The 57,671-nt window shown below is 62.5% G+C and carries 52 protein-coding genes (1 of these 52 running past the window's edge); 26 read left to right on the plus strand and 26 right to left on the minus strand.

Annotation, left to right across the window (positions count from 1 at the left end; all coding sequences use genetic code 11):
• The first annotated feature begins 76 nt into the window (after positions 1-76).
• Entirely contained in the window at positions 77-778 is a 702-nt protein-coding gene (locus H2510_RS11820; protein WP_186628524.1) for a M50 family metallopeptidase, read from the plus strand.
• Positions 779-794: 16 nt separating this feature from the next.
• Here the strand turns inward: H2510_RS11820 and H2510_RS11825 are convergent, their stop codons facing one another.
• Positions 795-1,106: a hypothetical protein gene (locus tag H2510_RS11825; RefSeq protein WP_186628525.1), complete on the minus strand. Its 312-nt coding sequence runs from the start codon at positions 1,104-1,106 to the stop codon at positions 795-797.
• A 154-nt stretch (positions 1,107-1,260) separates the two neighbouring features.
• Here H2510_RS11825 and H2510_RS11830 point away from each other — a divergent pair, with 154 nt between their 5' ends.
• Together H2510_RS11830 and fabG are read left to right on the plus strand one after the other, a co-directional pair.
• A complete protein-coding gene (locus tag H2510_RS11830) occupies positions 1,261-1,998 on the plus strand; it encodes a 1-acyl-sn-glycerol-3-phosphate acyltransferase (protein ID WP_186628526.1) in 738 nt (245 codons plus the stop codon).
• Positions 1,999-2,042: 44 nt separating this feature from the next.
• Complete coding sequence (gene fabG / locus H2510_RS11835; protein ID WP_222438686.1) at positions 2,043-2,807, plus strand: 3-oxoacyl-ACP reductase FabG; 765 nt, start codon at positions 2,043-2,045, stop codon at positions 2,805-2,807.
• 78 nt (positions 2,808-2,885) lie between these two features.
• Here fabG and H2510_RS11840 read toward each other — a convergent pair whose 3' ends face one another.
• The 3 genes from H2510_RS11840 to H2510_RS11850 all read right to left on the minus strand — a co-directional run bounded on the left by H2510_RS11840 (position 2,886) and on the right by H2510_RS11850 (position 5,730).
• On the minus strand, positions 2,886-3,731 hold the full coding sequence (locus tag H2510_RS11840; protein WP_315901372.1) for a 3-hydroxybutyryl-CoA dehydrogenase: 846 nt from the start codon (positions 3,729-3,731) through the stop codon (positions 2,886-2,888).
• Positions 3,732-3,736: 5 nt separating this feature from the next.
• Entirely contained in the window at positions 3,737-4,894 is a 1,158-nt protein-coding gene (locus tag H2510_RS11845; protein WP_186628529.1) for an acyl-CoA dehydrogenase, read from the minus strand.
• A 185-nt stretch (positions 4,895-5,079) separates the two neighbouring features.
• A complete protein-coding gene (locus H2510_RS11850) occupies positions 5,080-5,730 on the minus strand; it encodes a TetR family transcriptional regulator (RefSeq protein ID WP_186628530.1) in 651 nt (216 codons plus the stop codon).
• A 121-nt stretch (positions 5,731-5,851) separates the two neighbouring features.
• Between H2510_RS11850 and xylB the strand changes: the two genes are divergently transcribed.
• Positions 5,852-7,228, plus strand: coding sequence for a xylulokinase (gene xylB, locus H2510_RS11855; protein WP_186628531.1), 1,377 nt, complete (start codon positions 5,852-5,854; stop codon positions 7,226-7,228).
• A 24-nt stretch (positions 7,229-7,252) separates the two neighbouring features.
• Here the strand turns inward: xylB and H2510_RS11860 are convergent, their stop codons facing one another.
• Both H2510_RS11860 and H2510_RS11865 read right to left on the minus strand, forming a co-directional pair.
• Positions 7,253-8,722, minus strand: coding sequence for a mannitol dehydrogenase family protein (locus H2510_RS11860; protein WP_186628532.1), 1,470 nt, complete (start codon positions 8,720-8,722; stop codon positions 7,253-7,255).
• Complete coding sequence (locus H2510_RS11865; protein ID WP_186628871.1) at positions 8,719-9,741, minus strand: NAD(P)-dependent alcohol dehydrogenase; 1,023 nt, start codon at positions 9,739-9,741, stop codon at positions 8,719-8,721. The genes H2510_RS11860 and H2510_RS11865 overlap by 4 nt, the downstream gene beginning before the upstream one ends.
• Positions 9,742-9,891: 150 nt before the next feature.
• On the opposite strand from H2510_RS11865, the gene H2510_RS11870 reads away from it, so the two are divergent.
• From H2510_RS11870 to H2510_RS11900, 7 genes are all read left to right on the plus strand, one after another.
• Positions 9,892-10,941, plus strand: coding sequence for a sugar-binding transcriptional regulator (locus H2510_RS11870; protein ID WP_186628533.1), 1,050 nt, complete (start codon positions 9,892-9,894; stop codon positions 10,939-10,941).
• Positions 10,942-10,979: 38 nt separating this feature from the next.
• On the plus strand, positions 10,980-12,290 hold the full coding sequence (locus H2510_RS11875; RefSeq protein WP_222438701.1) for a sugar ABC transporter substrate-binding protein: 1,311 nt from the start codon (positions 10,980-10,982) through the stop codon (positions 12,288-12,290).
• Positions 12,287-13,237, plus strand: coding sequence for a carbohydrate ABC transporter permease (locus H2510_RS11880; RefSeq protein ID WP_186628534.1), 951 nt, complete (start codon positions 12,287-12,289; stop codon positions 13,235-13,237). Before H2510_RS11875 ends, H2510_RS11880 begins: the two co-directional genes overlap by 4 nt.
• The gene (locus tag H2510_RS11885; RefSeq protein ID WP_186628535.1) at positions 13,237-14,127 is read left to right on the plus strand and encodes a carbohydrate ABC transporter permease; all 891 of its coding nucleotides are present in this window, start codon (positions 13,237-13,239) and stop codon (positions 14,125-14,127) included. The genes H2510_RS11880 and H2510_RS11885 overlap by 1 nt, the downstream gene beginning before the upstream one ends.
• 32 nt (positions 14,128-14,159) lie before the next feature.
• Positions 14,160-15,266: an ABC transporter ATP-binding protein gene (locus tag H2510_RS11890; RefSeq protein ID WP_186628536.1), complete on the plus strand. Its 1,107-nt coding sequence runs from the start codon at positions 14,160-14,162 to the stop codon at positions 15,264-15,266.
• Positions 15,267-15,395: 129 nt separating this feature from the next.
• A complete protein-coding gene (locus H2510_RS11895) occupies positions 15,396-15,827 on the plus strand; it encodes an STAS domain-containing protein (RefSeq protein ID WP_186628537.1) in 432 nt (143 codons plus the stop codon).
• Between the two features lie 98 nt (positions 15,828-15,925).
• Positions 15,926-17,614, plus strand: a complete 1,689-nt coding sequence (locus H2510_RS11900; protein ID WP_186628538.1) for an AMP-binding protein — start codon at positions 15,926-15,928, stop codon at positions 17,612-17,614.
• A gap of 24 nt (positions 17,615-17,638) precedes the next feature.
• Here the strand turns inward: H2510_RS11900 and H2510_RS11905 are convergent, their stop codons facing one another.
• Positions 17,639-18,532, minus strand: coding sequence for a TetR family transcriptional regulator (locus H2510_RS11905; RefSeq protein ID WP_315901347.1), 894 nt, complete (start codon positions 18,530-18,532; stop codon positions 17,639-17,641).
• A 185-nt stretch (positions 18,533-18,717) separates the two neighbouring features.
• Here H2510_RS11905 and H2510_RS11910 point away from each other — a divergent pair, with 185 nt between their 5' ends.
• Both H2510_RS11910 and H2510_RS11915 read left to right on the plus strand, forming a co-directional pair.
• On the plus strand, positions 18,718-19,689 hold the full coding sequence (locus tag H2510_RS11910) for a cyclase family protein (protein WP_186628540.1): 972 nt from the start codon (positions 18,718-18,720) through the stop codon (positions 19,687-19,689).
• Between the two features lie 11 nt (positions 19,690-19,700).
• Positions 19,701-21,356, plus strand: coding sequence for a class I adenylate-forming enzyme family protein (locus H2510_RS11915; protein ID WP_186628541.1), 1,656 nt, complete (start codon positions 19,701-19,703; stop codon positions 21,354-21,356).
• 10 nt (positions 21,357-21,366) lie between these two features.
• Here the strand turns inward: H2510_RS11915 and H2510_RS11920 are convergent, their stop codons facing one another.
• The 7 genes from H2510_RS11920 to H2510_RS11950 all read right to left on the minus strand — a co-directional run bounded on the left by H2510_RS11920 (position 21,367) and on the right by H2510_RS11950 (position 28,005).
• On the minus strand, positions 21,367-22,116 hold the full coding sequence (locus tag H2510_RS11920) for an energy-coupling factor ABC transporter ATP-binding protein (protein ID WP_186628542.1): 750 nt from the start codon (positions 22,114-22,116) through the stop codon (positions 21,367-21,369).
• Positions 22,101-22,868: a cobalt ECF transporter T component CbiQ gene (gene cbiQ / locus H2510_RS11925; RefSeq protein WP_186628543.1), complete on the minus strand. Its 768-nt coding sequence runs from the start codon at positions 22,866-22,868 to the stop codon at positions 22,101-22,103. Before cbiQ ends, H2510_RS11920 begins: the two co-directional genes overlap by 16 nt.
• Positions 22,868-23,206, minus strand: coding sequence for a PDGLE domain-containing protein (locus tag H2510_RS11930; protein ID WP_186628544.1), 339 nt, complete (start codon positions 23,204-23,206; stop codon positions 22,868-22,870). Before H2510_RS11930 ends, cbiQ begins: the two co-directional genes overlap by 1 nt.
• Entirely contained in the window at positions 23,203-23,871 is a 669-nt protein-coding gene (locus H2510_RS11935; protein ID WP_186628873.1) for an energy-coupling factor ABC transporter permease, read from the minus strand. Before H2510_RS11935 ends, H2510_RS11930 begins: the two co-directional genes overlap by 4 nt.
• A 146-nt stretch (positions 23,872-24,017) precedes the next feature.
• The gene (locus H2510_RS11940; protein WP_186628874.1) at positions 24,018-25,715 is read right to left on the minus strand and encodes a SulP family inorganic anion transporter; all 1,698 of its coding nucleotides are present in this window, start codon (positions 25,713-25,715) and stop codon (positions 24,018-24,020) included.
• 65 nt (positions 25,716-25,780) lie between these two features.
• On the minus strand, positions 25,781-27,331 hold the full coding sequence (locus H2510_RS11945) for an ATP-binding cassette domain-containing protein (RefSeq protein ID WP_186628545.1): 1,551 nt from the start codon (positions 27,329-27,331) through the stop codon (positions 25,781-25,783).
• A gap of 131 nt (positions 27,332-27,462) precedes the next feature.
• Positions 27,463-28,005, minus strand: a complete 543-nt coding sequence (locus H2510_RS11950) for a hypothetical protein (protein WP_186628546.1) — start codon at positions 28,003-28,005, stop codon at positions 27,463-27,465.
• A gap of 86 nt (positions 28,006-28,091) precedes the next feature.
• Here H2510_RS11950 and H2510_RS11955 point away from each other — a divergent pair, with 86 nt between their 5' ends.
• The 3 genes from H2510_RS11955 to H2510_RS11965 all read left to right on the plus strand — a co-directional run bounded on the left by H2510_RS11955 (position 28,092) and on the right by H2510_RS11965 (position 32,385).
• The gene (locus H2510_RS11955) at positions 28,092-29,903 is read left to right on the plus strand and encodes a penicillin-binding transpeptidase domain-containing protein (RefSeq protein WP_186628547.1); all 1,812 of its coding nucleotides are present in this window, start codon (positions 28,092-28,094) and stop codon (positions 29,901-29,903) included.
• Between the two features lie 97 nt (positions 29,904-30,000).
• Positions 30,001-31,647 carry an NTF2-like N-terminal transpeptidase domain-containing protein gene (locus tag H2510_RS11960; protein ID WP_186628548.1) on the plus strand — a complete coding sequence of 549 codons (1,647 nt, stop codon included), beginning with the start codon at positions 30,001-30,003 and terminating at the stop codon, positions 31,645-31,647.
• 6 nt (positions 31,648-31,653) lie between these two features.
• Complete coding sequence (locus H2510_RS11965) at positions 31,654-32,385, plus strand: sulfite exporter TauE/SafE family protein (RefSeq protein WP_186628549.1); 732 nt, start codon at positions 31,654-31,656, stop codon at positions 32,383-32,385.
• 12 nt (positions 32,386-32,397) lie between these two features.
• On the opposite strand, the gene H2510_RS11970 is transcribed toward H2510_RS11965, so the two are convergent.
• From H2510_RS11970 to H2510_RS11990, 5 genes are all read right to left on the minus strand, one after another.
• Entirely contained in the window at positions 32,398-33,846 is a 1,449-nt protein-coding gene (locus H2510_RS11970) for a peptide MFS transporter (protein WP_186628550.1), read from the minus strand.
• Between the two features lie 45 nt (positions 33,847-33,891).
• The gene (locus tag H2510_RS11975; protein WP_397517356.1) at positions 33,892-34,305 is read right to left on the minus strand and encodes a DUF3054 domain-containing protein; all 414 of its coding nucleotides are present in this window, start codon (positions 34,303-34,305) and stop codon (positions 33,892-33,894) included.
• Positions 34,306-34,373: 68 nt separating this feature from the next.
• Entirely contained in the window at positions 34,374-34,925 is a 552-nt protein-coding gene (locus H2510_RS11980) for a YceI family protein (RefSeq protein ID WP_084347284.1), read from the minus strand.
• Between the two features lie 128 nt (positions 34,926-35,053).
• Positions 35,054-36,220: a YbhN family protein gene (locus H2510_RS11985; protein ID WP_186628551.1), complete on the minus strand. Its 1,167-nt coding sequence runs from the start codon at positions 36,218-36,220 to the stop codon at positions 35,054-35,056.
• 30 nt (positions 36,221-36,250) lie between these two features.
• Positions 36,251-37,705: an adenylate/guanylate cyclase domain-containing protein gene (locus tag H2510_RS11990; RefSeq protein ID WP_186628875.1), complete on the minus strand. Its 1,455-nt coding sequence runs from the start codon at positions 37,703-37,705 to the stop codon at positions 36,251-36,253.
• A gap of 88 nt (positions 37,706-37,793) precedes the next feature.
• Here H2510_RS11990 and H2510_RS11995 point away from each other — a divergent pair, with 88 nt between their 5' ends.
• From H2510_RS11995 to H2510_RS12010, 4 genes are read left to right on the plus strand one after another with little or no spacing between them, the layout of a single operon-like run.
• On the plus strand, positions 37,794-39,002 hold the full coding sequence (locus H2510_RS11995) for an AI-2E family transporter (protein ID WP_186628876.1): 1,209 nt from the start codon (positions 37,794-37,796) through the stop codon (positions 39,000-39,002).
• Positions 38,995-40,125: a MacS family sensor histidine kinase gene (gene macS / locus H2510_RS12000; RefSeq protein ID WP_186628552.1), complete on the plus strand. Its 1,131-nt coding sequence runs from the start codon at positions 38,995-38,997 to the stop codon at positions 40,123-40,125. Before H2510_RS11995 ends, macS begins: the two co-directional genes overlap by 8 nt.
• The gene (locus tag H2510_RS12005) at positions 40,125-40,781 is read left to right on the plus strand and encodes a response regulator transcription factor (RefSeq protein ID WP_186628553.1); all 657 of its coding nucleotides are present in this window, start codon (positions 40,125-40,127) and stop codon (positions 40,779-40,781) included. Before macS ends, H2510_RS12005 begins: the two co-directional genes overlap by 1 nt.
• A 27-nt stretch (positions 40,782-40,808) precedes the next feature.
• Positions 40,809-41,033, plus strand: a complete 225-nt coding sequence (locus H2510_RS12010) for an autophagy-related protein 2 (RefSeq protein ID WP_186628554.1) — start codon at positions 40,809-40,811, stop codon at positions 41,031-41,033.
• A gap of 1 nt (position 41,034) precedes the next feature.
• Here H2510_RS12010 and H2510_RS12015 read toward each other — a convergent pair whose 3' ends face one another.
• Positions 41,035-41,424, minus strand: coding sequence for a MarR family transcriptional regulator (locus H2510_RS12015; RefSeq protein WP_186628555.1), 390 nt, complete (start codon positions 41,422-41,424; stop codon positions 41,035-41,037).
• Positions 41,425-41,505: 81 nt separating this feature from the next.
• On the opposite strand from H2510_RS12015, the gene H2510_RS12020 reads away from it, so the two are divergent.
• Both H2510_RS12020 and H2510_RS12025 read left to right on the plus strand, forming a co-directional pair.
• Complete coding sequence (locus H2510_RS12020) at positions 41,506-42,159, plus strand: DUF1707 domain-containing protein (protein ID WP_186628556.1); 654 nt, start codon at positions 41,506-41,508, stop codon at positions 42,157-42,159.
• A 92-nt stretch (positions 42,160-42,251) separates the two neighbouring features.
• Positions 42,252-44,123, plus strand: coding sequence for a DUF2339 domain-containing protein (locus H2510_RS12025; RefSeq protein WP_186628557.1), 1,872 nt, complete (start codon positions 42,252-42,254; stop codon positions 44,121-44,123).
• Between the two features lie 555 nt (positions 44,124-44,678).
• Here H2510_RS12025 and H2510_RS12030 read toward each other — a convergent pair.
• From H2510_RS12030 to trmB, 6 genes are all read right to left on the minus strand, one after another.
• On the minus strand, positions 44,679-45,164 hold the full coding sequence (locus H2510_RS12030; protein ID WP_186628558.1) for a DUF6301 family protein: 486 nt from the start codon (positions 45,162-45,164) through the stop codon (positions 44,679-44,681).
• Positions 45,165-45,511: 347 nt separating this feature from the next.
• The gene (locus tag H2510_RS12035; protein ID WP_186628559.1) at positions 45,512-46,441 is read right to left on the minus strand and encodes a DUF222 domain-containing protein; all 930 of its coding nucleotides are present in this window, start codon (positions 46,439-46,441) and stop codon (positions 45,512-45,514) included.
• A gap of 48 nt (positions 46,442-46,489) precedes the next feature.
• The gene (locus H2510_RS12040; protein WP_186628560.1) at positions 46,490-48,685 is read right to left on the minus strand and encodes an MMPL family transporter; all 2,196 of its coding nucleotides are present in this window, start codon (positions 48,683-48,685) and stop codon (positions 46,490-46,492) included.
• A gap of 228 nt (positions 48,686-48,913) precedes the next feature.
• Positions 48,914-52,183, minus strand: a complete 3,270-nt coding sequence (locus tag H2510_RS12045; RefSeq protein ID WP_186628561.1) for an MMPL family transporter — start codon at positions 52,181-52,183, stop codon at positions 48,914-48,916.
• The gene (locus tag H2510_RS12050; protein WP_186628562.1) at positions 52,184-52,888 is read right to left on the minus strand and encodes an NYN domain-containing protein; all 705 of its coding nucleotides are present in this window, start codon (positions 52,886-52,888) and stop codon (positions 52,184-52,186) included. It lies immediately after the preceding gene.
• A complete protein-coding gene (gene trmB / locus H2510_RS12055) occupies positions 52,885-53,643 on the minus strand; it encodes a tRNA (guanosine(46)-N7)-methyltransferase TrmB (protein ID WP_186628563.1) in 759 nt (252 codons plus the stop codon). The genes H2510_RS12050 and trmB overlap by 4 nt, the downstream gene beginning before the upstream one ends.
• A gap of 186 nt (positions 53,644-53,829) precedes the next feature.
• Between trmB and H2510_RS12060 the strand changes: the two genes are divergently transcribed.
• The 4 genes from H2510_RS12060 to H2510_RS12075 form a co-directional block, all read left to right on the plus strand.
• A complete protein-coding gene (locus H2510_RS12060) occupies positions 53,830-54,891 on the plus strand; it encodes a hypothetical protein (RefSeq protein ID WP_186628564.1) in 1,062 nt (353 codons plus the stop codon).
• Positions 54,888-56,420, plus strand: coding sequence for a hypothetical protein (locus H2510_RS12065; protein WP_186628565.1), 1,533 nt, complete (start codon positions 54,888-54,890; stop codon positions 56,418-56,420). The genes H2510_RS12060 and H2510_RS12065 overlap by 4 nt, the downstream gene beginning before the upstream one ends.
• Positions 56,421-56,464: 44 nt before the next feature.
• Positions 56,465-56,758 carry a DUF6802 family protein gene (locus H2510_RS12070; RefSeq protein ID WP_186628566.1) on the plus strand — a complete coding sequence of 98 codons (294 nt, stop codon included), beginning with the start codon at positions 56,465-56,467 and terminating at the stop codon, positions 56,756-56,758.
• 310 nt (positions 56,759-57,068) lie between these two features.
• Positions 57,069-57,671: the 5' portion of a phosphoenolpyruvate carboxykinase (GTP) gene (locus H2510_RS12075; RefSeq protein WP_186628567.1), read on the plus strand. The gene runs 1,230 nt beyond the window's last position; the window shows 603 of its 1,833 coding nt (coding positions 1-603); it begins with the start codon at positions 57,069-57,071; the stop codon falls past the right edge of the window.

Here is a 57,671-nt window from a genome sequence, read left to right on the forward strand (position 1 = left end):
CGGAAGGCGTCGTAGGTCAACCCATCGAGGACTGGGGGCGGGACAGGGGGCGGCAGCGCAGCCGCCATAATGAACGGTGACCGAATTCTGGGACCGCATCAGCGCGGTCAGCCCAACTCCGCCGGCCTGGATCGTGCAGATCGCCGCGCTCGTAGCCGTGCTCATCGTCCTTGTTCCGCAGACATGGCGCATTGCCCGCAACGTGGTGACGATTTTCCACGAATTCGCTCATCTACTCGTAGCCTTCTTGACGGGCCGCAGGTTGATGGGTGTGCGACTGCATTCCGATACCTCGGGCGTAGCTATATCTTCAGGCAAACCGACCGGCCTCGGGGTGATAGCGATGACGTTCGCTGGCTATGTCGGGCCTTCGCTGATCGGGCTCGGTGCAGCCTGGGTTCTCGGTACACAGCATGCGATCGCCGTGTTGTGGATCGGTGTCATCGCAATTGCACTGATGCTCATCATGATTCGCAACGTGTTCGGGTTCATCTCGCTCGTGGTGTTCGGGGCACTGCTGTTCACGGTGTCCTGGTGGGGGACCGGCGAACAACAAGTGGCCGCGGCGTACTTCATCACGCTGTTCCTGCTCGTCGCAGGCCCTCGGCCGGTACTCGAACTACAACGCTCACGTAGCCGAGGACGAGCGCGGGACTCCGACGCCGATCAACTGGCCCGATTGACGTTTCTGCCCGGAATAGTCTGGGTCGGACTGTTTCTCGTCGTGACGGTCGGATGCCTCGTACTCGGCGGGTGGTGGATTCTGCGCCCCGTTTAGATCGCAGACTTCGGATTCAGTCGTGATGAGGTGAGCGATTCCCTGTTTCGCGGTCGACGTCCAGGACGACATCCGGTGAGTCGGGATGATACAGAATGGGACCAGTTTCTCCCTTCCGCAGAGCGCCCGCTCGCAGGGAAAGTAAGCCTCCGCCGATCAGCACGATCGTCGCAACTCCGGCGATCCATGCCCACCCGCTGAAACCGCCGCCCAACGCGGTGATGAGCAAACCTGCAGCAACGACCCCGGCCATCATCATGATGATTCCGACTCGGTTCTCAGCAGTCTTGATCCAGCGCGGTCCGTGATCCTTCTTGTCTTCTGCCATGACTTCCGTCCTTTCAGCAGTCCGTGACGGCTCCGAAAAGCGTCGGACTTGTGCTGGGCATACCCGCCCGTGCAAGGTTCACACCCTCGCACACAACCGGAGTTTCGCGATGAGATTTCAGAGCTTCCGCTATTTCGCTAGGTAAGCTGAATCAATGGATCGACCCGCAGTAATTCTCGCCAACGCCGACGCTGTCTACGACTTCTACCTCGATCATCAGCAGAACCGGCAGGTGGCCAGGATCGCGTACGCCACGCTGGCCCGACGGTTCAAGCCGCGGGTCAGTTACCCCGCCGGTGCGCGTGAAGAAATTCGTAGGCTCGTCTACGACAACACACGGTTCATCATTGCCGTCAATCATCTGACCGAGAGTGACCCGTACACTCTCGCCGCCTCCGCGTGGGCCAGTCCGCTGCGACCCGGGATCGGGCGCACTCGGGTTCTCGCGAAGGACGAGCTCTTTCAAGAACCGAAGCAGCGCAAGCGAATCGACATGATGGGCGGAATTCCGGTGTTCCGTGGAAAGAACCACGGACTTCGCGCGGTCAGCGCAGCAGGCAGCAGGATGATGGACGTCAGCGCCGAGCGAATGCGACGCGGCGACGACCTTGCAGTATTCCCCGAAGGCACCTGCAACCTCGAAGACGCCACCAAGGTTCAACACGTCGGCAGCGGAATCGGCCACATCACGGCACGGGCCCGCAAGCTCGGCGTCGAACCGGTTCTGATCTGCATCGGCCTCAGTTACGGACCCGGCTCGTCGAAGCTCAAATCTGCGAGCGTCTACATCGACGAGCCGATCACCGACCTGCCGGCCAAGCCGATCGAGATCGCGCGCGTCGTCGCTGCCGGATTGCAGAAAGCCGTCGACGGAGCGGTCGCAGCGTACTGAGCAGTAGCTCGATAGAACAGTCCTGAGATTCTCGAACATAGGAGATGCACGTGAGCGATCAGATCAAGACAGCCGTCGTAACCGGAAGTGCCCGCGGAATCGGCGCCGCAGTAGCCAAGCGTCTGGCCAAGGACGGCTTCGGAGTCGCAGTCGTCGACCTCGACGAGGCTGCCTGTGCCGACACGGTCGGTGCCATCCAAGCCGCCGGTGGTCAGGCCGTCGCAATCGGTGCCAACGTGGCAGAGGAAGAGTCGGTGAAGACGGCCGTCGACCGGATTGCCAACGAATTCGGCGCCCCGACAGTGCTGATCAACAATGCCGGGATCACCCGGGACAACCTTCTGTTCAAGATGACCGTCGAAGATTGGGACTCCGTACTCGGGGTGCATCTCCGTGGATCCTTCCTGATGACCCGCGCGATCCAGAAGCACATGATCGACGCCAAGTGGGGTCGCATCGTCAACCTGTCGAGCACCTCGGCGCTCGGCAACCGTGGCCAGGCCAACTACTCGGCGGCCAAGGCAGGCATGCAGGGCTTCACCAAGACACTCGCCATCGAGCTCGGAAAATTTGGCGTCACCGCCAACGCCATCGCCCCCGGGTTCATCGAAACCGAAATGACCGCCGCGACGGCAGCGCGCGTCGGTGTCCCATTCGAAGACTTCAAAGCCGCTGCAGCAGCACAGATTCCGGTCAATCGCGTCGGAAATCCGGACGATATCGCCCATCTCGCTTCCTTCTTCGTCAGTGAAGGTGCAGGCTTCATCTCCGGCCAGATCGTCTATGCCGCAGGTGGTCCGAAAGACTGAGGTCAACCGGGATCTACTCCCGACGCAGGAATGGGCCACCGCAGCACGCTGCGATGGCCCATTCCTGTCGGTACTGGATCAGTAAGTGTAGAAACCCTTACCGCTCTTACGTCCGAGCATTCCGGCGTCCACCATGCGCTGCAACAATGGCGGCGGCGCATAGTGCGGCTCACGGAACTCCGCGTACAGCGACTCCGCGACGGCTAGCGTGACGTCGAGGCCGACGGTGTCTGCCAGACGCAACGGACCCATGGGGTGCGCGCATCCGTTGACCATGCCTTCGTCGATGTCCTCGGCGCTCGCGAAACCGGATTCGAGCATCCGAATCGCGGACACCAGATACGGGATCAACAGCGCGTTGACGATGAACCCGGCACGGTCACCGGAGCGAATCGTTTTCTTGCCGAGCGTGTTCGAGGCGAAGTCGGTGACGGTTGCGACCGTTTCCTCGCTGGTGACGAGGCTGACGACGATCTCTACCAGTGGTAGTACCGGCACCGGGTTGAAGAAGTGAACTCCGACGACCTTGTCCGGTCGCTGTGTCGCATTGGCCATCTTGATAACCGGTATCGACGAAGTGTTCGTCGCCAATATCCCGCTCGGCTTCACGATCGAATCCAGTTTTCCGAACAAATCCAGCTTCAGCGACTCGATCTCCGGCGCTGCCTCGACCACGAGATCGCGATCGGCGAAGTCGTTGATGTCGAGCGTCAATGTGATTGCAGCGCGTGCCTTCTCCGCTGCGTCGGCTTCGATACGGCCGGACTTCACGGCGCGGGCGAACGACTTGTCGAGGCGGGCTTCCGCTGCATCTGCCGCGGCCTGGCTCGTTTCCAGCACTACGACGGAGCTGCCTGCGCGAGCACACACTTCGGCGATGCCTGCGCCCATCGTGCCGCCGCCGATGACGCCTACCAATTCGATGTTGCTCATTTGAGCAGCGCCCGGGACATCACGACGCGCTGGATCTGATTGGTGCCCTCGTAGATCTGCGTGATCTTGGCGTCACGCATCATCCGCTCGACCGGGAAGTCGGTGGTGTATCCGGCACCGCCGAAGAGCTGCACAGCGTCGGTGGTCACCTCCATTGCGACATCGGAGGCGAAGCACTTCGCCGCAGCGGAGATGAAGCCGAGGTTCTTTTCACCGCGCTCGGCGCGAGCCGCGGACGAGTAGACCATCAGGCGAGCCGCTTCGACCTTCATCGCCATGTCGGCGAGCATGAACTGCACCGCCTGGAAGCTGCTGATCGACTGACCGAACTGCTTACGATCCTTGGTGTAGGCGATAGCGGCGTCGAGTGCACCCTGCGCCAGACCGACAGCCTGCGCACCGATGGTGGGCCGGGTGTGGTCGAGGGTTTCCAGCGCTGTCTTGAAGCCGGTACCCGGATCACCGATGATGCGATCGCCGGGGATCTTGCAGTTCTCGAAGTACAGCTCAGCCGTCGGCGATCCCTTGATGCCGAGCTTCTTTTCCTTCGGTCCCACGACGAATCCCTCGTCGTCCTTGTGCACGATGAACGAGGAGATACCGTTCGCGCCCTTGTCCGGGTCCGTGACGGCCATGACGGTGTACCAATCGGACTTGCCACCGTTGGTGATCCAACACTTGGAGCCGTTGAGGATCCAGCCGTCACCGTCGGCCTTTGCGCGGGTCTTCATGCTGGCTGCATCCGAACCGGCCTCGCGCTCGGAGAGTGCATACGACGCCATTGCGCCACCTGCGAGCGAGGGGAGGACCTGCTTCTTGAGCTCCTCGGAACCCTTGAGGATCAGACCCATGGTGCCGAGCTTGTTGACCGCGGGGATCAGCGAGGAAGAACCGCAGACGCGAGCAACTTCCTCGATGACGATGCAGGTCGCGATGGAGTCGGCACCCTGGCCGTCGTACGCCTCGGGTACGTGGATTGCATTGAAGCCGGAGTTGTTGAGCGCGGTCAGCGCCTCGTCCGGGAAGCGTGCGTCCTCGTCCACCGCTTTGGCGTACGGAGCGATCTCCTTCTCCGAGAGGGCGCGAATTGCCGCGCGCAGTTCGTCGTGCTCTGCTGGAAGTTGAAACAGATCGAAATCAGGATTACCGGCCATGGTGCCACTCTCCTAGGGCTTGACTTACGGCACTCAGTGCCACGGATTTGTCCAGTCTACGCCATGACGATTAAGCCATCAACCCCTCGATGGCACTCGGTGCCAAACCCGCGCGCCCGTGACCGCTTCAATGGTCCATTCATACGATCAGATGTCTTGAACGGCACATTCAAGCGCCAGGGGAGTCACTTCATATGCTCCGCCAGCGCCTCGGCGACAGCCGCACGAGAGGTGCCTCGGGGAAAGACTGCGACGACGATCTGCTCCGCGCTCGTGTCGAATCCGGCCCTGACCTTGTGGAGTGCTTCCTGCAGGTCACGGCTGGTGGTCGGAATGCCGTCGCGGATCATCCGTCGCAAGATGTAGTTGTGAGTGGCCGTGATCGACGCCGAGAACTGGAGAATCTCCAGGTGTGAATGCTCGGGTAACGCCGCGCGCAGATAGTCGACGAACAGCCTGTCGTAGCGAAAGACCGTCACGATCTCTCGATCACGCAGCGCCGGGTTCTCGTGGACCACCTGGTAGCGCAGTCGTGACTGCTCTTTCCACCCGGAAAACCGTTCGAATACCAGCTGGGCTGCATCGCACACGGCAGTCCAGGGGTCCGGGTGTGGCAGGCCGAGAAACGCTGCGGTCTGCTCGAGCAGAATTTCGTGGTCGGCGAAGATGACGTCGTCCTTACCGCGGAACTGACGAAAGAACGTCCGACGAGAAATGCCCGATGCCTCGGCGATGTCGTCGACGGAGGTGGCCTCGTATCCCTCCACCGCGAACAGATCGAGTGCCGCCTTCGCCACGGAAAGGCGGAAGGCATCGGAATCCTCGGAGTCGCGCATAGTCCAAGAACGTAGTCGAGATTCTTCCGCTGCTGCTACCGATCGCGTTGCACCCGGGGTGACTATCGGTGCCGCGGTAGTGTCGTTCGTACGCTCTCGGTGTACCGGAAAGGCGGCCATCTTGGCTCTCGTCGCAGGAATAGACTCCTCGACCCAGTCGTGCAAAGTGTTTGTCCGCGATGCAGATTCGGGTGACCTCATCCGCAGCGGGCGAGCAAGTCACCCCGACGGCACCGAGATCGACCCGGCGCTGTGGAAATCGGCACTCGACACGGCCATCGCCGACGCCGGAGGTCTCGACGACGTGGATGCGGTCGCCGTCGGCGCGCAGCAACACGGCATGATCTGCCTCGACGACTCCGGGAGTGTCGTCCGCCCGGCGTTGTTGTGGAACGACACCCGCTCGGCATCTTCCGGCCAGGACCTGGTGAACGAACTCGGCGGCGGCAAGGCATGGGCCGACGCGGTCGGCGTCGTACCGCTTGCGGCGATCACCGTCGCCAAGTTGCGCTGGCTGGCAGACAACGAACCCGGCAATGCCGATCGCACCGCAGCGGTGTGTCTTCCGCACGATTGGTTGAGTTGGCATCTCGGTGGTGCGGCCGGATTCGATTCACTGGCGACCGATCGCGGCGATGCTAGCGGCACCGGCTACTACTCCGCCGCCACCGACACCTATCGCGAGGATCTACTGGAACAGGCCATGCGCGGACGAAAGCCTCGGCTTCCTCGTGTTGCGGGACCCTCGGAGCGAATCGGTGTCACGTCGTCGGGAGCGGTGATCGCGCCTGGAACCGGAGACAATGCCGCTGCCGCACTGGGTCTCGGCGTCGGCGTCGGTGATGTCGTCGTCTCGGTCGGTACCTCGGGTGTCGTGTCGGCCGTCACGGACGTTGCCGCTGCAGACGCCTCGGGAATCATCGCCGGGTTTGCGGACGCGACAGGGCGGCAATTGCCGCTCGTGTGCACCCTCAACGCAGCCCGCGTGCTCGACGCTACAGCGTCGCTGTTGGGCGTCGACCACGCCGAATTGTCCAGGTTGGCACGCTCGACCCGGAGCGAGGGTTTAGTGTTGATTCCTTATTTCGAAGGCGAGCGGACACCGAATCGGCCGGATGCCTCGGGCGCCATTCATGGTTTGCGACTGAGTAATTCGACGCCAGGGCACCTTGCCCGCGCAGCAGTGGAGGGACTGCTGTGTGGGCTGGCGGACGGGATCGACGCGCTGCGTGCAGCAGGAATCGAGACTCGTCGCGTTCTACTGATCGGCGGCGGGGCCAAATCTGCGGCGTTGCGCGAGTTGGCCCCGGCGATCTTCGGTGTACCCGTCGTAGTCCCCGAGCCCGGCGAATACGTTGCCGACGGTGCGGCCCGCCAAGCAGCGTGGGCGTTGGCGGGCACGTCCGAGCCGCCGCGCTGGGCGTCGGCACCCGTACGTACCTACGAGGCCGACCCGGATCCGGCAGTCCGCGAGCGGTACGCCGAAATGCGAGGCTAGCGGCGATCTCTCAGTTGCATTCTCTCACTTGCGAAGTCCCTCCAAGGTTGCTCGGGCGCCGTGCTCGTGGAGCGAGGCGAGTGTCTTGGTGTACTCCGCTACGAATAGCTCGTTGTCGATGAGATCACCGAACACTGCTCGGTTGGAGATGAATGCGGTCGGATCGGCCTTCTGTTTGCGCGCGAGCGGTACGAGCGAATCCTTCAGCTGGTCGACGATCTCGATCGGCTGACCCTGTTCGTCGACGCCCTCGGCGTACCGAGCCCAGCTCGCGACCACTGCGGTAGCCAACGTGATCGGTCGGCCGTTGTCGAGGTTGGTGCGGATGACGGGCAACAGCCACTTGGGGATTCGGTCCGAGGATTCGGCGCACAGGCGTGCGACGGTGTCGCGGATCTCCGGGTTTGAGAAGCGTTCGATCAAGGTCTTCTTGTACTCGTCGAGGTCGATGCCGGGAACTGCCTGGAGTGTGGGAGTGGCCTCGTCGTCCATGTACGCCAATAGGAACTTGGCGAACAACGAGTCCTGTGCAACCTCGTGCACCAGTCGATATCCGCTGAGGTACCCGAAATAGCACAGCGCCTGATGGCTCGCGTTGAGTAGGCGGAGCTTCATCAACTCGTACGGAGTGACATCGTCCACGACCTGAACTCCGACATGTTCGAACGCCGGCCGCCCGAGCGTGAACTTGTCCTCGAGTACCCACTGTGTGAACGGCTCACCTGCGACGGGCCACTGGTCGTCGAGTGCGTAACGATCCGAAAGCTCCTGCACCACTTCGGGAGTGGTGACCGGGGTGATTCGATCGACCATCGAGTTGGGGAAGGCCCCCTCGGCGGTGATCCACTCCGCGAGGGCGGGGTCCGTCAGGCGAGCAAACGTGGTGAACGCCGATTCCGCGATGTGGCCGTTGCCCTCGATGTTGTCGCAGGACATGATGGTGAACGGCTTCGATCCCCGATCTTTTCGACGCGCAAGGGCTTCCACGACGAGACCGAATGTGGTCGACGGCGTCGCACCCGGCTCGAGATCCGCCGCGATCGCTGGACTGGCGGTGTCGAACTCACCTGTCGTGGCCGAGAAGTTGTATCCCCCTTCGGTGATGGTGAGTGAGACGATTCTCGTGCTCTCGGCTGCCATCTTCTCGATGACGGCATCTGCGTCTTCGGGTGCGAAGAGGTATTCGATTATCGAACCGATCACCCGGGTGTCCCACGTTCCGTCGGAATGTTTGAGCGCGAGCGTGTAGAGGCAATTCTGAGCCTTCATGACGTCCCGCATCTTTCGGTCACCGGGCAGCACTCCGACGCCGCAGATTCCCCATTCGGATGCCTCCCCCTGTTGGAGGAGCCGGTCCACATACATTGCTTGATGTGCACGGTGAAAACCGCCGACACCGAAGTGCACTATCCCGGCTGTGACTTCGGATCTGTCGTAAGTGGGTACCTCGACGTCTTCGATGAAGTCGGCGAGGGTGTGCGAATTGAGCTTCATACGTCGGTCTCCCTGTGCGAGGACGGTATTACCACTGCCTTGATGCTTCCCGGCAGTGCGTCGGCGTTGAGCGCATCCTCGACGTGCGCGAGGTCGAAGCGGCCGGTGACCATGGCGTCGAGGTCGACGCGGCCGGAGATTACGAGCTCGCGAGCGATCGGCCAGGTGTTCGCGTAGCGGAAGACGCCGGTGAGGACGAGTTCACGATTCTGAATCAGCGAGATCGGCAACGCGTAGTCCGACGCGCCCATCCCGACCAGGACGACCGTACCGGCAGGACGGACGGCGTGGATGCCGTCGACGACTGCCCGGGGGGCACCCGACGCATCGATGAACGCGTCGACGTCGAGGGCCCGGACATCCTCGGTCATCGGGTCGATTACCTGCGTCGCACCGAATTTCTTGGCATTCTCTCGGCGGTCGGGTGCGATGTCGCTGACGATGATCGTGGTGGCGCCGAATGCGCGAGCCACCTGAGCGGTGACGAGGCCGACTGGACCGGCGCCTGCGATCAGCACACTCGACCCGGCTGTGATGCCTGCCTTCTGCGCCGACGCAATCCCTACGGACAACGGCTCGAACAATGCCGCGGCCTCGTCGGAAATCTCGTCGGGAACCGAGTGTGCGAACGCCGATTGGATGAGAACGTACTCAGCCAGCGCGCCGTCGATGGGTGGCGTGGCGAAGAACTCCATCGACGGGCACAAGTTGTACCGGCCCGCCCTCGACTGTGTGCTCGTCGGGTCCGGGCGCTGCGGTTCGATCGAGACCCGCTGCCCGATGCGTGTATCGGCGACGGCGCATCCGACGGCGACGATGACCCCGGCAGCTTCGTGACCTAACACCAAAGGTCCGTTGACGACGTGATCGCCGATGCGGCCTTCGCGGTAGTAGTGAGCATCGGATCCGCAGACGCCGACCGCCGTGACCTGCACGAGAACCTCGTCCGCAGCGGGAGAGGGTACTGGACGGGTCTCCAGGCGGATCTCCTGCGGACCGCTGAGGACGCTGACTTGCATGGACTGTGTCACAAAGATCTCCCTGCTTCCGCTTCTCCGGTCACGCCGTCTCCGCCCTTGGTAGGTGTTGTGTAGATCACACCTTAATGTTAGCTTAATGAGCAGAAGAGCACATTGTGAGCATCTGCTCACCGGGTCTAGGGAGTGTTCGTGACCGCATCGGTCCCCGAGGTATCGGCAGTGCAGCGTTCGTCCAAGTCGAGCGACGACCTCCGACTCGCCCTCCGCGCCGCGTCGATGTACCACCTGGAAGGTGCGACTCAGGCCGAGATCGCGAAGAAACTCGGAATCTCGCGTCCCACCGCTGGCCGACTCGTTGCCAAGGCGCGAGCGCTGGGGTTGGTTACCATCGAGATCAATGTGCCCGACGAACTCCAGGGCACCGTGCACGCCGACATCGAAGCTGATTTGGAGCGCGAATTCGGCCTCACCGAAGCACTTGTCGTTCCCGATGTCATCGACGGCACCGACACCGGGTACGGGTCGTTGGGACGGGCCGCCGCGGCGATGCTTTCGCGGCGACTGGAGGGCGCCGACGTCCTCGGGTTCACCTGGGGGCCGGAAACTGTCGCTGTCGCCCAGTCACTCAAGACGCGTGGAGCGCGATGCGACCGCGTGGTTCAACTCGACGGTTCGATGAGTTCGGCCGACTATCAAACCGGCGTCGAATACACCCTGGGGCGGTGCGCGCAGTACCTGCAGGCGAGGCCGGTGCGCCTCAACGCGCCGCTGTACGCCGACCCGGCCACGGTGACTGCGCTGCAGCAGGATTCGGTGATATCGCGCGCCCTCCAAGCTGGGACGGAGGCTGATGTGATGATGTACGGCCTCGGTCCCGTTTCCACGTCCACGACCCTGTTCGAGGGCAGCTTCATCGACCTGGACATTCTCGACGAACTGCGCCACCTCGGCGCCGTCGGCGAGATAGGCGGCAGGTTCTTCGACCTCGACGGCACACCCACCGGGGGATCCTTGCCGGGGCGAACCGTATCGGTCGGACTCGACGCCATTCGTGACTGTGATCGGGCGATCCTGATCTCCGGTGGCAGCAAGAAGCATCAGGCGATTCTCGGTGCGCTTCGCGGAGGCTTCGCAACCGTGCTGGTGACCGATATCGAAAGTGCGCGTTGGTTGATGGCGCACACGAAGGCTGACAGTGGAGCCTGCAGGAACGACCCAGAGGGAAAGGTATCCAAGTGAAAGTTCTACCGAAGGTGGCCGTCGCAGCATCGCTCGCGATGACCTTGGTGCTGTCCGGCTGCGCCGGCGCGGGATCGTTCGGCGGTGATGGTGACGGTACGACTATCACCGTGGCCATCGTCTCGAACTCGCAGATGTCCGACGCTATTTCGCTGGCACCGGAGTTCGAGGCAGAGAACCCAGGCATCAACCTGAAGTTCGTCTCACTGTCGGAGAACGAGGCACGCGCGAAGATCACTGCCTCCGTCGCGACCGGCGGTGGAGAGTTCGACGTCGTGATGATCAGTAATTTCGAGACCCCGCAGTGGGCCGAGAACGGTTGGCTCACAAATCTTTCGGAGTACGCTAACGAAACTCCCGGTTACGACGAGGCCGACTTCATTCCGACACTGAAGGAGTCGCTCTCCTACGAGGGCAGCATGTACTCGGTGCCGTTCTACGGTGAGTCCTCGTTCTTGATGTACCGCAAGGACCTCATGCAGGAGGCGGGTATCACGATGCCCGAGGAGCCCACCTGGCAAGAAGTCGCCGATGCCGCCGCGAAGCTCGACAATGACGATGTCTCCGGTATCTGTCTGCGTGGAAAGCCGGGCTGGGGCGAAGTTCTCGCACCTTTGGATACCGTCATCAACGCGTTCGGTGGACGTTGGTACGACGAGAACTGGAACGCGCAGCTCGACAGTCCGCAGGTGGAAGAGGCCGTCCAGTTCTACGTCGACCTCGTTCGCACGCACGGCCAAGCAGGCGCAGCGACCAGTGGATTCAGTGAGTGCGGTACTCAGCTCTCGCAGGGAAACACCGCTATGTGGTACGACGCTACCTCGGCGGTGTCGGTGCTCGAGGATCCCACGTCGAGCAATGTCGTCGGCAAGATCGGCTATGCGAAGGCGCCGAGCGCGGTCAAGGGCGACAACGGCTGGCTGTACTCGTGGGCTCTCGGCATCCCGAAGACATCGGAGAATCCGGACGAAGCGTGGAAGTTCGTGTCGTGGATGACCAGCAAGGAATACCTGAACAAGGTCGGTAACGAATTGGGTTGGGAGCGTGTACCTCCGGGTAGCCGCCTGTCGACCTACGAGATTCCCGAGTACAAGAAAGCATCGGCTGCGTACGGCCAGGTGACCCTCGACTCCATCAATGGTGCGGACCCGAACAAGCCGACCGTGGATCCGGTTCCCTACACCGGAGTGCAGTTCCTGACCATCCCGGAATTCCAGGATCTCGGAACCCGCGTCAGTCAACAGATCAGCGCTGCAGTGGCTGGACAGATCAGCGTCAAGGACGCGCTCGCTCAAGCGCAGCAATACGCCGAAGTGGTCGGTAAGACGTATCAGGAGGGCCAGGGATGACCACAACCGAAGTGCACTCGCCACCGGCCGATTCGGAAAAGTTCGTACCGAGACCGAGGGTGATCTCGAAAGCGGAGGGGTGGCGCCGTCGCGGACCGTTGCTGCCTGCAATGGTCTTCGCGATCATCGTCACCCAGGTGCCGTTCTTGTTCACGCTGTACTACTCGACGCAATCATGGAACCTCGTTCGGCCAGGGTCGCAGGAGTTCAACGGGCTCAACAACTACGTCGATGTGTTCCGTGACAGTCAGTTCCGTCAGGTCGCCCTCAACACCGTGATCATGATCGTCGGAACCGTCCTCATCTCGGTAATTCTGGGGCTCTTTCTCGCGTTGCTGCTCGATCGGAAGTTCATCGGACGCAGCTTGATTCGCACACTGCTGATCACGCCTTTCCTGATCACCCCGGTTGCGGGCGCGCTGATCTGGAAGACCACGATGTTCGACCCGGTCTTCGGTTTGATCAACTTCGCCCTCAGCCCGTTCGGTGTCGGCCAGATCGACTGGGTCTCGCGCTTTCCGTTGGCCGCGGTGATGACGAACCTGGTGTGGCAGTGGACGCCCTTCATGATGCTGTTGATCCTCGCCGGACTGCAGTCGATGCCGAAGGACATCGCCGAGGCTGCCCGCGTCGACGGTGCAGGGCCGTTCAAGCTCTTCCGCGAACTCACGTTCCCGCATCTACGACGCTTCATCGAACTCGGTGCCGTTCTCGGGGCGATCTACCTGGTCAACACCTTCGACGCCGTTTACATGATGACCTCCGGCGGACCTGGTGTCGCCAGCGCCAACCTGCCCTTCTACATCTACCAGCGTGCGTTCCTCGGATTCGACATCGGCCAGGCCGCGGCCATGGGCGTGGTCACTGTGGTCGCCACCATCATCGTCAGCACCCTGGCGCTGAGACTGATCTTCAAGAGCTTCAGTGGAAACGAGGAGGCTGCGTGATGAGTACCGCAACCACGAACAAGAAGCGCAAGAAAACTGTGCCGCAGACTTCGGACGGCGTGGCGATCAAGCGTAAAAGCAACTGGGGGCCGGGCACCATCTGGTCTGTCGTTGCGTGGGTCGCCGGAATTGTCTTCTTCTTCCCGGTGCTCTGGATGGTCCTCACCGGTTTCAAACAAGAGGCCGACGCGTACTCCGACCCACCCAAACTGTTCTTCACCCCGACGCTCGATCAGTACCGCGGGGTACTCGACAGTGGTATCGGCACTGCGCTGCTCAACTCTGCTTTCGCGACGATCGTATCTACGCTTCTCGTTCTGCTGCTTGGTGTTCCGGCTGCGTTTGCGTTGTCGCTTCGGCCGGTGAAGAAGACGAAGGACGTGTTGTTCTTCTTCATCTCCACCAAGATGCTCCCGGTCGTCGCGGCCATCGTGCCGCTGTACGTCATCGTGGGTGACATCGGCATGTTGGACAACATTTGGACGCTGGTGATCCTCTACACCGCGATGAACCTTCCGATTGCGGTATGGATGATGCGTTCGTTCTTCCTCGAGGTGCCGAGCGAACTGCTCGAGGCCGCGAGCATGGACGGTGCGTCGCTGTGGACCTCGGTCCGTGAGGTGATTCTGCCTCTCGTCTCTCCTGGAATCGCTGCGACGTCGCTGATCTGTGTGATCTTCTCGTGGAACGAGTTCTTCTTCGCAGTCAACCTCACAGCTGTTCAGGCACAGACTATTCCGGTCTATCTCGTCGGATTCATCACCGGACAGGGGTTGTACTGGGCCCAGCTGTCCGCCGCTGCGACGTTCGCGGCACTCCCCGTCGTTCTTGCTGGGTGGTTTGCGCAGAACAAGCTCGTGCGCGGTCTGTCCTTCGGCGCCATCAAGTAACTCGGCCCTTTCACGAACCAGGAGAACAAGTCATGGCTGCAATCAAGTACAAAAAGGCATCCTGCGTCTACGAAGGTGCCGACTCGCTCGCTGTCGATTCACTCGATCTGGACATCCAGGACGGCGAATTCGTCGTCCTCGTCGGGCCTTCCGGTTCCGGTAAGTCCACCGCCCTCCGGATGCTCGCCGGCCTCGAGGAGATCGACGGTGGCGCCATCGAAATCGGTGGGCAGAACATGGTCGGGGTTCCGTCCAAGGATCGCGACATCGCGATGGTGTTCCAGAACTACGCCCTCTACCCCAACAAGACCGTCGGGGAGAACATGGGGTTCGCGCTCAAGATGCGTGGCGTTCCGCTCGAGGAACGTAAGAAGAAGGTGGCCGACGCGGCCAAGATTCTCGATTTGACGGACTTCCTGGACCGCAAGCCGGGCAAGCTCTCCGGTGGTCAGCGTCAGCGAGTTGCCATGGGCCGTGCCATCGTTCGTGAACCGCAGGTGTTCTGCATGGACGAGCCGTTGAGTAATCTCGACGCGAAACTGCGCGTGCAGACTCGTACACAGATAGCCGCGTTGCAGCGCAGACTCGGCACGACGACTGTCTACGTCACCCACGACCAGGTGGAGGCGATGACGATGGGCGATCGCGTTGCAGTGCTGCGCGGGGGCAAACTGCAGCAGTTCGCCAGCCCGACCGATCTCTACGACCATCCTGTCAATGCTTTCGTGGCCGGCTTCATCGGCTCTCCTGCCATGAACCTGATGACGGTCCCCATCGGATCGGGTGGTGTCCAGATCGGAAACTTCCTGCTGCCGCTCGAGCGCGAAGAGCTCACCAGGCTTGCGGGCCTCGGCCTCGACAACGTGACGATCGGCCTGCGGCCCGAGCAGCTCGGCATCGTGCACGGCACGGGGGAGGGCTTCGAGGGCAAGGTCGATCTGATCGAAGAGCTCGGCAGCGAGTCCTATGTGTACGCGCATCTGGATGATCCGAAGGTCATGGGCCTCGACGGCGGACCGGTGTCGCTTGTCGCGCGTTCGGCGGTGCGTGCGCCGGCGAAGATCGGGGAGAGCATCGGTTTGAGCAGGCTTGACGGCGCCGTTCATCTGTTCCATCCGGAAACTGGCGAGCGGATCTAGGCGCGTTCACACGGTGCCGACGTTATCGATTCGTGATTCAAAGTCGACTGTTCTGTTATCTTTCCTGTTGCTCGCCTGTCATCGACGCCGTGCAAGATTGGCCCCTCTACGACCCCAGAGGTGGCCACAATGTCAGGTCTGTCGGATGCGCGTTCGACGCGCCCACGCGGGGCGGCGCGCCTGCTCATTCTGGATCCATCCCCACCTCTCGACGTCCCCACCCTCGATGTTTCCGAGAGCAGGCACGGAAAGTGTCTCCGCGTCGTTGTCAGCGGTGAAGTCGACCTTGGGACGGTCTCTCAGTTCCGGGCTGCACTCTTCAGTGCATCGAACAGGACGATCGGTGCACTCGTCATCGATATTCGCGGAGTGACATTCCTAGGGGTGTCGGGGCTGTCCTGTCTCGTCGACCTGGTGCGGGGCAACATGCTGACCGCGCTGGCGATCGTCGCCACCACCCATGCGGCGCGTAGGTCCATCGAGATCATCGGCCAGGATCCCGACCTGGTGGTGTTCTCTCGACTCGGTGACGCGCTGCACTACGTGGACGCTCGAACCTGACCGGTGGCGGCACCCCTGTTCGGGGGTAGCGCATCGGTAGCTGTGAGCCATAGCGTGAGTCGAGCTAGCGAGAGACGTGCGCCACAGCAGGGAGAAACATGACGAACGTGACGGAACACGACGCCTTCAAGTCGGCTCGAAATCTACTTCTCGATGCCTACGGCGACTACGACGCGGCCGTATCGAACTTTCGGTGGCCTGATCTGGGTGAGCGGTTCAACTGGGCAATCGACTGGTTCGACGCTATCGCCCGCGGCAACGAGAAGACTGCGCTCTGGATCGTCGAAGAAGACGGGTCCGAAGCGAAGTACAGCTTCGATGCGATGTCGCACCGATCGGATCAGGTGGCTCGGTGGCTCTCCGGGCTCGGTATCGGCCGCGGGGATTCCGTGATCCTCATGCTCGGAAACCAGGTCGAGCTGTGGGATTCGATGCTCGCGGTCATGAAGCTCGGCGCCGTACTGATGCCGACGACCACGGCGATCGGCTCGGCCGATCTCACCGACAGAGTCGAACGCGGCCAGGCGCGAGCCGTCATTGCGAACCCAGCGGATACGTCCAAATTCGAGGAAGTGCCCGGGGATTACCTGAAAATCGCGGTCGGACATGCGGACGGGTGGACCGACTTTCACGCAGCCTACGACGTCGAGAGTCCTGAGCCGTTCGAGACCGTGACTGCCCCGTCCGACCGTTTGCTCCTGTATTTCACCTCGGGAACGACGAGTAAGCCCAAGCTCGTCGAGCACACGCAGGTGTCCTATCCGGTAGGGCATTTGAGCACCATGTACTTCCTTGGCCTGAAGCCGGGAGATGTGCACCTGAACATCAGCTCACCTGGCTGGGCGAAGCATGCGTGGAGTTGCTTCTTCGCGCCGTGGATCGCCGAAGCCACCATCTTCATCTACAACTACACGCGCTTCGACGCGAGTGCCCTCCTCGACCAGATCCGTCGCGCAGAGGTCACGACGTTCTGTGCTCCACCGACTGTGTGGCGCATGCTCATTCAGGCCGACATCTCCGGCGGAGGTGGCGCTCTACGTGAAGCGATCGGCGCAGGGGAGCCGCTGAACCCCGAGGTCATCTCGAGGGTGCAGAACGAGTGGGGCCTCAATATTCGCGATGGGTTCGGTCAGACGGAAACCACTGCCCTGGTAGCGAACACGCCAGGAGCGAAACTGAAGTTCGGCGCGATGGGCCGTCCGTTGCCGGGCATTCCGGTCGTCATCATCGATCCGGTGACGGGCGAGGAGGCCGACGAAGGCGAAATCTGTCTCGATCTGGCCAAGAAGCCGTTCAACCTGATGACGGGATACCTCGGCAACCCGGCTCGCAACGAAGAAGTCATGTCCGGTGGCTACTACCACACAGGCGATGTGGCCTCCCGCGACGAAGACGGTTACATCACCTACGTCGGTCGCACGGATGACGTCTTCAAGGCCTCGGACTACAAGGTGTCACCGTTCGAACTCGAAAGCGTGCTGATCGAGCACCCCGCCGTCGCTGAAGCTGCAGTCGTACCGGCACCCGACGAAACGCGGCTTGCAGTCCCGAAGGCGTACGTGGCCCTGGCGGCAGGTTGGGAGCCGAACGAGGAGACTGCATTTCAGATCCTGAAGTACGCACGCGAGCATCTGGCGCCGTACCTGCGAATCCGAAGGATCGAGTTCTTCGAACTGCCGAAGACCATCTCGGGCAAGATACGACGCGTCGAACTTCGGGCTCGCGAGGACTCCGGCGAGGTGCTCTCGGCCGAGTGGCGTGACGATCAGTTCACCGGGCTGAAGTAGGGCGGGCTGTGCCGCCTCGCGATGCTACCTAGCGTATTTCATAATATCGAGGGCGAATCCGACATAGTTTTCTGCGACTTGTTCTGCACTCAGAGGGCCGTCGGGGCGCCACCAGTTGGGGAGCGCGGTACACATGGTCACGATCGCTCGGGAGGCTTCGTAGGGGCGGTCGTTGCGGAACAATCCTTCGTGGACAGCACCCGTGACTTCTTCGTCGACCATCCGTTGCTGAGTTCTGCGTCGGTCTGCAACCCTGATGCGGTTTTCGGTGTCGAGACTTCGCATCTCACTCGATCCGACGAAACCGAGTTCGCGCCGGTGCGTGTGAAAGAGCACTAGATTCTCGATGAGCAGACAGAAGCGCTGAACCGGATCTTGCCCCTCGAGACGTGCTGCCTCGCTACCCTGCTGCAATTCCGTCATAGCGTGGTCGAGAATGGTAACCAGCATGTGCTGTTTACTCGTGTAGTAGTGATAGATACCGGAAACTGAGAGCCCACATCTCGCGGCAATACTACGAACGCTCGCGCCGTGATAGCCGATCTCGAGAATTTCCTCGAGGGCTGCCTGTAGAACCGGGTCGAAATCCAACGGGGCGTAGGTCCGCCAGTTGGGTAGATTCGGCGATGTCGTGTTCGGCCTCTCCGCAAGCGGCATCGCGGGCGCATGCTTCGCTTCCACGTCGACGACGATGTCGAGGATCTGCGGCACGGTGATATGCAGTGCTTCAGCGATTCGATTCAGGCGAACGACGCTGATCCCGGTCTTGCCGTTCTCGATCTGACTCACTGTTGCCGGACTCACTCCGAGCGCGCCGGCGAGTGCCCGCAAGCTCACCTTCTGCGACGTCCTCGCCGAACGCACCTGCGCACCCAAGACGGCGTCGGCCTCATGGCTGGACTCCTTGTCCTCTCTCACCTCTGATGCACCTCTCATAGGTTGTTTAGAAAATCTAAACTAGCAGATTTGAACGTCGATGCCCGGTCTGGCAAGGGGCTCAGCCTGGCTATTGACAAAGCCTAACGTGAGTTAGATCATAATCTAAACACCTACCGAGCGATCGCTCGAATGATCTGGGTCATCTGTGAATCTGAGGAGATCGAATGTCTGAAGCCGCCCCCAAGATGCACGAGCTACTAGGTGACGACGCCCCTGACAACTGGGGAAAATGGGGCCCCGATGATGAATTGGGCACCTTGAATTACCTCGACACGAGCGAGGTGTTGCGCGGAGTGCAGCACATCAAGTCAGGCGAGACGTTCACACTGCAGATCCAGATGGGACGCACAGAAAGCCCCGGCGATCCTCTCTGGCCGGCACGAGAGGGCATACAGCGGCAGAACGTGCTCGACGAAAGCTCTTGGGACGGAGATGGTGCACCAGCATTTCCTGGTGGCTTGCACTACGCCGATGACACCGCTCTGATGTTCTTGCAAGGTTCCACGCAGTACGACGCACTGGGGCACGTCTGGTACGACGGCAAGCTGTGGAACGGTTACGACGCGCGAACAACCGTCGGGAAGATGGAAAAGGCGTCGGTGCTCCCCATAGCGGAAAAGGGTGTCGTTGGTCGAGGTGTCCTTATCGACATGGCGCGTCACCGTGGCAAGGACTCTTTGGACAAGAAAGAAACGTTCGATCACAACGATCTGGAAGCTGCTGCACAGGCTCAAGGCGTAACCATCGAGCCCCATGACATCCTGCTCATTCGGACCGGCTGGATGAATTACTGGTACGAGCTGAACAACCCGAAAGAATTCTATGACGAGTTCTGCGAACCGGGATTGACTTACTCGCGCGAGCTGGTCGAATGGTTCCAGAACCGCGAGATTGCGAACCTCGTGACCGACACCATTGCCAACGAAGTAACAAACGACCCTGAGTCCGGTGTCGCGCTGCCGCTTCATTGCGCGCTGATGCGCAACCTCGGGGTCGTCTTTACCGAAATGGCCTGGCTCGATGATCTGGCCGATGCCTGTTCCGCCGATGGCAGGTGGAGCTTTCTCTACACGGCCGCCCCGCTCAAAGTAGTCAATGGGACCGGTGCCCCGGTCAATCCAATCGTGATCCGTTGAAAGATTCCAGTATGAGCGTGTATGACGAGAAGATTTGGTCGAGTCGATACGGGCCAGGGCAACCCACCCAGATCGAGGTGGAGTTCGACAACGCGCTGGACATGTTCAAAGCTGCAGTCGAGCGAAATCCGGACGGCGACATCATCCGTTACTTCGACGGCCGGGTCACGCTACGCGAGCTCGATGAGCTGTCCGATGCCTTTGCGCTGGGAATTACCGAAGCCGGATTCGTACCCGGTGAGAGACTGGCCATCTACGCCCAGAACATCCCGCAGTTCGTCATCGCCCAAATTGGCACGTGGAAGGCCGGCGGAATCGCCGTCTCGATCAATCCGATGAACCGGCAACGAGAGTTGAAACAACTGCTGATCGACTGCGGTGCAACCGTACTCGTCGCGCTGGAGACTCTTTACCGCGATATCGCAGCGGAGGTCTTACCTGAAACCCAGGTGCGGACAGTGATCACGACTTCGGAACTCGAGTACCAGAGCGGCGGGCATCGTGGATTTCTCGCCGAGGTGGAGCGAATCGAGTGTCCTGATACCGTCGATATGACCGAACTCATGCAGAGATTTCGTGGGAATTTCTGTCCTGCTGTAGTTTTGGCTCCGACTGACGTGGCGTTTCTGACCTACACGTCGGGGACCACCGGGCCGCCCAAGGGCGCTATGACCACTCACCGCAATGTGGTGTTCAATGCTCAGACGTACCGAGACTGGATCGGTATCGGTTCCGACGACGTCATCCTCGGCATAGCACCTCTCTTCCACGTCACCGGCTTGATCGGACACATTGCGATCTCGCTGCTCGTCGGGGCACCGCTGGTGCTGATGTACAGACTCGACCCGGTAGAGACGATCAAGACGATCGAAGCCGAAAAACCCACGTTCACGGTGGGATCGATTACGGTATTCATCGCTTTGATGAACGCTCCCAACGCGGAGAAAGATGCTCTCGCAAGTTTGACGAAGATTTACTCCGGCGGTGCTCCGATTCCACCGAGCACGATTGCCGCATTCCAGAAGACCTTCGGACACTACATACACAACATCTACGGGCTCACCGAGACCACATCGCCATCGCATGCCGTCCCACTAGGGGCCGTTGCGCCCGCCGACCCCGCCACTGGGACAACGTCTGTCGGGGTACCGGTCTACAACACCGTGGTGCGCATCATCGACGACCAAGGCAAGGATCGAGCGCCTGGCGAGATCGGCGAACTCGTCATCGAAGGGCCGCAGGTGGTTGCCGGTTATTGGAACAAGCCCGAGGCGACGGAGCAGGCCCTGCCCGGTGGTGTTCTACATACCGGAGACGTCGGCTATATGGACGAACAAGGCTGGTTCTACATAGTCGATCGGAAGAAGGACCAGATCAATGCCGGTGGTTACAAGGTGTGGCCACGAGAGGTCGAGGACGTGCTCTACGAGCATCACGCGGTCCGCGAAGCTGCCGTGGTCGGTGTTCCCGATGAGTACCGCGGTGAAACTGTGAAGGCTTTCGTAAGCTTGCGCCCCGGACAGACCGCGACACCCGAGGAGCTCATCGCGTTCGCAAAAGAACGGATGGCGGCCTACAAATATCCGCGTTATGTAACCATCGTCGAAGACATTCCCAAGACGGTCACTGGGAAGTTGCTGCGCCGAGAACTACGCGAACTGAACTGACATTCTCGTATCAACTTCGCTCGGGGGAAATGCAGAACCCCCACGGAAGTTCGAGACGGTGCCGGGCGAGGAGTTCGGAATCGCCGAGAATGTCCGCGATCGGTCCGTCCGCGACGAGTGCCCCGTCGTCGAGAATGACGGCCCGCGTGCACAGCTGAGCGGCATACGGCAGGTCGTGCGTGACCAGCAGCATCGTGGTGTCGAGGTCCATCAGCGTCTCGGCGAGTTCGCGACGCGCGACCGGATCGAGATTGGCGGACGGCTCGTCGAGGACCAGGATGTCCGGTTCGCAGGCGAGGACCGAGGCGAGGGCAACGCGTCGACGCTGGCCACCCGAGAGGTGCGTGGAGTTGCGGTCGGCATGTTCGCTCATCCCGACGACCTTCAGGGCTGCGGCGACGCGGGCGACAAGCGCGGGACCGGTGACACCGAAGTTGGCGGGGCCGAATGCGACGTCCTGTGCAACGGTGGGCATGAACAGTTGGTCGTCGGGATCCTGGAAGACGATCCCGACTAGCCTTCTGATTTCTCGTACTGTCTTGCTGCTCAGACGGATTCCGCTGACGTCCACGGTTCCCCGATCTGCGGTGAGGACGCCGTTGAGCTGAAGCATCAGCGTCGTCTTTCCTGCTCCGTTGGGGCCGAGGATGGCGACGCGTTCGCCGTGTGCGACCTCGAGATTCAGTGCGGTCAATGCGGCCGTGCCGTCGGGATAGGCGAAGGACACATCGTGCAGTTTCAGGCTCATCGGACCAGCCATGCTGCCAATGAAATTCCAAGAGCCACGACAGCCGGCGCAGTGCCCAGGAACCAGTCACGCCGAACTGCAGCGGCGGAGACTCCTGCTATTCCGTCCATCGCCGGAATCGCGCCGTCGAACCCTCGGGAGGCCATGGCTAGATGTACCCGCTCACCGCGCTCGTAGGACCGGAGAAACAATCCGCCGACCCCACGGGCCGTAGCCGCGATCTGGTGGAAGGCCTGCGGGTCATCGCCTCTGGCCAAGCGCGCGATCCGCATCCGATCTGACTCGGCTGCAAGCAGCTCCACGTAGCGGAGCATCAGTACCACGATGGTCGCGATGAAGGACGGTACGCGAAGCCTCGTGAGACCGACGGGTAGTTCGCGAGGATCGGTCGTGGCGGCCAGGGTCAGCGAGACCGCAACGCCGAGAGTGCCTTTGACGATGATGCCCCATGCAGCCCACAGTCCTGATGTCGACAGTTCCATGCCGAGAACAGCAATTCTGTCCCCGCCCTCCGCGAACGGCAGCAACACCGCGAGTACGACGAATGGCAACTCGATGAGCATCCGGGGGGCGATCCACGTCAACGGGATGGAAACTGTTCGCCACAGGACGAGCAGGCCGATCGCGTACAGAGCGTAGGGCCACAACATTTCTCGCGGAGTCGCGACCACAGCCAGGACGGTGACGACGGCACAGACGATTTTGACCTCTACCGGCACCTCGTGCAGTGGTGAACGTACCTCGCGATACAGCGCGATGCCCATCAGTCCGCTCGACTGTGCCGCGACCGTGCGATCAACCAGAACAGTCCTCCGGCAGCCGCGAATGTGGCTATGACACCGATGATTCCTGCGACGCCGGTGAGTGAATCACGGCCGCCGATGGTGTAGTCCGCCAAAGGCGTACCGGTCATTCCATGGTCGGTCGCAGACTGCGCTATGCACGATCCGGTCAGTGACTCACCAGTGTCGGTCTCGACCACCTGGCAGCCCTGCCGAGTCGTCGAGTCCAGACCGTCGGGGTGTGAACTGGCGAAGTAGGAGACGATTCCGGCGATCAGCAGAGCCGCCACCGCGAAGCCGACATAGAACCTGCGCGTCATACCGCTACCTGCTTGCGAGTGCGCAGAAGGTGCACCAGATCTGGTCGCACGCGGGCGACCGCGACCACCGTCAGTGCGGTGATGATTCCTTCACCGATGCCGATGAGAGTGTGTGTGCCGAGCATGTATGCCGCGACTGTGCCGACCGAGTTCGAGGAGGCACCGCCGAGCGAGTATTCGGCGATGAACCCGGCCGACGCGGCGACCGTGCCGCACAGCGCAGCCACGAATGCGAGGGTGCCGAGTCCGGCCAGGTTCTCCCGCCGAAGGACGACGCGTCGTAGTCCGACGGCAACGCCGTATCCGACGGCAACACCGATCAGCGCCATGTTGGTGATGTTTGCTCCCAACGCGCTCAAACCGCCGTCGGCGAAGAGCAGCGCTTGAACGACGAGCACGATCGACACGCAGAGGGCACCGGTGAACGGGCCGGCCAAGATGGCAGCGAGCGCGCCTCCGAGCAGGTGTCCGCTGACGCCGGGGAGGATCGGGAAGTTGACCATCTGGACGGCGAAGATGAACGCGGCGACCAGGCCTGCCATGGGCACGGTGCGCTCGTCGAGTTCCGATCGTGCCTTCCACGCACATACTCCTACGCCCACGAGGGCGATGAGTCCGAACAAGAGCGAGGTCGGGAGATCGATGATGCCGTCGCTCATGTGCATGGCGACGTTCTCGTTCATATCGATGTTGCTCCCATCCGGAGCCGGAACAGTCACCAGCGAACATTAACCCCAATTTTCATCATCTGCTCAATTGTTCAGATGACTTTTCGAAGCACCGCCCGAGACCGCGCCTTCGTTCGGGCCGATCACGGCTGGTCCACGCGCCGCTGGAAATCCTCCACGGCCGCTTCGACGGTGGGATAGAAACGCGTTCTGTCGAATCTGCCGCCCACTCCGAAACGGATCAGTCGATCCTTGATCGGACCCTTCATCTCGGCAAATATCAACCGAATCCCGCGACTCGCCAAATTCCGATCGAGGTCGACGAGTTCGTCGACGGCGGTGGTGTCGAGTCCGGTGATGGGCTCGGCGGCGATGACCACCCATTCGACCGGGGAAGGCGCGTCCGCCACCACCGAACGCACGTACTGATCGAAGATCTCACCGTTCGCGAAGAAAAGAGGCGCGTCGAAGCGGACCATGGCCAGCCCTGGGATGCGCTGCCCGTCCGGATGCCGCTCGATGTCGTGGAAGCCAGGCCGGTCGGACGTGCGGACGAGTTCGGTGCGATACGGCTGCCATGCCCGTACGACCACCGCGAGGAAAGAAAGACCTATTGCGACGAGGATGCCCTGCAGCACGCCGACGAGGGCGACCCCGAGGAAGGTGGCTGCGGCGAGACCGAATTCGACGCGGCTCATATGCCACATGCGGACCATGCCGCGCACGTCGATCAGTGCTCCGGCCGCGACGATCACCACCGCCCCGAGCGTCGCATCGGGCAGGTACGCGGTGAGTCCGGGTGCAACGAGGACGAAGAGCAGGACGGCCAGCGCTCCCACCACGCCCGCCAGTTGGGTGCGGGCGCCGCTCTGTTCGGCCACCGGGGTCCGCGACCCGCTGGCCGAGATGGGGAAGCCGCCGAACAACCCACCGGCAATATTGGCGACACCGATTGCCTTCATTTCGGTACTCCCGTTCACGTCCTCACCACGCCTTGCCGCGAACGTGCGAGAGAGCACACCGGTGTCGGCGAAAGCGATCAGTGCGATTCCAGCCGCCGGCCCGATCAGATGTCCTACATCTCGCCAGTCGACGCCGCCGAACGAGGGCAGCGGCAGCCCGGCCGGTAGTGCGCCGACCATCGCGATGTCTTCGGTGAGTCCGAGTATCGCGGACAGGACGATCGACCCGATCACGGCGACCAGAACCCCGGGGACGCGGTGGACCCATCGTTTGAAGATCGGGATGACGGCAAGCGAGGTGATTCCCACGGCCGCAGCAATGGGGTCGATGTCGCCCGCCGCGACCGATTGCGCGGTCTCCTTGGCCTGGCCGAGGACGCCGGACGCGTCGACGGAAAACCCGAGCAGCTTGGGTATCTGCCCGATGACCACAATGAGCGCGATCGCGTTGAGGTAACCGAGCCTGATGGGTTTGGAGAGCAGTTCGGTCACGAACCCGAGCCGAAGGAATCCGCCGAGCAAGAGGATCAGTCCGACGAGAACTCCTAAAATCCCGGCCAGCGCGAGCGCGCTCTCCGGGTCGTCGGTCACGGCCAGCGGAATTACCGCCGCCGCAATGAGAGGCGCGAGCGAAGAGTCGGGACCGAGAACGAGAATTTTCGACGGCCCCACGACGGCATAGGCGAGCAGGGGCACGATCGTGGCGTACAGCCCGGCGTAAGCGGGCAACCCGGCCGCCTGTGCGTACCCCATCCCGGCCGGGATCAGTAGGGCGGTGAGGACCAGACCGGCCGTGATGTCGCTGCGCAGCCATGCGCGCTGGTAGGTCTTGGCCGTCGCGATACCCGGCAGCCTGCCGAGACTTGCCGTCCAGGCCATGGTCCCTCCAGTCCGCGACATGGCACGAGTATCGACCCTGCAGCAGACCACCGTGGTGATGGGGTCTAGAGCTCGATCCATCGTGTCGGCGCAAGGCCACGTAGAAACGGTAAATCATGGCTGGCCACGACGAGTGCGCCCTCGTAGGTCGCCAGCGCCTCGGTGAGGTGCGCTCGGCCGGCGATATCGAGGTTGTTGGTCGGCTCGTCGAGCATGAGCAGTTTCGGCGGCGGTTCGGCCAGCAGGATGCGTGCCAGCGCGGCACGTAGTCGCTCACCGCCGGACAGGGTGGCGGTGACGGCATCCGAGTCGTGACCACGAAAGAGGAACCGGGCCAGTTGGGCGCGGATCTGTTCGTTCGACGCGTGCGGAGCGACGTCGGCAACGTTCTCGACCACTGTTCTCGATTCGTCGAAAACGTCGAGCCGTTGCGGAAGGTACTGCCACGGTACCGAGGGGCCTGCGGATTCGAGCTTTCGTAGCAATGTCGTCTTGCCGCTGCCGTTGGGCCCGATCACGGCGATCCGCTCCGGACCGACGATCTCGAGCTCCTCGGTGAGGACTACCTGTTGCCCCGCATGAACGTTCGTGAACGGAAGATCGATTCTGATCTCGCGGTCATCACGCAGGCGGTCCTCGGCCGCGCTGAGCATGGCCTGCGCGCCGGAGACCTTGTCCTCGTGGGCTCCGCGTAACTTTCCGGCGGAGACCTGTGCCGCACGTTTTCGAGCACCCATGACGATCTTCGGTTCGCGTTTCTGCTCGAACATCTTCTTGCCGTAGCGAACCCGCTTGTCGATCTTCGTCCTGGTCTCGATCAATCCGCGTTTCTGCTTGCGCACATCGTTCTTGGCATCGCTGAATGCGGCTGCTGCTGCCTGCTGTTCGGCGTCGATCACCGACCGGTAGTGCGAGTAGTTGCCGCCGAACATCCGGATGGTACGCGCGCCGTCGCGCTCGGCGCGCACTTCAGCGGTGCTGTCCATGATGTCGAGAAGTTCGAGATCATGGCTCGACACCACGAGAACCCCCGGAAACTCCAGTACGGCAGAGTACAACCGCGCACGTGCGTCGACGTCGAGGTTGTTGGTCGGCTCGTCCAGCAGAAGCACCTCGGGTCCGGCGAGAAGTTCGGCGGTCAGTGCCAGCAGCATCGATTCCCCACCGGACAACGTTCCGAGGGTGCGATCGAGATCGGCTCGCACGGAGACGATGTGGCCTAGTCCGAGCTTGTCGAGCAAACCCATCGCGCGGTCCTCGGCATCCCATCTGGACCCCACTGTCGAAAAGTCGGATTCGGTTCCATCGCCGGACTCGATGCGCTGCAGTGCTTCTCGAAGTCCGCGAAGACCGAGGATCTCGTCGACTCGCCGGCCTGGCGTCGACGTCACGTCCTGCGGCAGATAGCCGAGTTCTCCTTCGGCGCTGATCGACCCGCGATGCGCTTTCAATTCACCGGCGACGAGTCGGAGGAGTGTGGATTTTCCCGATCCGTTCGAGCCGACGAGACCTGTTCTACCAGAAGGGAATGCGATATCGAGGCCGTCGTAGACCTTCTCGCCGTCCGGCCAGGTGAACTCGAGATCGGAAATGCTCAGGGAGGATGAAGTAGGCATAGGTGCTCCAGAGGTGTGCGTGCGAGAGTGCAGGCGTAAGAAACCTCTAGAAGAGCAATGGCCTCTCCGAATCTGTTGGCGACAAAGGCGAAACCCAGATTAGACCGGGGTTGCCGGCCTCGCAACCATGTTTACGACGGGCCCTTCCTGCGTAGGTCGTCCACAGTGGTCATGGCTTCGCGAAGTTCCCCGAGCCACTCCTGAGTGTGTTCGCCGACGAGCTTGACCGCCCACGACAGAGCGTCCGCGCGAGAGCGGGCCACACCGGCGTCGACGAGAGTGTCGAGAACCTTGCGTTCGGGTTGGCGGAGCCTGGTCATCACCGGAACTGCCAGGTGGGTGAAGAGTACGGCCTCACCATCGACGGCGACGCCCCACGCGATCTTGCGGCCGTACCGTGCCTCCGCCTCGTCAGCGATCTTCATCCGGTCCTGCCGCGTCGTCTCGCGGAACCGAGCGATACGGCCCTCGGTGGTCGCTGCTGAAGCGTCGTCGGGAGTGGGGAGTTCACCGATGACGACGATCTCCTCGCGGTCTACCTCGACGGTGGCCGCACCGGCGAACCACTCGTCGGGCAGTCGGCCCGCGAACCACTGCGCGGCATCTCCGGCGTCGGGTGCGTCGGCTTGTTGCCACCCGCCGGGGCGGCCGAACTTATGTCCTTGGTGTCTCATGTCGGGTCCTTCATTGGTTATGTAAGTCTCATTACATGATTACACCGTAAATGTAATATCCGCCACGCTCGAGGCATGATCGTCCCGTGCTCACTTCGAAGAGAACGGTGTCCGCCCTCGTTGCCGTCACCGCGCTGCTACTTGCCGGTTGCTCGGACGGCGGTCCGCCGGAACCGCACACCACGGCCCAGCAATTTGTCGACGCGGTCAACGGTGGAAATGCCGAGGCAGCGGCCGCGCTGACGACGGACCCGGCTGCCGCGGCCACAGCACTGACGGGCCTGTACAACGGTCTGAGTGCCGGGGGGACGGTGACGGCGACACCCGATTTCACCGTCGAGGACACCTCCGAGGGGGGCGGGACGGTCACTCTGGATGCCACGTGGCGTTTCTCGACGACGCAGGACGGTACCGAGGAGCCGGACGGTGAACCGAAGCAGTGGCAATATGCGACAACTGCAACGGCTACCGAGACCGACCAGGGTTGGCGGATCGACTGGGATCCCGCAGTGTTGGCCCCGACGCTCACGGCCGACAGCACCATCCGGTTCACGCCGACCGATGCGCTCGTGAGTGCCAAGGTGTTCGATCGTGCCGGGGGCGAATTGATGTCGCAGCAGGTCGTGAACCTCGTTAACGTCGACGCGACCGCCGATCCTGCGGCCGTCGCAGCGCTTGTGACGCCGATCGTTCCGACGATCACTGCGCAGTCGATCGCAGCCGACCTCGCGGGTGCGCAGGGTAAGACGGTGACTCTCGTGTCGTTGCGAGCGTCCGACGTCGACCCCATTGCTGCGCAGCTCGCCGCAATGCAGGGTGTGACGCTTGCGCCGCAGGCCCGGCTCCTCACCACCGATCGCGCGCTCGCGTCACCAGCGCTGAACGGGGTATCGGAGCTGTGGCAGCAACAACTCGACGCCAACAAGGGCTGGTCCGTTCAGTCGGTCAAGGCCGACGGATCCGTCGAACCGCTCGCGGGAATCGACGCCCAGCCCGCACCGGATATCGCGACGACGCTGGACTCCGCCCTTCAGATCAAAGCCGAGAACGCACTCGCTTCGTTGCCGCAGCAGGCTGCGATCGTCGCGTTGCAGCCCTCGACCGGCAACGTCCTCGCCGTCGCGCAGAACGCTGCGGCGGACGCCGAAGGCCCGATCGCGCTGACAGGTCTGTATCCGCCCGGTTCGACGTTCAAGACAGTGACGACGTCGGCGGCGCTGGAAGCCGGGACAGCGACCCCCGACACGATCCTGCCGTGCCCAGGAACCGAGAACATAGAGGGCCGCCAGATTCCGAACGACGACAACTTCGATCTCGGTGACGTTCCGCTGCACACGGCATTCGCCCGATCGTGCAATACGACGATGGGCCGCCTCGGCGTCGGACTTCCCGCCGACGGATTGCAGCAGACGGCACTGCAGTACGGCCTCGGCGTCGACTATGTGACGCCAGGGCTGACCTCGGTCACCGGCAACGTCCCTCTCGCCGCTACGCCGGCGCAACGCGTCGAATCCGCCATCGGGCAGGGGCAGGTGACGGCGTCACCGTTCGGGATGGCTCTGGTCGCGTCGTCCATCGCGAGTGGCGTGTTGAAGGCCCCGACGCTTCTCGACGGACAGCCCGGTGTAGCGAATGCGACGCCGCAACCTGTGGATCCGCAGGTAGCCGAACAGGTGAAGGCGATGATGCGCGAGACCGTCACCAATGGCACGGCCACGCAGTTGCAGGACATCCCCGGCCTACTGGGTAAAACCGGGACTGCCGAGTTCGGGCCGAACAACGAGATCGCGCACGGTTGGTTCGTCGGAATCGCGGGTGATCTTGCTTTCGCGGTCTTCGTAGCGGGTGGGCAAAGTTCGGGCCCCGCACTCGAAGCAGCAGGTAAGCTCCTGCGGTAGTGGGCCGGCAGGCAGATACCTGGTGTGGCCCAATCGTGACCGGAGTGTATGTCTGTCGTGCTTGTTACCCTTGTGGCTACAGTGAATATTGTGACCCATGAGTTCTGGAAGGTCACTGATGCCTCGTCGTATTCGTGTCCGATATGTAGTGGCCCTCGGCGCAACTTTGGTTTTGGCCGCATCGCTTGCCACGTGGACCCTCGATCGCCCCAATAGTGGAGCCGAATCCACGGTGTCCGACTTCGTCGAGGCGCTCAACGACCGCGACGTCGAAGCAGCCGCCGAGCTGACGTCGTACCCCAATGCTGCGGCCTCGTCGATTTCACAGATGTTCGACGGTCTGTCCGCGGGCGGAAAATCAACCTCGCAGTTCGAACTCTCGCAGTTCATCGACCTCGACCAGGACTCTGGGTTCTTCACCCTCGGCTCGGCGTGGAACTTCGGCGAGGGCAAGGACTGGCAGTACTCGACGCGCGGCAGCGCGAAGAAATTGAGCGTGGGCTGGCGGATCACCTGGGAGCCGGACATCCTTGCACCGGGCTTGGTCAGTGCAGTGCACTACACCCGAACGGACGCGCCGCCACCCCTGGTATTCGACGCTGCCCAAAACGTCCTGATGAGTGAGCGGACCATCAACGCCGTTTCTCTCGACCCTGCACAGATGCCCGACCCGGCGGCGTCCGCGGCGCGACTCGCCGACGTCATCGACGTCGTAGCACCGTTGATCACTGCAGAGTCATTGACCTCCGAACTCACTGCCGCACCTGGTGCCCCAGTACTCGCGGTGAACCTGCGCGACGACGACTTCGCGGTTCTCGAGGACGATCTGCGTGCCATTCCTGGAGTCGTGATCTCGCAGACACCCAAACTGATCGCGGGCGATCGACGCATCACTTCCCCGTTGCTCGACTCAATTCGCGACGCTTGGCAACTCGGCCGCGACGCGACGTCCGGTTGGGCAGTGGACGTCGTCGGTGCCGACGGAATTCCGGTGCGTCAGGTGGGGTTCCAGGGTCCAGCCGGTCCGGACCTGCATGCCACGCTCGATCCTCGGATTCAGTTGGCAGCCGAGGATGCTGTGGTCAGCGTCGGAACCTCCGCGTCGATCGTGGCCATCGTGCCGTCGACCGGTGCCATCGTCGCGGCAGCTCAGAACAGTTACGCCAATGAGCAGGGGCAGATTGCGTTCTCGGGGATGTATCCGACGGGATCGGCAACGGCATTGCTCGACGCCCTGCAGTCCGGTGAGAACCCGGGCACGCCGACTCAGCTCGGCCTCGGCGTCAACTACTCGATGCCCGGACTCGACGCCTTCGCCGGTCAGCGTTCCGGGCCGGGTGGATCGATCGATCGGATCCGGTCGATCGGAAACGAGAGCTCTGCGGAGTCGATGACGCCGTTCGGCCTGGCTCAGATGGGTGCGGCGATCTCCCGTGGAGCTGCGCCCCTACCGTCGATCGTCGTCGGTCAGACCGCCGTCGCTGACCAGCCGACCGATTCGATTCCGCCTGAAGCCCTGGCCAGGCTCCGAAAAATGTTCGTGGACTCTGCTCATGCCGAAGGACTCGACGCGTACGCGGGATTGACAGGTTTCGCGGGTAACAGTGGCGACGACCGGTGGTTCATCGCCAACCGAGGCGATCTTGCGTTTGCCGTCTACATCGAGGACGCGGACGGAACGGACCAGGCCGTGAAGATGAGTACCCGTCTGATCCGAGGCATGGACTCCGGCATCGCCGAGTAACCCCCTGTGCTTCATTTCGGTCTGCTCGTGGTGGCCGGTTACTTCGCCGGCCTCGTCGGCTTCGTGACCGGGATGGCGTCGCTGGTGTCGTATCCAGCCTTACTGGCGGCCGGGTTGCCTCCGGTGAGCGCAAATGTCACCAACACGGTGGCGATGGTCGCCGTCGGTGTCGGCGCGACGACGAATGCTTCGGCCGAGCTCGCCAAGGACGGTAAGCAGCTGGTTCGTTACGCCATCTATTCGGCAGCCGGTGGGCTGGTCGGTGCCGTCGTTCTGCTCGTTGCGCCCGCGGGATCCTTCGAGGTGGTGGTGCCGTTCCTCGTTGCGTTCGCGGCCCTCGCGCTCCTACTGCAACCGAGGATTCGAAAGCTGTCCGGAAATCGACAGTTTCCGACGCTGTATCCGTTCGCACTGTTCTTGGTTGCTGTCTACGGCGGGTACTTCGGGGCAGGTGCCGGGGTGATCTTCTTGGCGCTCGCCCTGATCGCCACATCCGAAACGATCTGGCGCGCGAGCATTTTGAAGAGTTTCTTTCTGGGCGTCGCGAACCTCGTTGCGGCCGTGATCTTTGCGTTCTCCGGCCAAGTCGACTGGCTCGCGGCCCTGGCGCTGGCGATAGGGGCATTCTGTGGTGGCTACTGCGGCCCGCCCGTGGTCAAGCTCATCCCCCCGACGTTCCTGCGCATCGCTGTCGGAATCCTCGGGTTAGGGCTCGCAGCCTGGTTGATGTGGAAATAGCTGCAGACGTTGCTATTTCACGCCGCTCATCATCTTCTTGATCCACGGCGTCAGAGCAACCAGCGCCACGGCGACTGCGATGGATGCAGCCCCCACGCTGTAGAAGAACGGGTTCGGATTGTCCTGGTCGTAGTAACCGGCGAGAGTGCCTGCCATGGCTGAACCGAGGGCAACGGAGAGGAAGAACAACGCGACCATCTGCGTGTGGAAGTTCTCCGGGGCGAGCTTGGTGGACAGTGACAGGCCGACCGGGGAGAGGAACAGTTCCGCGAAGGTGAACATCAGCAAGATGCCGACCAGGGCGAGCAGTGGCATGTTGTCGCCGGCAAGGGCGGGTACGAATGCGAGGAAAGCTACGCCCATGATGCCCACTCCTGCAGCGAACTTCAGGGGTGTCGAGGGCTGACGATTACCGAGCTTGGTCCACATTGCGGCGAAAATGCCCGCAAAGATGATGATGAACACCGGGTTGATGGACTGTACCCACGACGGCGGGAACTCCCAGCCGAAGAGATTCCGGTCCAACTCGGTATCGGCGATGAGCGGCACTGTAGTGAATTGCTGCTGGAACAGCGACCAGAACGCAGCACTGGCGATGAACATCGGAATGAACGAGATGACCCGACGACGTTCGATCGAGGTGATCTTCTTGCTGGACAGGATGATCGCGAAGTACCCGATAGCAGCGACGACCGTGACACCGACGACGATGTTGGACAGGTTCGATGCTTTGATCGCGCCGAACACCGAGAGCAGAGCTATGAGGGCGATCGCCGCCGCAGCGATCGCGACCCACTTGGTTCGCTCGGTCGAGGGGAGCGGATTGGGGGCGACAGCGCCGATGCCGTGCAAATGCTTCCGGCCGAGCGTGTACTGGATGAGGCCGAGCCCCATACCGATAGCCGCCAGCGCGAAGCCGGCATGGAATCCGATCTTGTCCCAGGCCAACCCGGTGAGCAGCGGGCCGATGAACGCGCCGATGTTGATGCCCATGTAGAAGAGCGAGAAACCGGCATCCCGTCGAGGATCCTTCTCCTCGTACAGATCTCCCACCAAAGACGTCGCGTTGGCTTTGAGGCCGCCGCTACCGAACGCGACGAGCACCAAACCGACACCGACCCCTATGAAACCGGGGAGCGCTGCCAGAGCGATGTGGCCGAACATGATGAGGATGGCGCTGTAGAACAGGGTGCGTTCGGAACCGAGAAGTCGATCGGCGATCCACGCGCCGAGAATCGTAGACAGGTACACGGTGCCGCCGTATGCGCCGACGATCGACGTCGCCGAGCTCTCGGGGATCCCGAGTCCGCCGTCGGACACCGAGTAGTAGAGGTAATAGATGAGGATGCCTTGCATCCCGTAGAACGAGAAGCGCTCCCACATCTCGACACCGAACAGATTCGCCAGTGCGAATGGCTGCCCGAAGAATCCGGTGTCCTGCTTGTCCGTCACATCCGCCATTGAAGAACTGTCCCATGCTCGATGGTGCAGAGGGGGCCGATGGGGTCAGTTTCTCCGGGCGGATATGACTCGCGCGAGGGCGCGCCAGCCGAGAAGAAACAGTGCAAGCACGGTCGAGGCTACGACGACGAAGCTGAAGGCAGTGCCCTGCCCGCTGATCGCCCGCAGCACCATGCCGATCGCGACGGTGGACACCCACACGATGATGCCGGTCGGGACGAGGAGGAACGCGTCGAACTTATCGCGGTAGAGCGCCCAGGTGGCGGCCCAGCCGACGACCGCACCGATCAGAAACGGCCAAGCGGTCGTCGCCAATCCGGCAAGTGCACCCGTCTCGTCGTGGCTGCGTCGACCGATGGCGCAGAAGATCAGGACCAGAACGAGATCTATGACTGCGGGAACGTACAGCGGGGCGAAACGGCCCGGTACGGCGGCGATGATCGGGTTGCGCTTGCTCACCGTTCCCACAATAGAGAACGGGCCCGCCGACTGTATGTCCGCGGGCCCGTTCCGGTGAATGTGGCGATCTAGGAAGCCAGACCTGCTTCGATTTCGAGGGTCAGGGTGATCTTGTCGCCGACGACTGCGCCGCCGCCTTCGAGAGGCATGTCGATGGTGAGACCGAAGTCGCGACGGTTGATGGTGGTGGTGGCTTCGAAGCCGGCGACCGGACCGTTGCCCATGCCGGCGTTGACGCCGTTGAACTCGAGTGCCAGGTCGATCGACTTGGTGACGCCGTGCAGGGTGAAGTCACCTGTCACGACGAAGTCGGAACCCTTGGGCTGTACCGACGTCGAGACGAAGGTGGCGGTCGGGTACTTCTCGACCTCGAAGAAGTCGGCAGTCTTGAGGTGGCCGTCGCGCTGCGCGTTGTCGGTGGTGATGGAGGTGACGTCGATTTCGGCGGCGACGGAAGGAGTGCCGTCGGCGGCAACGGTGATGGTGCCGGTGAACGCCTGGAAGCGGCCGCGGACCTTGCTTACGACGAGGTGGCGCACGGAGAAGCCGACGGTGGAGTGCGAAGGGTCGATGTTCCAGGTGCCTGCGGACAATTCTGGCAATGCGATCGCGGTGGTCATGTGAGCTCCTCTAGCGGTGGGGTTGAAGGTTCAACTTGCATAGTACACAAGCGGACCGGGGTCCGAATCTATTCCCGGCTGCCGAATAGAGATGCCGATCACAGTTTTCGAGCGGGAGGGAAAGCCCGTTATCCAGACTCGGGATCGGCGTTGTCCGCCCGCGGCGGAGCCTCCCGAGGCAGCCGAGACTCTTCGTACAGGCCCCTGGTTTCTCGCTGTTCGACTGCTTCTCGCTGTTCGACGGCGATGTCGTATTCGAGGTTCTCGTGCTGGTGGTTGCGGAACACGACGAGGAAAACAACCCAGCCGACGATCGCGACGAGGATGAAACTGACACCGCGATAGACGAAGGCGGCTGCGACGGCCTGTGACGCGCTGATGCTGGCCGCGCTGGTGAGAAAGGCGATCAGGGTGGCGTCGACGATGACGAGCCCACCCGGCGCGAGCGGCACGGATCCGACGGCCTTGCCTGCGGCGAAGGCGATGAGCAGACCGGAGAGTCGGGGGTCTGCGCCGACGGCGAAGCAAGCGAAGCCGAGGCAGGCGACGTCGGCGAGTCGGTGAACCGCCGACCACGACACGGTGAGCGCGCCGTCGCGTGTGCCGAGTCGAACCGATTGAACTTGTTCGATGATCTCGTCGATACGCTCGGCACCGGTATCGGTGGGCCGGTTACGGAAGTCGTTGATCTTGCGCAACGTCCACTGGGCCGTGCTGCGTATCGCCTGCGGGTGTGCGGAGATGTACCGCACTCCCAGGACGATCAGGACGACGCCCGCAATCGGCAGTACCAGGGTGAACGTGTTGACCGATCCGCCGACCAGGAGGGCGCCACCGACGCCGAGGACTGCGAGTCCCGCGGCCGCGATAACTCCGGAGATCGCGAGCTGCCACGAGGCGACTACCGGACTCGCGCCCCACCGTCGGGTCTCACGGTAGGTGAACGCGGTGGAGAAGACCTGTCCGGCGGGCAGCGTCAACGACATGGCAGTGCTGCCGTAGATGACCGAGACCGACTTGGACTGACGGACGCGAACTCCGCCGGCTTCGAGCAGTTGCTTCTGGACGCGGCCGAACGCGCTCAGTGAGAGTGCCTGGGCAAAGACACATGCGGCGAGCCAGCCCCAATGAATCTCGGTGAGGGCCTTCCACGACTCGTGCAACCGCGGCCAGAGGTAGATTCCCTCGCCGATGAGCAGTGCGAGCAGGGCAATCCCGACTACCCATTTGAACCAGTGGAGACGATTCCGCTTCCGTGGCCCGTCGGGGACGGACTCCGGTCTTGGTTCGGCCACCTTCACAGGGTAACCACACTGCGCCCGCTGTCAGGGATTCTCGACCGGCCACGCAAGGTGTGTGCGTCTACGCCGGCCGCGTAACTGAACCTGATCACCGAGTTCCCAATGCGCCTGTTCCTCGTCGCTGGCGAAGTAGAGCGCGGACGTCGACGCGAGAACGCGGCCCGGTCTCAGCTTGGCCAGTTCGGTCAATCGAGACGCTTCGTTGACGGGATCTCCGATCACGGTGTACTCGAACCGCTCGGCTGCGCCGATGTTCCCGGCGACGGCCAGTCCCGCCGACACACCGATACCGATGTCGAGTCCGGTGATGTCGTTGAGGGCGAACCGCAGGTCACGAGCTGCAGCGAGCGCAGCGGTCGGCGCGTCGGGTCGGTCGAGGGGTGCGCCGAAAATGGCGAGTGCCGCATCACCCATGAACTTGTTGACGAATCCGTTGTGCTGATCGATGACGTCGACGACGACGCGGAAGAATTCGTTGAGGAGGACGACGACCTCACTGGGAGGACGCTCGGAAGCCGTCGCCGTCGACCCGACCATGTCCACGAAGAGCACCGCGACGAAGCGAGTCTCGCCTCCCAATTCGGTACCGAACTGCAATGCACGGCGCGCCACGTCTTCGCCGACGTGTGCGCCGAACAGTTCACGCAGGACGCGTCGTTCCGCGGACTCCTCCATCATGCGGTTGAAGCCGACTTGCAGTCGTCCGATCTCGCTCCCGTCGAACACGTCGACCTCGACATCGTTCTCGCCGCGTTGGACACGCTCGATCGCCCGACGCAGTTGCCGGATCGGGTCGGAAATCTGGCTGGCCGTCAACATCGACAGGATGAACGCCTGCCCGATAGCGAGGATGCTGAGCAGGATGATCGCTATCGCGAGCGAGTTGGGGGAGAACACCAGATCGGTGGTCAGCTGGGTCACACAGAGCAAGATGATGCCGATGACGGGCATCAGGGTGCCCAGCCCCCAGGTCATCGCCATCCGGGTGCCGATTCCGGGTGTCATGGTCCGGTCGAATCGACCCTCGCTCAGTGCCATCGCAGCGAGGGGGCGCAGGATCCGTTCGCCGAGCATGTAGGTGAATCCGAAAGTGACGGTGGCAGCCATGACCACGGTGACGATGACGGCGACAGCGAGCGACGGCATTTCTGCGACCGTCAGGAAGACGAACAGAATACCCCCGAAGACCCACAGAAGGGCATGCACGATCGCTTGACGCAACGGCGCGTGCAGCGCAGTCATCTGCTCCTTACGGGTGGGTGGGCCACCCCGCAGCTGCCACCGAACGACCGTCCGCAACAGGCGGGACGCGTAATAGAGGCTGACCCCGCCTCCGAACAGCAGATAGATGCTGAAGATCCAGACATTGCGTGATCGGTCCGCGATGATCGAGTCCGATTCGGCTATGGGCAGCCCATAGCGAACGAAGCCGAATACGAGCACCGCGCCGAAGAGGTTGGACAGGCCCATCGAGACCATATAGAGCGGCCAGCGACTCTTCAGTGTGAGCGAGACCGCTCGGAAAGATGCCAGCACAGGTTAAATTTACCGGGTGGGCACAGGCGAGCTGCGGGCAGAAGCACCAAAGGACCCTTCCGGTGCCCGATCGCCCGCGGATTCGGTTCATCCGTTGGTACGTGTCGGAGCGGAATGGACGTGGCGTCTGCTGGTTCTGTTCGCCGGTTTCGTGACCCTGTGCTATCTCCTCATCCGGCTCGAAACGGTGTTCATTCCTATCGGCCTGGCGCTGCTGGCCTCGGCGATGCTGGTGCCGATCGTCGATTGGATGCAGCGACGTGGAGTTCCGAGATCCGCAGCAGTCATCGTCGTCATCATCGCCAGTATCGGTGTCGTCGTCGGGATCATGACGTTCGTCGTCGAGCAATTCATCGAGGGACTACCGCAACTCGGCGATCAATTCACCGCGAGCATCAACGACATCCAGTCCTGGTTGTCCACTGGCCCACTTCATATAAGTGAGGATCAGATCCGGCAGACCAGCGACGAGGCCGTCAAGATCATCCAAGATAACCAGGCTGCGGTCACGTCCGGCGCATTGACCACCGCGACGTTCATCGGTGAGGTATTCACCGGCGGGTTGTTGACGCTGTTCACACTGATCTTCTTCCTGTACGGCGGAGATCAGATCTGGAACTTCGTCACCAGGCTTGCCCCGACGTCGTCACGGCGGCGCATTCGCCTTGCCGGTAGCCAGGGCTTCGGCTCCCTGATCGGTTACGTTCGCGCCACGGTCGCCGTCGCCGCCGCCGACGCCGTCGGTATCGGAGCCGGGCTGGCCATTCTCGGTGTGCCCTTGGCATTGCCGCTGGCATCGTTGGTGTTCATCGGCGCGTTCATCCCTATAGTCGGGGCCTTCCTCACCGGATTCGTCGCTGTGTTCATCGCACTGGTGACCAAGGGGCTGATCACTGCGTTGATCACGCTCGGCATCGTCGTCGCAGTCATGCAACTGGAAGGGCACGTACTGCAGCCACTCCTCTTGGGACGCGCGGTGCGACTGCATCCTTTGGCTGTGGTCTTCGCCATCACCTTGGGAATCCTGCTGGCAGGCATCATCGGTGGCCTGCTGGCCGTTCCAGTCGTGGCAGTGCTGAACACGGCGATCCGCTCGCTGCTGGCAGAGGACCCGGACGAGGTCTACGAGGAGCTGGAGGAACACGATCCGTCGGAGCCGCTGTTCCCGGCAACAGGGGACAGCCCACGCCCACGTAGTCGACAACTCGACCCAGGAACTCTCGAAAAGCCTGATGACTGACGCACTTACTCCGCTCTGGCGCGCGTCGCAGGTGTTTCGATTCGTCACCCTGCTCTATGCGGTCAGCTACCAGGTCGCCTCGATGTCGTCCTACAGCAATCCGCGCCTGAGCTGGTTCTTCGTGGCGCTGATGGCGGTGTGGACCGGGGTCTCGGCAGCGCTTCTCTCGGAGAAGAGAATTCCGCGATGGAAGGTGGTGTTCGCCGACCAACTCGTCGTCATCGGGTTGATGGCATCGACTCGGTTGGTCGCCGACCCCCAGTGGTACAGCACGCACCAGACTCTCCCGACGACATTGTGGGCCACCAATGCGGTGATTTCGGCGGCAATTCTCTTCGGGCCCAGGGGCGGAATTGCGTCGGCGATCGTGCTCGCGGCTGTGAGCGCATTGGTGCGCGATCAGGTGAACTTCGATCTGTGGACGGATGCGACAGCGCCGGTTCTGGTGTCGGTCGGGCTTGCACTCGGGTTGGCGAGCAACACCGCGAAGCGCGCACACTCGGAATTGGAGCGGGCCATCAGGCTCGCGGCGATCACCGAAGAACGCGAACGGCTTGCCCGCCAGGTGCACGACGGCGTCCTGCAAGTGTTGGCGCTGGTTCGTCGGCGCGGAAATGAAATAGGCGGTGCTGCAGGTGAACTCGCTGACCTTGCCGGTGAGCAAGAAGTTGCGCTGCGAATGCTGATCTCCGAGCAGGGGAACCCGAGCCGCGTCGATACCGGGGATGCACAGGTGGACCTGGGGAGTCTGCTCCGACAACAGGGCAGCACCACGGTGTCGATCTCTGCCCCGACGGATCCAGTACTCGTCCACGAACCCGTCGCCGAGGAGCTCGCTGCCGTTCTCGCGACAGCGTTGTCGAACGTGACATTGCACGCGGGATCGGGTGCGCGCGCGTATGTTCTGCTCGAGGATGTAGCCGGTGACATCATCGTGAGTATTCGTGACGACGGCGTCGGGATAGCTGCCGGGCGCCTCGCCGAAGCTGAGGCAGAAGGCCGAATGGGTGTCTCCAAGTCGATACTGGGGAGAGTTGAGATGCTAGGCGGCACAGCAGTTCTCGACAGTGATGTCGGGACGGGGACCGAGTGGGAGATTCGAGTGCCGAAGGAGTGGAAGTGATGGAGGAACAGATTTCTGTCATGGTCGTCGACGACCACCCCATGTGGCGCGACGGAGTGGCACGCGACCTCGACGCGGCCGGATTCGACGTCGTTGCCACCGCTGACGGAGTCGGGTCCGCGGGGCGTCGCGCTCAGGCCACGCAACCGGCCGTCGTGCTGATGGACATGCACCTGACCGACGGAAACGGTGCCGACGCGACAGTCCAGGTACTGCTCGGTTCGCCGAACAGTCGGATTCTGGTGCTGTCGGCCTCCGCTGAACGCGGTGACGTGCTCGACGCAATCAAGTCCGGTGCCAGCGGGTATCTGGTCAAGAGTGCATCGGCCGAGGAATTGTTCGACGCCGTCCGGGCTACCGCCGCCGGGCAAGCCGTGTTCACTCCCGGTCTGGCCGGGTTGGTTCTCGGGGAGTATCGCCGTATCGCCACCGCCCCCGCGGACGCGAACGACACCGAAGTACTGCGTCCGATGCTGACCGACCGCGAAACCGAAGTGCTACGCCTCGTGGCAAAGGGGTTGAGCGCGAAGCAGATTGCGACCAAACTGACATTGAGCCATCGCACGGTGGAAAATCACGTGCAGGCCACACTCCGCAAGCTGCAGCTAGCCAATCGTGTCGAGCTGACGCGTTACGCGATCGAACAGGGTTTGTGAGCCGCCCGCTCGGGGCAACCCCACCCCATGAGTGAGACGGACAAGCCAGTGGATACGACGGTGGACCCGACCGAGAAGTCGGCCGGCCTGGATGCGGACGGTGCGCAGAGTGCGGCCGAGCGTGGGGAGGCCGTCCGCGAGTTCGACGACCACCTGGACGGATCGGGCGACAAACCGACGTTCCCGACCCCTGATGCCGCGGAGGTCACCGACACCGAGACGGACCCGAAGACAACGACGCGGACCGAGTAGCTCAGCGCTTGACCAACTGGGTGAGGGCGATCTTGGCGATCGGGGCATACGGAAGCACAAGCCCTGGGAAGCCGTCGACCGTCAACCACGTCCGTGAACCGGCGGGATGCGACTCGACGCCGTGGGTCAGCGTCAATCCCAGCGCACGGTTCTGCCACCAGGCCTGCCACGTCCAGGTTCGGGCCGCCTCGTCGACGGCGAGCACACGGAAGTCGATCCGAATCCAGAGTGGTCCCTCGACTCTGCCCGAGGTGTCGGCAACCAGCCGTTCGCCGTCGTAGTCGACGCCGCTGATCTGTGGCGCCCACGTCGACCAGAGATCGGGGTTCATGTAGCGCTCCCACACAATCCCTGCGGGAGCCGAGCCGGTCGCATCGATCGTGATTTCCATACTGTGGGCTGTACCCGCGAGCCGGTCCAGCGAACCTTGCAGTTCGAGGCAGTCGCTACGCGTGGGCATTATCCTGGATTCATGGAGGCAAGGAATCTGCGAGTATCGGACGCCGAAAAAGAGCATGTCGGTGAGTTGCTGCAGCGTGCGGTCGGTCTGGGGATGTTGTCCCTCGGGGAGTTCACCGAACGTATGGACACTGCGCTTACCGCGAAGACGCGTGGTGAGTTGAACGCTGTGGTGGCGGATCTGCCCGGGATGCAGATCTCCGAGGAATTTCGACCGACGGTCCCCGCAGCCTCGGCACCGTATCAGCAGAGCGCCCCCGCGTACGACCGGTCGCATACGTTGTCGTGGGATCGAAGTCAGGCAGCGGTCGTCCGCGGCACGATGTCGACGGTGTCACGCAAAGGTCCGTGGAATGTGCCACCACGGATGACGATCGACAGCAAACTTTCGCAGGTCACGCTGGACTTCACGCAGGCGATCATGTCGACCCAGGTCGTCGAGATCATGGTGAGCGATTATTGCAGCACTATCTCGCTGATCCTGCCCCCAGCGGCTACCGCTGACCTCAACGGCCTCGAAACCGTCGGAGGGAGTGCGAACAACAAGGTGCGCACCGGCCCGCCGATCGGGGCGCTGCACGTCATCGTGCGCGGGAAGGTCCGGTTCGGGACACTCACCGCCAAGCACCCACTGGGCACGTCGCTGCGCCGGATGTTCGGCAACTGAATTCTTTCGTCAAGGGCAGTTCGGCAAACCCCTAGGTAATGAGGAGTAGAAATACTCAGCCGTTGCCGGGGGCCGTCCGACATGATCTGTCCATGACGAATCCGCGTAGTGCCGGTGTCGATCCGCAATTGGTGGCGAGACTGTCGGGCCAGTTCGCAGCACTGGGGGAGCACCTCAGGCAGGTTTCCGGCGAACTCGGGCAGCTGCATACACAACTGGCAGCGCAACAGGCGCCGATGTTCCCTGCCCAGCCCCAGACATTTGCCCAGCCCCAGGCATTTGCCCAGCCCCGTCCCTTCACTCCGCCCCAGCCTCAGCAGTTTGCTCAGCCCCAGCCCCAGCCCCAGCAGTTTGCCCAGCCGCAGCAGTTCCCTCGACCACCCCAGCCTGCACCGCCCCGGCCTGCCGCGCCGAAGAAGGAGCCATGGTGGCAGCGGGACGGTGTGATCTCTCGGCTGCTCGCGATCGCCGGTGCCGGAGTGACATTGATCGGCATCGTGATGCTGCTGGTTCTGGCAGCGCAAGCGGGGTGGTTCGGGCCGGAACTACGTGTCGGTGTGGGAGCGGCATTCTCGTTGGCGTTGGTCTACATCGGGTCCCGCATATTCGGTCGATCCGGCGGGAGGGTCGGTGGTATCGCTGTCGCGGCGACCGGAGTTGCCGGGCTGTATCTCGACGTCGTGGCCGTCACGGTGATCTACGACTGGCTCGAGCCGGCTCTCGGTTTGGCCGCTGCCTTCGGTATCGCAGCGGCTGGTATCGCACTGGCGGTGTCGTGGCGTTCGCAGCCGATGGCGGCGTTGATTCTTACCGGAGTTGCCGTGTGTGCACCGGTGGTCAGCGGCGGAATCACGTTGTCGGTCATCGGTTTTTTCGCTGCAACGTTCATAGCGACCTTCCCCGCCCAGCTCGGACGTGACTGGCCGTTGTTGAATGTGGCGCGCACGCTTCCGATCGTTGCCGCCACGTTGCTGGGAATAGCGGAGGCCTCGTCCGCTGGAGTTGGGACCGGCGATGCCGTCACGCTGTTGATCGTTGCATCCGTCGTTGCCGCATTCGGGTTGGGAAGCTCGCTCGAACTCCTTCGCCGCAACGCAGCCGACACGATGGCATCGGCGATGATGGCGCTCGGTGCACTGCCGATTCTTGTGGTGGGTACCCTGTTCGAGCGTTGGACACTCGCGCTGGTCGAACTCCTGGTCGCCGTTGCCTGCGCGGCAACTATCGCCTTGGCGCGCTGGTTGCCGGTGCATGCCAGGATTGTGCTTTCCCTTGCCGGTGCGGCGGCGTTGTTGCAGGCCGTCGTCGTTCCGACCGCAGTGGAACTGCGTCCGCTGACGCTGTTGGCGGTCGCTGCTGCTGCACTCGTTCTTGCGCAGAAGCTCTCGTCCAAGATCGCCTACTTCATCGGCGGTGCATTCGCCGCACTCGGGACTATCGGTTTCGTTGTCGTCGCACCCGTCGACGGCCTCATGGATGCGGACTACGCCACCGGACATTTCGGCGTCGTGGTTGCGGGCCTGCTGTTGGTAGCGGTTGCGGCGGGCCTGGTTCTGGTTGCTGTACAACTCGGAATCGCCGAGCAGAACGTGCAGTCTTACTGGGTGTTCGCAGGCGTTGTCTCGCTCTACGGTCTGACGTCCGCGACGGTCGCGCTCGGAGTGGGAGCAATCGGCGGCACAACAGGTTTCATCGCGGGTCACTGTGCGGCCACTATCGGATGGATGGCGGTGGCCATGGCATTGTTGATCATGGGGCTCCGAAGTGAGAAGTACGCGCACACTGCACTATTGGCGGGGCTGTCGCTGACGGCTGCTGCGGTGGCCAAGCTGTTCCTGTTCGATCTGGTTGCTCTCGACGGCCTCTTCCGCGTCGGCGCCTTCATCGTCGTCGGACTTCTGTTGCTCTTCGCGGGCACCAGATACGCAAAGGTGTTCGCAGACCGCGAGGCTGAACAGGCATAACCCGAGACGGGACGAACCCGCCGGCTCAGTATGGTGCTGGCCGGCGGCGTTCGCGGACATTTTCGGCAGCGCGGTGTTGGCGAAAGCGGCGGCGAAGCTCGCGGATCCGATAATCGTCGAGGTCGCAGACCTGGGCGTGCAGCATCCATGTCTTCCCTGCACCAGGGGCGCCAGCGGTGATGATGGCGGAACGGCCGTCCCGACGCGGAGTCTGGCGCTCGAGCGGCCAGCGAGATAACTACACACCCCCGCGGGTCAACCGTAATCACGGCAGTCCCGTAATTACGGTTGACCCGGTCCGCAGTGTATTGACCGGAACCCGTGTAGATGAGGTCGATTCCGGTGTGCTCGGCAAAGTAGTCGCCGCCGATCTTCACCCTGAAACCCACAACAGCCATCATCGACCTCGCGTGGCGACGAAGCCCACGAGAATGAGGACCTCTCTACCCTCATACTCGCCCGAATCACCGAGTAACTAGCCACCATTCGATGTGAGTGGTCCGATTCGCGTGGAGGAGCGCAAACCTGTTTCCGCACCGGATGCGACCTCGATCGCTAGTCCTCATCCTCCGGTTCGGGCTCATCCACCCATGCCTGATATCCCGGACTCTTCAGACGCAGGTCGATCGCACGGACACCCCGGTTCAGCGTAATGACCACTTTCGGCAGGTCCCATCGGAGAGCTGCTTTTGGTCCGGGTTCGGCGCTCGTGGCTGTCCCCAGGAGTGAGGTAAGTGCCACATCGAGGTTCGTGAACGCTTCGTCCCGCAGCGGGCGTACCACTGTCATGGGCGTAGCGCCATCTGCCACGTCCGTGACGTCGATCGAGATCCACTTCATTCTGGGTTGCCGCCCGAACATTTGAGCCTCCGGCCGGTTGACATGAAAGTTCGTCCGTATCGAGGCGCCACCTTGCATGAGTTCGACGAGCTCCCATCCAGCTTGTGCGCAGAAGGGTTCCAGGTCGTCGACGGCCCAGGTCCAGTCGAATTCTGTAGCGAGGCGGGCGATCCGGGTGGCGCCTTCGATGTCGACGTGCATGTGTGGATGCTACTTCCTTCTTGATCGTTGTTGACGACGGCCCGATCGGGGGGCCGTGGAGGTGAGGGCTGGCGGGTTGTCGGTCATCGGATGTGAGCGCCGTAGGTCAGCACCTTGCCGGCCTCGCGTGGGTGGGCGTCCGTGACGGCCGGTTGCCGCATGCTGATGTTGACGACCATCGACTGGTCGACCTTCTTGTCGGTGTTCGCGGGCCACCCGAGGCCTGCGAGGGGCGCGCCAACGTCGTCTACAAGGTCAGAAAGACCGACACGAACGGCAACGTGTGGGAATGGGACGCCGCACTGGACCCGAACACGAAATACCGGATCCCCGCACCAGCGGCGGCATCACCACCAGGCCTCGCCGGGCCGGTCGCGTCCCCCCGTTCCTCTCGCGGTTCCGGTGCACCAGGTGGCCGAATCACCCGGGGGCGGTGGCGGGTCGCCGTTCGACGGCCTGGTGAAACCCGCAGCCGATTCCCTAAGCGGTCTGTCGATGCTCGGGTTGCCTGCCCTCGCGTCGATCCCGGCGATAACCCAAACTCTGTTCCAGCCCACAGCTCGCAGCGGCACGCCAAGGCATGGCTCGCCGTACAGCAAAGCCAACAATCCATCCACGCGGCGCTGCTGCCCGGTACGCGGATCCTTCTTGCATACGGTCGCGGAGATCTCCGAAATCAATGCCTCTGCCTCGGCCCCTTGCAGATCCGACATCTGCGCGCGCAGTACAGCCATCCCGGTCCCATCCCCGCGAATATTGACTCCGGTCGACTGTGCCTTCGCTTCCGTCTGTGCCGCAGTCGCTTCCGCTCCGTCGAACTGCATCCACAAACTCCACACGCGGTTGCGCAAACGGCGTGGTGCCATACTTTCGGCTGCCGCGAGAGCTTGGAATTCGATTGCCTTTACGGTGCGTGCACTGGCTTTGCCGAGCACCGATGCCAACACCACTACTCGCGCCCAGTCGATGCCTCCTGATATCAACCGCAGCGCCGTCAACGGCAGATGGTTCAACGCCTCGGAGGTATCGAGGAGAGTGCGACCTGTCGACAGTGACACCGTCAGTTGCGTCGAGATCTCACAGAGCACTTCACGATGACACTCCGACGGATCTCCACCGCACTCCTCGGCATCGGCGAGGCGGCGATCGAGGATCTCGCATACTGCCTCGACCAGGCGGCCGCGACGAACATTCTCCGCCGACGCGCATTCGGTGAGGATGTCGAGCATGCCGCCAACAGCCTGGTCAGCAGTCTCGATGAACGTCGATTCGAACATACTGTCGAGTGTAACTTCTCCCACCGACGCAAAGTCGAAACCCAGAGATCAACGTGCGCTTGCTGATTCGTGCCCAGTCGTAGTCGCAACGCTCTCGTCCTCCAGGACCGGCTCGCCGAGGCCGGTTCGACGCTGGATGCGCTTCATCCATTCCGGTGCCCACCAACAGTTGTCGCCGAGAAGCTTCATGGTTGCCGGGACCAGGAACATGCGGATCACCGTCGCGTCGATGATGAGCGCGGCGATCATGCCGAAGGCGATGTACTTCATCATCACCAGGTCCGAGAATGCGAACGAGCCCGTCACCACGATGAGTATCAGTGCTGCTGCGGTGATGATGCGTCCGGAATGTGAGGTGCCGATTCGGATTGCGTCGGTGGTGCTTGCGCCCTTGTCTCGCGCTTCTACCATCCTCGAGAGCAGGAAGACTTCGTAGTCGGTGGACAGCCCGAAGACGATTGCGCCGATGAGCAGCAGAATCATCGCCATGATCGGACCCGGGGTGAAGTTCAACAACTCCGAACCGTGTCCGTCGATGAAGATCCACGTCAGAATGCCCATCGTCGCACCCAATCCGAGCGCGGTCATGAGCACGGCCTTGATCGGCAGAATCAGCGACCCGAACGTCAGGAACATCAACAGCGTCACGATGAGGACTACCAGGATCGCGGTGAGCGGCAGGCGATCTACCAGTGCAGTGATCGAGTCCTGTTCTATTGCAGGCGTTCCCGTGATCTGGACGTTTGCACCGTCTGGAACTTCGATGCCGCGCAGGTAATCGAGCGCAGGTTGGGAATCGTTGCGATCCTCGAGGCCTGCCTTGAAGACGATGACACCGTCTTTGCTTGCACCGGTAGGTGTGAACTTCTCGACGAGTCCGGGAGCTTCGTTGGCTTGCTTGGTGATCTGCCCGAGGGACGCACCCTGCGCGTTCGAGACAACCAGCTTGAGCGGCTCGGTGCGTTGTCCAGGGAACAGTTCGTCGAACTGAGACTGCGCAACACGTGTCGGGTTGTCGGGCGGAAGATACGTCTCGTTGATTCCGCCGAACTCGATTCTTCCCACCGGGAGGGTGAGCACCAGCAGGGCGAGCACAATCGTGACGGCAACCTTGACTGGGCGACGCATCACCCAGGCGGTCAGCTTGCCCCACATGCCGTTCTCGATCTCCTCGGACGACTTGGTTTTACGCATGAACTTGAAGCCGAGCGCGTCGACGCGTGGACCGAGAACCGCAAGCAGCGCAGGTAGGACGGTCACTGCGACGAGTGCGGCCAGCGCGACGGTCGCAATGGATCCGTATGCGACGGACCGAAGGAATCCATGCGGGAACAGCAGCAGGCCACCGAGACTGGCGACGATCATCGTCGCAGAGAACGTCACCGTGCGCCCCGCTGTCATCACGGTGCGGCGCACTGCATTTCGAGTCGAGTATCCGTCGCCCAGTTCCTCACGGAAGCGGGAGACGATGAAGAGTCCGTAGTCGATTGCAAGGCCGAGTCCGACCATCGACACCACTGGCGCCACGAACGTGTTGACTTCGGTGAAGTTGGTGAACAACTTGACGATTCCGTTGGCGCTGACCACCGTCAAAGCGCCGACGACGAGGGGGAGCGCAGCGGCGACGATTCCACCGAAGATGAAGAACAACAGCACAGCGACAGCAGGAATGGCGAGGATCTCCATTCGATGAATGTCGTCGGCCATCGTCGATTGCAAGGCCCCGGCAACCGCCTGGAGTCCCGCAACCTGGACGTCGACGCCATCGATGTAGAACGCGTCCTTGACGGCTTGGAAGTTGTTCGTCAGAGCCGTCTCGTCGTCACCCACTATCGCGATGCTGGCGACAGCGTGCTGTTTGTCGGCCGTTGCCAGCGCGGCCGCGCGGGCAGCGCCGTCCACGGTGAAGTAGGTGCCATTGATCTTGGCGATCTGAGCAGGGTGTTCTGCGACAAGCGAGTTCAGGTTGGCAGTGACCGCGGCAGTGAATTTCGGATCGTCCACCGTCTTTCCCTCGGGAGCGGTGTAGAGGACGATGACATCGCCCTCTGTGTCACGTCCGAACGTGTCGTCGGCGAACTGAGCAGCACGCACCGATTCCGAACCGGGGTCGTCGAAGCCGCCCTGGCTCAGTCGATTCTCGAATCCGACCCCGTACATGGCCAAGCCGAGAAGGCCGGCCACCATGACTCCGATGACCGTGAATCGCCAGCGGTGGACGAGATCTCCCCATCGGGCGAACACTCAGGTCACTCCTCGAAGTTCGGCAATGACAGCCATGCTTCCCCCATCTCGACGTACGACACAACACATCGCCCCAGGACTCGATCTGTGGTCGTGATCTTGCTTCCGAGGGGACAACGGTCGGAAAGAATTCAGCGTTCCCGGATTTCATACTGTGAGATTGCACAGCGGTGTCTTACCGTCCCGGCAGCGAGGGCGTTCCAGGGGTGCGATTCGATTGCGCTAGGACTACTTCCGACGCTCTCGTGCGAGGAGTTCGCTGACGCTCAACGCCTGCTGACCGCCCCGGTGGCGTCCGCTGTCGATATCGGCTTCCGTGGGATCAGGATTGACGGGATCGTTGATTCGGCGTCGGCCTTGCGACGGCGTGTCCGCGCCGACCGTCGAGTCCGTGCGCTCGGGGCTGGCGGGCGTCGGCGGATCACTAGGGGTCTCGTTGCGTCGGCCAGGAGCATTTCGAGTCGTGATGTCGTAGCGCGTACGCGGCTCGCTCGGACGGGCAGCAGCGCCGCTACCACCGGAACCGTTGGTGTGAGAGCCGTCGTCAGTGCCGTTGGTGTGGGTGCCGTTGGTGTGAGTGCCGTTGGTGGGTGAACCGTTGCGCGGAGATCCGTTGGTCTTGCGATCTGCGCCGGAACCGCTGTCTTGGGGGTAGTCGCGGTTCCCGCCGGTTCCGGTGCGCGAGCTGTCGGACTCACGGCCGGTCGAACTACTGCTGTAGGAGCCGTTACGGACACCGTTGGACACCGAGCGCTCGGCAGGCGCCGCTGTGGCCTCCTTCGGCGCTTCGGGAGACTCGGTCGGCGCACGTAGATCCGCAAGCCAGCTCTCGATCGAGCGGGAGTCCGGTGCGGCGGCCCGTACGGGCTCCGGGGTGCGAGGTGGCTGTTGCCGAACCACCGGCTGTTCCGGTACTGCTGGCTTCTCTGGAACCACTGGCCGCTCTGGAACCACTGGCTTCTCTGGAACCACTGGCTGGCGTCGAACTGCTGGCTGCTCCGGAACCATCGGCTGTTTCCGAACTACCGGCTGCTGCCGAACTACTGGCTGCTGCCGAACTGCCGGCTTCTGGGGCTCCGGCTGCACGACGGGGGGAGCAGCCCGAACGATCTCGGCTGCCTGAGTGTCTTCGGATGGTGCGGTAGCTGGCTTGCCCGTCGCCGAACGCCGTTCTGCTTCTTTTGCTGCATAGGTTGATCGAACGGGGCCTGCGCTCGCAGGCGCGATCATCGGGATCGGTTCGGTCAGAGGTTCTGCGGCTCGTGGCGCCGGCCTCATCGGCGGCTTCACGGTGGTGACCGGGCGACCGCCGACGAGTGCGAGTTCGGGGACGTCGTCCGGCATCAGCTCGTCCTCGAGGATCGTCTCACCGAGTCCGAGCCGCTGCTGAATTCGCTTCATCCACTGCGGTGCCCACCAGCAGTCGTCGCCGAGCAGTTTCATGGTGGCAGGGACGAGGAACATGCGGATGAGCGTCGCGTCGATGATGAGCGCGGCAATCATTCCGTAGGCGATGTACTTCATCATCACCAGGTCGGAGAACGCGAATGCGCCTGTCACGACGATGAGGATCAGGGCGGCCGCGGTGATGATTCGGCCGGTGTGCGAGGTTCCGATGCGGATTGCCTCGCTGGTGCTGGCTCCCTTTTCGCGTGCTTCGACCATGCGTGAGAGGAGGAAGACTTCGTAGTCGGTGGATAGTCCGAAGACGATGGAAATGATCAACACCAACACTGGTGCCATGATCGGCCCGGGCGTGAAGTTCATGAAGCTCGCGCCGTTGCCGTCGATGAAGATCCACGTCAGGATGCCCATAGTCGCGCCCAACCCGAGCGTCGTCATGAGGACAGCCTTGATCGGCAGCACCAGCGATCCGAAGGTCAAGAACATCAACAGCGTCACTATGAAGATGACCAGAAGTGCCATCAGCGGCAGGTTGTCGATGAGGGCGGCGATACTGTCCTGCTCGATTGCAGGAGTTCCCGTCACCATCACCGTGGCCCCGGCGGGCACGTCGATACTTCGCAGATAGTCGATGGCGGGTTTGGAGTCGTTTCGGTCGATGAGGCCGGCCTTGAAGACGATTACGCCGTCTTTGCTCGCGCCGTCGGGAGCGAACTTCTCGATCAGCCCGGGGGCCTCGTTGGCCTGCTTGGTGATCTGTGCGAGGGATGAGCCTTGAGCGTTGGAGATGATCAGCTTGAGCGGTTCGGTACGCAACCCTGGGAACAGTACGTCGAACTCGCCCTGTGCTTCGCGAGTGATGTTGTCGGGCGGCAGGTAGGTCTCGTTGATTCCACCGAACTTGATGTTGCCGACGGGCAGTGTCAGCAGCACCAGGCCGAGCACGATCGGGATCGTCACCTTGAGCGGGTTCTGCATGACCCAGCGGGTCAGCTTGCCCCACATGCCGTTCTCGATTTCCTCGGACGACTTGGTCTTGCGCATGAACTTCAAACCCAGCGCGTCGACGCGTGGGCCGAGGATCGCGAGCATTGCAGGCAAAATCGTGATCGCTGTCAGTGCGGCGAGCGCGACGGTGGCGATCGAGCCGTAGGCAACGGATTTGAGGAAGCCCTGCGGAAAGAGCAGTAGGCCGCCCAACGACGCGACGATCATCGTCGCCGAGAAGACCACGGTGCGACCTGCGGTCATGACGGTGCGTCGAACAGCTTGGGTGGTCGAATAGCCGTCGCCGAGCTCTTCTCGGAATCTGGACACGATGAAGAGCCCGTAGTCGATCGCCAAGCCCAACCCGACGAGAGAGACCACCGGTGCGACGAAGCTGTTGACCTCGGTGAAGTTGGTGAAGACCTTGACGATTCCGTTGGCTCCGACGACCGTGAGCCCACCGACGATCAAGGGCAGCGCCGCGGCTACGACGCCACCGAAGATGAAGAAGAGTAGGACCGCGACGGCGGGAATGGCGAGCAGTTCCATCCGGTGGATATCGCCGGCCATGGTCGACTGCAAGGCTCCGGCGACTGCCTGCAGGCCGGTGACCTGCACGTCGACGCCGTCGACGTAGAAGACGTCCTTGATCTTCTGAAAATTGTTGGTCAGCTCGGTGTCGTTGTCACCGACGATCGCGATACTGGCGATGGCGTGGGTTCTGTCCGGGGTGGCCAGTGCCGGGGCGCTGACGGCGTTGTCGACCTTGAAGTAGGTGCCGTTGATCTTGGAGATTTGGTCGGGATGTTCGCCGACGAGGGAGTTGAGGCTGTCGGTGACCTTCGCGTTGAAGTCCGGGTCGTCGACGGTCTTACCCTCGGGCGCGGTGTAGAGAACGATCACATCGCTGGACTGATCACGCCCGAAGGTCTCGTCGGCGAGGCGAGCGGCCTGGGCCGACTCCGAACCCGGGTCGTCCCAGCCGCTCTGGCTCAGATGGTCGTTGAGATCCAACCCGTACGCTGCGAAGCCCAGAAGCCCGGCCACCATGACTCCGATGACCGTGAACCGCAAGCGGTAGACGAGATCTCCCCATCTGGCGAACACTTAAGAAACTCCTTGACGCCCGACGAGAAGGGCGGACAGTGGTCGGAACGGCTGCAGCCATGCGCCTTCGTCCGGCAGCGAGTCGAGACTCACGCGAGGCAGAGACTCACGGAAGACTCCGGGAATGTCCTCGAGGTCGAGGAACTCCAGAGTCTCCGATGTGACCGCCCAGCTTGCGTGCTCACGGAACCCGAGCACTTGAACGGGCACACCAGTTGCGGCGATGCTCTCCAGTGGCTCACGAAAGGCCTGGCCATCCGCCGAAGCGACCATGACTCCGGCAAGCCCGCCACCGCGATTGCGAAACTCGATGTGGTCGAGCATGTCGTCGTCGACATCACTGTCTTCGTCCACCTTGGGCTTGGCGAACACCGCGAAACCCACGTTACGCAACGCTTCGACCCAGGGTCGAACGACGTCGGCGCTGCCTGGGGCGATATTGGTGAAGACGGTTGCCTCGGCTTCGAGGATCCCCGAACCGTTCGTCGACAGTTCGGCGGTGCGCTGCAACAGCCATCGGCCCAGCGCATCGAACCGTGGGCGGTACGCCGCAGTCGGCCTACCGCCAAGAATTGCGCCGAGCCCCATGTCGAGGTTTGGGGCATCCCACACCAGAAGCACTCGTTTGTTGTGATGAGAATCACTTGTGTCGAGGGCGGGTATGGGAGCGAAAGCTGTATTCGAGACTTCTTCGCTGACGCTCATGGTGTGATCTTCCCCCATATCAACTCCGTCACCGAGCTGCCCACAAGTTGGGCTTTGCCCTCGAACTTGGTGACGGGTCGCTCGTGTGTCATCGGAGACTCCCAATCGAGAACGGTCAGCAACGGTTCTGCGTTCCCGGCCTCGGCGATCCATTCTGCATACTCGGCGTGATCGGTCGCGACGTGCAGAACTCCGCCCGGCTTCAACCGATCGGCGATCATCGCGAAGGTGGGGGCCTGCAGCAGTCGTCGTTTGTGGTGGCGGACCTTGGGCCAGGGATCCGGAAAGAACACCCGGACGCCCGTCAACGATTCCGAGGTCAGCATGTTCTCCAACACGTCCATCGCGTCGCCACGAAGTAGACGAATGTTGTCGATCTCCTCGCGCTCGATCTGCTGCAGCGTCTGAGCGAGGCCGGGACGGTAGACCTCGACCGCCATCAAGTTCACGTGCGGCTCGGCCTTAGCCATCGCGGTCGTGGCGGTACCGGTTCCGGATCCGATCTCGAGGATCGCCGGCCCTGGACGGCCGAACCACTCATCGATGTCGATGACATCGTCGGCGACATCGCGGCCGATCTTCGGCCACAGCGTGTCCCAGGTGGTCTGCTGCGCGGCGGTCAAAGCGCCGCGCCGGGAGCGAAAGCTCGTAACCCTCGGGTACAGCCGGGACCCTCGATTCTGGCCCTGATTGTCCCCTGGTCCGAGGTTCGGCGTGGTGCTTCGTGCGTCGTTCACTGGACCATTGTCGCCCATCGGAAGAGTGTGTGACAGATGGGTCTGGAGTTGAACTTGAGACTTTGCGTGTAGATGCAGGCCAGCGGGTGTCTGCCGTGAAAAGTTTCCGGCGGGTCTGTGTCAGAATCGGTCGGCACGATGGGTTAGGGCCCTGTCGTGAGCGCAAAACCCGGTTACGTGCAGCAATCTCGGTGGGGGGACGTCATGAGCGGAGTGAACCAGGGCCGAATGCGCTCACTTGCGTCGAGTGTGGCCGAGCGCGATCCAGGCTCGGGCGTCGAGATCGGTCTCGCCCTCGACCGCTGCTTTGCCCGGATTCGCATTCAAGTGTCCGGCCGGGTGGGGGTGGGCAAGTCCTCGGTGCGTGCGGTGCTGACTGCATCCGCTGTTTCCGGGTTGGCCGATGCCGGTTGGGAAGAGGTCGAGATCACCGAGACCGCTGCGATGGACGTGCCGAGCGCACCAGACCCCGATCTCGACGGGGACGTAGTGGTCTATGTGCTCACGAGTGGCGCCCAGAAGGCGGATGTCGACGCTGTGGCGTCGGCGTCGCACGTGGTGCCGGTACTGGCCAAGGCCGACACCGTCGACGATCTTGTGGGGGCGCTGGACCGCCTGACGTCCGCGGTCGGTGTCGAAGTGCTTCCGCTGATGGGAACGATCGCCCGGACGGTGTCGGAGGGAAAGCCGAAGTCCTTCGAGATGCTTCGCCGTGCGGCTCCGCACATTTCCTCGGACATGATGCTGACGCGGGAGAGGTTTCTGCGCGCCGATCTTCTCCCAGCGTCGACGTCGCGGGAAGTGCCGACTGAGGCCGAGCGTGACGCACTCGTCGAACACATCGAAATTCTCGGTGTGCGCACAGTCGTAGAGGCCCTGCGCTCCGATCCGACGATGGATGACGTGCAGATTCGTCTCCTGCTGCTCGGCGTCAGTGGCGCGGCGCGGTTCACCGACACAGTTCGGCGGAGCGTCGAGCGGGTGCGCGTCGAAAGGCAAGCCCGCCTACTGCACCGGTTGACCGAACTTGCTGCCGAGCATCCGACGAGCGCCGAGGAACTCGAGACCTTCCTGACCTCCGACGAGGCAGTCCTGGCGATCATGCGGTCGGCGTTGGATGCGCTCGGCGAGACGGTGGAGCCAGGGGACAAGGTCGAATCGGCCGCACTGTGGCTTGCCCGCTCACAGTCCACCGAAGATCCGAACTACAGCCGCTCAGCACGAGCGATCTCGCGCGGGTATCTGCGAATGCGAGCCTGCTCGTGATCGACGTACCCGCAGACATGGACAGCGTCGTTCGCCGGTGGTATCCGATCGGGACGGACGACATCGCGAACGCACGACGCGCCGTTCCCCGCGGCGTCTATCTCTCTGGCGTCGGCGGATCGGGCGTCTCTGCCGTCGAGAAAGAGTTGGCAGTCGCAGCAGACGGGGTACTCGAGTGGGCTCATGACGTCACCACGGCAGCGGTGGTGGTGTACGTACTCGATGCGTCCGCACCGCTCGGCCGCGACGCCCTGGCCGAGCTGGCGCCCGCGTTGGAGTCGACGACCGTCGCTGTGGTGATCAACAAGATCGATGCCCACCGAGATTGGCGTGAGGTTCGGCGATCGGTGTCGGCAGTGATCAGTGACTGCGTTCCTCGTGCTGTCGACGTGTCGCTGTGGCCCATTTCCGCCAAGCTCGCCGAGTGCAGCCGCACCTCGGCAGATCGCGACGCGCGCGACTCGCTCGCGGACGAGTCGGGCATCGATGCGCTCGGGGCGTTCGTCTGCTCAGCGATGGTGCAGGCCGAGCACACGGTGCGCGAGCGGAAGTACAACGCAGCAGTACGTGCGGCCGCCGCGGGTGCGCGTCGCGAGATCGTGAACAAGGCGCGGGCGGTGACGAGCGCGTCGACGACAGCAGGGCTGCGCGCAGAGCGGGCTCGTCTCGCCGACTCACGTGATCGCGGGCGGACCGACCGCGCTGCAACGTTGCGCAGCAGGCTCCAGTTGACCCGCGCGGAAACGATGCACGAGATCAACGAGGCGGTACGCCAATTTACCTCTGATGCAAGAGAATCCGTCGATACGGCGAGCAGAGCGGAACTTTCGCAACTACCCGCGCATCTGACTCGGCTGCTCGAACGCGCCAGAGACGGGGCGGAATCCTCGTTGGTGGCAAGGCTGCGCTCGATCGATGCCGATCTCGATTTGGGCGCGGAAGTGCCCGCTGAGGTCGAGGCTCGGACCGAGATCGAGGAACCGACCTCGCGTCGCCGAAGCATGGAAGACCGCATCATGATTTTCGTCGGTGCATCCGCCGGTGTCGGGTTGGGTCGAATTGCGGTCTCGCCGTTGTCGATGGTGCCCGCGCTGGCGATTGCCGTCATTCCCTTCTCGCTGATACTCGGCGCCCTCGCTGCGTGGTGGCTGGTGCGCGCCCGCTCGCTGGTCGCCGATCGGGTACATGTGCGTACGTGGGCGTACGAGAGGGCAGGATCGGCCAAGTCGTTGTGGGAGCAGAGTGCGCTCGCCCGAATCCTCGCTGCCGAAACCGCGTTCGCGCAGGCGGAAGGTGAAACTTCGCGTGCGATGGCGATCTCGGCCGAGACCGAACTCGGAAGAGTCGAGGCCGCGCTGAGAGGTGCCGCGCAACATCGGGCGGCGGTTCTGGCAGCGTGCGACAGGGACCTTGCATCGCTGGATCGTGGAATCGAGAAGTTCGACGTGTCCGACCCGGCGAACACTTATCCGAAATCTTCCGAGCCGAGGGTGGAACCGACGCGTTCCGCGGCGCGTCTGAACAGGTAGGGGCGCGGCAGCGTTGTTCATGCGAATTATCGAGGTGGGGGGCAATGGACTTTACCGACGCGTTCTTCGTAGACGCGAGCACCGCGGCCGACCACGACGAACCGTCGGAGGCGCTCTCGACACAGATGTTCGACGTCGACGGCGATGGATTCGACGAGACTCGGGTGACCCACACCGATGCAGGCGTGACGATTGCACGCGACGCCGACGCGGACGGCGTGATCGAAACGTTCACAAGTTTCGGACGTGACGGTGGTTACCAATCCTGGGAGATTTTTCGTACCGCCGACGGATCTTCGCGGTGGGAGCGCACCGATTCGGGCGAGATTTTCGATTAGTTGTAGTTGATCGTTCTTCCATGTCAGTACCGATAATCGCGTCGACGCAAATTCTCTTTCCATCAGCTGAATCGTTCTTGTGACCAATCGGACAAGACCCCGGTTCCGGAACGGCGTCACTCGGCGTTAACCTGAGACCAGGACACCCGGCGCCCGTGTTCTCGATTGACGTGACCGGTAGGATGCGGTATACGCGATTGACAATCGGGCAGCGCCCCACAGAAAGGGATGATCAGGTTTGCTTTGTACCGCTGCTCAGCCCGGCAGCGACGAAGTTGTATCTGGTTCCGGCTCACCCCAGGAGAGTTAGATGACCTCAGCGACCATTCCCGGTTTGAACGGCACTGATGCCGCACTTCCCACCCAACACAAGGAACTTCTTGCATGGGTGCAGGAAGTAGCAGAACTCACCGAGCCGGAGCGGGTGGTTTTTGCTGACGGATCCGACGAAGAGTGGGAGCGTCTCACCACGCACTTGGTGGACGCAGGCACCTTCACCCGGCTCAACGACGAAAAGAAGCCGAACTCGTTCCTCGGCAATTCCGATCCGTCCGACGTTGCACGCGTCGAGTCACGGACCTACATCTGTTCCAAGGAAGAGATCGACGCAGGCCCCACCAATAATTGGATGGACCCGTCGGAGATGCGTGAGCTGATGACCGGGCTCTACCGCGGCTGCATGCGCGGACGCACCATGTACGTCGTCCCGTTCTGCATGGGCCCGCTCGCCGCCGAGGATCCTAAGTTGGGTGTGGAGATCACCGACTCGGAGTACGTCGTCGTCTCGATGCGCGTCATGACTCGGATGGGCTCGGTAGTACTGGACAAGCTCGGCAACGACGGCTTCTTCGTCAAGGCGCTGCATTCGCTCGGCGCTCCGCTCGCCGACGGCCAGGACGACGTCCCGTGGCCG

The sequence above is a fragment of the Rhodococcus sp. BP22 genome, assembly GCF_014281965.1.
In the GTDB taxonomy this organism is placed as follows: domain Bacteria; phylum Actinomycetota; class Actinomycetes; order Mycobacteriales; family Mycobacteriaceae; genus Rhodococcoides.

What these genes read in the sequence shown, in the direction of transcription:
- H2510_RS11970 (WP_186628550.1), bottom strand. Translation starts at nt 33,846, where the DNA reads ATGGCGGATGTGACGGACAAGCAGGACACCGGATTCTTCGGGCAGCCA.
- H2510_RS12050 (WP_186628562.1), bottom strand. Translation starts at nt 52,888, where the DNA reads ATGAGCGTCAGCGAAGAAGTCTCGAATACAGCTTTCGCTCCCATACCC.
- H2510_RS12030 (WP_186628558.1), bottom strand. Translation starts at nt 45,164, where the DNA reads ATGCACGTCGACATCGAAGGCGCCACCCGGATCGCCCGCCTCGCTACA.
- H2510_RS12025 (WP_186628557.1), top strand. Translation starts at nt 42,252, where the DNA reads ATGACGAATCCGCGTAGTGCCGGTGTCGATCCGCAATTGGTGGCGAGA.
- trmB (WP_186628563.1), bottom strand. Translation starts at nt 53,643, where the DNA reads ATGGGCGACAATGGTCCAGTGAACGACGCACGAAGCACCACGCCGAAC.
- fabG (WP_222438686.1), top strand. Translation starts at nt 2,043, where the DNA reads ATGCACGTGAGCGATCAGATCAAGACAGCCGTCGTAACCGGAAGTGCC.
- H2510_RS11850 (WP_186628530.1), bottom strand. Translation starts at nt 5,730, where the DNA reads ATGCGCGACTCCGAGGATTCCGATGCCTTCCGCCTTTCCGTGGCGAAG.
- H2510_RS11980 (WP_084347284.1), bottom strand. Translation starts at nt 34,925, where the DNA reads ATGACCACCGCGATCGCATTGCCAGAATTGTCCGCAGGCACCTGGAAC.
- H2510_RS11865 (WP_186628871.1), bottom strand. Translation starts at nt 9,741, where the DNA reads ATGCAAGTCAGCGTCCTCAGCGGTCCGCAGGAGATCCGCCTGGAGACC.
- H2510_RS11960 (WP_186628548.1), top strand. Translation starts at nt 30,001, where the DNA reads ATGAGTTCTGGAAGGTCACTGATGCCTCGTCGTATTCGTGTCCGATAT.
- H2510_RS11890 (WP_186628536.1), top strand. Translation starts at nt 14,160, where the DNA reads ATGGCTGCAATCAAGTACAAAAAGGCATCCTGCGTCTACGAAGGTGCC.
- H2510_RS11920 (WP_186628542.1), bottom strand. Translation starts at nt 22,116, where the DNA reads ATGGCTGGTCCGATGAGCCTGAAACTGCACGATGTGTCCTTCGCCTAT.
- H2510_RS12035 (WP_186628559.1), bottom strand. Translation starts at nt 46,441, where the DNA reads ATGTTCGAATCGACGTTCATCGAGACTGCTGACCAGGCTGTTGGCGGC.
- H2510_RS11825 (WP_186628525.1), bottom strand. Translation starts at nt 1,106, where the DNA reads ATGGCAGAAGACAAGAAGGATCACGGACCGCGCTGGATCAAGACTGCT.
- H2510_RS11830 (WP_186628526.1), top strand. Translation starts at nt 1,261, where the DNA reads ATGGATCGACCCGCAGTAATTCTCGCCAACGCCGACGCTGTCTACGAC.
- H2510_RS11860 (WP_186628532.1), bottom strand. Translation starts at nt 8,722, where the DNA reads ATGAAGCTCAATTCGCACACCCTCGCCGACTTCATCGAAGACGTCGAG.
- H2510_RS11945 (WP_186628545.1), bottom strand. Translation starts at nt 27,331, where the DNA reads ATGCCTACTTCATCCTCCCTGAGCATTTCCGATCTCGAGTTCACCTGG.
- H2510_RS11900 (WP_186628538.1), top strand. Translation starts at nt 15,926, where the DNA reads ATGACGAACGTGACGGAACACGACGCCTTCAAGTCGGCTCGAAATCTA.
- H2510_RS11885 (WP_186628535.1), top strand. Translation starts at nt 13,237, where the DNA reads ATGAGTACCGCAACCACGAACAAGAAGCGCAAGAAAACTGTGCCGCAG.
- H2510_RS12070 (WP_186628566.1), top strand. Translation starts at nt 56,465, where the DNA reads ATGGACTTTACCGACGCGTTCTTCGTAGACGCGAGCACCGCGGCCGAC.
- H2510_RS12020 (WP_186628556.1), top strand. Translation starts at nt 41,506, where the DNA reads ATGGAGGCAAGGAATCTGCGAGTATCGGACGCCGAAAAAGAGCATGTC.
- H2510_RS11880 (WP_186628534.1), top strand. Translation starts at nt 12,287, where the DNA reads ATGACCACAACCGAAGTGCACTCGCCACCGGCCGATTCGGAAAAGTTC.
- H2510_RS11915 (WP_186628541.1), top strand. Translation starts at nt 19,701, where the DNA reads ATGAGCGTGTATGACGAGAAGATTTGGTCGAGTCGATACGGGCCAGGG.
- H2510_RS11940 (WP_186628874.1), bottom strand. Translation starts at nt 25,715, where the DNA reads ATGGCCTGGACGGCAAGTCTCGGCAGGCTGCCGGGTATCGCGACGGCC.
- H2510_RS12060 (WP_186628564.1), top strand. Translation starts at nt 53,830, where the DNA reads ATGAGCGGAGTGAACCAGGGCCGAATGCGCTCACTTGCGTCGAGTGTG.
- macS (WP_186628552.1), top strand. Translation starts at nt 38,995, where the DNA reads ATGACTGACGCACTTACTCCGCTCTGGCGCGCGTCGCAGGTGTTTCGA.
- H2510_RS12005 (WP_186628553.1), top strand. Translation starts at nt 40,125, where the DNA reads ATGGAGGAACAGATTTCTGTCATGGTCGTCGACGACCACCCCATGTGG.
- H2510_RS11950 (WP_186628546.1), bottom strand. Translation starts at nt 28,005, where the DNA reads ATGAGACACCAAGGACATAAGTTCGGCCGCCCCGGCGGGTGGCAACAA.
- H2510_RS11895 (WP_186628537.1), top strand. Translation starts at nt 15,396, where the DNA reads ATGTCAGGTCTGTCGGATGCGCGTTCGACGCGCCCACGCGGGGCGGCG.
- H2510_RS11990 (WP_186628875.1), bottom strand. Translation starts at nt 37,705, where the DNA reads ATGGTCTCGATGGGCCTGTCCAACCTCTTCGGCGCGGTGCTCGTATTC.
- H2510_RS12010 (WP_186628554.1), top strand. Translation starts at nt 40,809, where the DNA reads ATGAGTGAGACGGACAAGCCAGTGGATACGACGGTGGACCCGACCGAG.
- H2510_RS12015 (WP_186628555.1), bottom strand. Translation starts at nt 41,424, where the DNA reads ATGGAAATCACGATCGATGCGACCGGCTCGGCTCCCGCAGGGATTGTG.
- H2510_RS11910 (WP_186628540.1), top strand. Translation starts at nt 18,718, where the DNA reads ATGTCTGAAGCCGCCCCCAAGATGCACGAGCTACTAGGTGACGACGCC.
- cbiQ (WP_186628543.1), bottom strand. Translation starts at nt 22,868, where the DNA reads ATGGGCATCGCGCTGTATCGCGAGGTACGTTCACCACTGCACGAGGTG.
- H2510_RS11875 (WP_222438701.1), top strand. Translation starts at nt 10,980, where the DNA reads ATGACCTTGGTGCTGTCCGGCTGCGCCGGCGCGGGATCGTTCGGCGGT.
- H2510_RS11935 (WP_186628873.1), bottom strand. Translation starts at nt 23,871, where the DNA reads ATGCACATGAGCGACGGCATCATCGATCTCCCGACCTCGCTCTTGTTC.
- H2510_RS11930 (WP_186628544.1), bottom strand. Translation starts at nt 23,206, where the DNA reads ATGACGCGCAGGTTCTATGTCGGCTTCGCGGTGGCGGCTCTGCTGATC.
- H2510_RS11845 (WP_186628529.1), bottom strand. Translation starts at nt 4,894, where the DNA reads ATGGCCGGTAATCCTGATTTCGATCTGTTTCAACTTCCAGCAGAGCAC.